The organism is Pseudoduganella sp. OTU4001 (assembly GCF_038440195.1).
Taxonomy (GTDB): Bacteria; Pseudomonadota; Gammaproteobacteria; order Burkholderiales; family Burkholderiaceae_D; genus Rugamonas.
Window position 1 is genome coordinate 110,646 of sequence record NZ_JASATG010000004.1, and the last position, 57,179, is coordinate 167,824.

A 57,179-nucleotide genomic window follows, 5' to 3' on the forward strand; every position below is an offset into this window, starting at 1 on the left:
GGCCAGGGATAAGAGCAGGGGGAGAGTCGGGCGCATGGAGTGTCAGTTAATTAATTAACAACTGCATTCTAGCACCCGACAAGGAGATCAGGCCGGCGAGTGTTCCAGGGCCGGTGCGCTAGCGGCAGCGGCAGCCTTGCGGTCGCGGCGCTTCAGCAGCCAGTAGATGCCGAACGGGATCAGGATCGGCAGCATCAGCGGCGAGATGGCGGCCATCGCGACCAGGGCGGCCAGGGCCAGGAAGAACACCATCAGCACGCCGACGCCGGCCATGACGAAGCCGACCACGACAGCCACCACCGTCATCACCACCGCCAGGATCGCAAACACGCCGCCGGCGATCACGGTACCCAGCAAGGCGGCCAGCGGGCCATCGAAATCTTCATCGCCCACGGAGACGATCAGGTCGTTGGTGTCGATGGTGAGCCAGGCTGCGAGCATGCACGACACAAACAGCAGCAGGGAGATGGCAAGTACCTTTTTCATGATGGGCCTCTTGGCGTTGAACATGGTGTCACTGTAGGCCCGGCGGCCCTGCCGAGCCATCGGATTGCGACGAACGGTGGTTTTCACGTGATGAATGGAAAGGATGAGATGGCGGCTTGAATTCATTGACCCTTTGTCTATACTGAATATCCGATCTCTGAGATGGAGGGGAATATGGCTTGGCTAGTAAGAGACGGGAGCCAATCGTTGCTCCTGGGAATCGATAGCGAACTGCGCCAGCGTAGCGCACTGGATTGCTCAGGCGGCGGCCCGAAAGGCCCCCCTTCGGCACCACCGACGATTCCACCGATTATCATCAATCCCTTCAAATACCAGACGCCGGAACCGGCCATCGACCCGCGGATTACACCGTTAGGGCCGCCCATCATGCCGCCGCGGCGGCCGGCAATGTCTCTGCATTAATACGCGTAATTCCCGAATAGCCCGCTATCCCAGCGGGCTTTGTTTTTTCCACTGGCTTGCATGCGCGCCAACTGCTATATTGCCCAGACGCATGTAAACCTTGGGAAAAAGATGGAAAGCCGTCTGCGCCGCCTGGAGGCCGTCCAGGAAATCCTGCTCGAAATTGGGCAGCTGTCGAATAGCTGCACCGACATCACCGTCTTCCTGCAATCGGTGCACGCGGCCCTGGGCCGCATCATGTACGCCGCCAACTTCTACGTCGCCCTGAGCGACCGCGACGCCCCCGGCAATGCCGTGCGTTTCGTCTACTTCGTCGACGAAGTGGACGACCATCCCTACAAAGACGTGCTGGTGCAGCTGGCCACGCCCGACCAGTCGCCCACCGCCTGGGTGATCCTGAACAAGCAGCGCCTGGTGATGACCGGCGACGAGCAGCGCGCGCGCGACGAGAACGAAGAATTCGGGGTCGGCACCGTGGCCGAGCACTGGGTCGGCTGCCCGCTGCTGGACCAGAGCCACGAAGTCATCGGCGCCATGGTGATCCAGAGTTACGACAAGGAACATACCTACAGCGAAGAAGACCAGGCCCTGTTCGCCCAGATCGCCAACCACGTCTCCAGCGCCTTGCAAGGCTTGCAGAGCATGGACCGCCTGGAGCGCGCCGTGCGCGAGCGCACCCTGGAGCTGGAACGCGAAGTGGCCGAGCGCAGCAAGCAGGAGCGCCTGCAGCGCGCCTTGTATGAAATTGCCAGCCTGTCCGCCTCCGCCTCGGCCGAGTCGGACGCCAAGCAGCTGTATGCCCGCCTGCACGAAATCGTTGGCAGCCTGATTACCGCGCGCAACTTCCTGATCGGGCTGTATCACCCGAAGACCGACGAAATCTCGATCCCGTATTTTGTCGATGAGAAGGATATGGAAGCGCCGGTCAAGCGCTTCGAGTACGGCATCGGCATGAGTTCCTTCGTGCTCAAGCGCCGTCAGCCGATGCTGCTCGACGGCCCGACCTTTGAGAGCCTGATGGCGAGCGGCGAAATCAACGAACCGCTGGGCAACCAGGGCATCGCCAGCTGGATCGGCGTGCCGATGCTCGTGGGTGAGCAGGCGCTGGGCGTGATCATCGTGCAAAGCTACGACGCCTCGGTGGTTTATACCCAGGCCGAGATGGACATCCTGGCCTTTGTTGCCAACCATACCGCCGCCGCGATTGCCCGCACCCGCGCCGACCTCGCGATCCGCCGCGCCAAGGCCGAACTGGAAGAACAGAACACCGCGCTGGCCTCCGCGCTGACGCAGTTGCAGACCGCGCAGACCGAACTGGTGCGCCAGGAGAAGCTGGCTTCGCTGGGCCGTCTGGTGGCCGGTGTCGCGCACGAAATAAACACCCCGCTCGGCATTTGCGTCACCGCCACCAGCCACCTGGTGGAAGAGCTGCGCCTGTGCCGCCTCGACCTGGCCGATGGCGCGCTCGATGAGGACGGCCTGAACCAGTTCTTCGATACGGTCGACCAGTCGCTCAAGATCATGACCACCAACACCCAGCGCGCCGCCGCGCTGGTGCGCAGTTTCAAGCAGGTAGCGGTGGACCAGAGCTCCGACAACATCCGCCACTTCAACCTGCGCAAATACCTGGACGAAGTGCTGCTGTCCTTGCAGCCCAAGCTGAAAGGCAAGCCGATCGAAGTGAGCGTCGACTGCCCGCAGGACATCAATCTGGAAAGCTTCCCCGGCGCCGTGTCGCAGATCGTCACCAATATGGTGGTGAACTCGTTGGTGCACGGCTTTGAGGAGGGGCAGCAAGGCAGCATCCGCATCACCGGCAAGCTCGATGGCGACCACATCCTGTTCGACTACAGCGACGACGGCGTCGGCATGGATTCGACCACGCTGCAGCAGCTGTTCGACCCCTTCTTCACCACCAAGCGCGGCTCCGGCGGCAGCGGCCTCGGCGCGCACATCCTGTACAACCTGGTGACCGGCCCGCTGGGCGGCACGGTGAAAGTGGTCAGCTCGCCCGGCATGGGCCTGCACTACCACCTGCGCTTCCCGCGCGACCAGCGCAAGGCGGGATGAACGAAAAAAAACGGCGCCGAAAGCGCCGTTTTTTTGGGGGGGAATTAATTAGTCGGGGAAGCGTTCGTTGATGGCGAGTGCCTTGTCCATATTGTCGATCAGCAGCTCGACGTATTTCGGGTCGAGGTGCTTGCCGGCGACTTCGCGCATGTGCTCGACCACCTGGGTGACTGGCCAGGCGTCCTTGTAGCAGCGCTTGTGCATCAGGGCGTCGAACACGTCGGCGACGGCGACGATGCGGGCGTATTCGTGGATGTCGTGGCCCTTCAGGCCTTGCGGATAACCGCTGCCATCGAACTTCTCGTGGTGCTGGTGGGCGATCACGGCGGCGGCTTTCAGGATCGGGCGCTGCGAGCCGTCCAGGATCGACAGGCCGACCGCCGGGTGCTGCTTCATGATTTCCCATTCAGCCGGGTCGAGCTTGCCTGGCTTGAGCAGCACCGAATCCGGGGTGGCGATCTTGCCGATGTCGTGCATCGGCGCGGCGTGCTTGAGCACGGCGGTTTCCTCTTCCGGCATGCCGGAAGCGGTCGCCAGCAAATGGCAGAACTCGGCCATGCGGCGCACGTGGTTGCCCGCTTCGTTGGAGCGCGATTCCACCACATCGCCCAGGCGCATGATCAGCTCGGCCTGGGTGTCGGTGATTTCCTGGGTCAGCAGGATATTGTCGAAGGCGATCGCCACGCCGCTGCAGAAGATTTGCAGCAGCTTCTGGTCGATCTCGGAAATCTCGTCCACGCCCTTCAGGATCAGCAGCGACGCCTTGCCGCTGCTGTTCGGGAAGTAGCCGACGAAGGTGTCGCCGGTCATGCGCGAGATGCGGTTGCTTTCGGCATCCTTCAGCTGGTCCAGCAGCTCCGGGGTCAGCAGCGAGCCTTCGTCCTGGCCGATCTGGGCCAGCACTTCGTAGGCGCTGTCGCCGCTGACGGCGGTGGCGCCGCGCAGGCGTACCAGCATGCTTTGTTCCAGGCGCAGCAGGGCGACCACTTGCTGCAGCAGGCCGTTGGCGAAGTCTTTCAGGTTGCGCGCCTGGAAGATGTGGGCCGAGGCGGAAATCACGCGCTCCAGGCCTTCGCGGTAATGCAGCTGCTGCTGGCGTGCTTCTTCCACCTTCATGATGTCGCGGTAGGCGCGCAGGGCGGCGAAGGTGGTGGTGAACAGCTTGGTGCGGTCGAGCTCGGTCTTTTCCTTGTAATCGTTGATGTCGTAATTGACGATCACGCGTTCTTCCGGCGCCTGGCCAGGCTGGCCGGTGCGCAGCACGATGCGGGTGAACTGGTTGTCCAGGTCCTGGCGCATCCAGCGCGCCACTTCCAGGCCGGAGTCTTCCTTTTCCATCACTACGTCGAGGAAGACCAGGGCGATGTCTTTTTCCTTGGACAGGACTTCCTTGGCTTCGGCGCCGCTATAGGCGTGGAGGAAGGTCAGACCGCGACCTTCCAGGCGGAAGCGGCTCAGGGTGAGCTTGGTGATGTCATGAATATCGGGTTCATCATCAACCAGCAGGATTCTCCACGGCGCAAGTTTGGGCGTAGCAGAAGACAAGAAAGACATATTGGCAAATTCCAAATGTGACACAAAGTCCTGGGTGATGCGCAATTTTTAGGCGCATCTGACCGATTGTAGTCTGACCTATTCCTATTAACAACAGGCAATACTGGATTAGCTAAATCTTTACAACACCACTGCGTCGCCGTAACGCTTTTGGCAACGTTCACACCAAAAACTGCGCCGGTTGGTCAGCCCTAAATGCGCCCTATGTAACTTAATCTTGCAGCGCGGGCAGTCACGGCGGTTATGCACCTGCCAATGCTGTTTCAGGACTTCTCATTAAGCTTTTCAAAACTATATTGGCGGGCTTGTTTCACCAACTCGCGTAATTTGCCTTGAGGCAATTTAATTACTATGGAGAGAGGGTGAATGTGCAAACGAAACAATACTTCGTTTTTGATAATATTGCCAACACCAGAGAAAATATTTTGATCCAGCAAAGCATCGCAGACAAAACGCTCGGGATTTTCACGCAGTTTTTTCAGCGCCAGGCGCGGGCTCCATGCATCGGCCATGACATCGCTGCGCCAGTCGTAGGCTTTCTCTAATTCGCCTTCCACCAGCTTGATCGAGCAGCTGTAGAAATTCAGCTCGCCGCCTTCCTCGAATTGCAGCGACAGGCGCGGCGTTGTCCTTGCGCTCGTCGATGCGGTAGCTGCCGAACATCAGGAAGTGGATGCGCAGCGTGTATAGCGGCAGCTCGATCAGGAAGTGCTTGCCCCAGCTGCGCAAGGAAAGGATGGGCTGGCCAGGCAGCTCGTCGAACGGCACCAGTTTGCTGTTGCCGCTGGCGGCGGCGATGGTGCGGCCTTCAAACGCACGCACGGTTTCGGCGAGGATGACGATGGATGGGCCTTCGGGCATGGTGACCTCCTGTGGCCCCAGTCTCCATTGCGCGGCCGGCGCGCGCCGTGCGCACGCGCACAAACCATGAGCCAGCGCAATTGGCCTGCAGGCCGTCCTGCCTACAATCGGCCAATGAGCACCGAGCACGACACCGCTTTCCGCGCCTTGTTTGCATATCCGACGATTGTCCGCAATTTGTTGGAAGGTTTTCTTGCGCCAGCGTGGGCGGATGGACTTCAAATGGATACGCTTGAGCGCGTCAATGGAAGTTATGTGGCTGATGGAGGTGAGCAACGCCATAGCGATATGGTGTGGCGATTGCGTATGCGGGACGAATGGCTTTATCTCTACGTGCTATTGGAATTCCAGTCCCGGCCGGACCATTGGATGGCATTGCGCATGCAGGTCTATCTAGGTTTGCTGTACCAGGATTTGGTGAAGTGGAAGGAAACGCCTACGAGTCTGGCTTTGCCGCCTCCGGTTGGAATCGAAGTCTATCAGGCAGCTCAGCGATATGTATTGGTGGACTTGCGCGCTGTGTCGCAACGATTTGGCTTTCAGCTAAACAATTTATTGGGTGCGCTAGCTGCGCTGGCGTACTCGGCTTCAAGCCAACAGATCCAAGAGTTGGCGCGCGAGTTTGAGCAATGGCTTGCGGAAGAGGGGAGCGTCGAGCTCCGACGCGCAGTCGAATTATGGCTGCGGACCAGGTTGTCAGAATCGGAGGCCAGGCATACATTGGAAGCGACACCACGCATGGTGATCAAGGAGGAGCAAATGGCGGACTTTCGTAATGGCATGCCTTTTTTTTGACACTTTTGCGGAGCAAATTCGGTGGGGCTTTGAGCAGAAGGGAAAACAGCAAATTTTGGAGCACCAGTTGCTCAAGCGATTCGGCGAGATTCCCAGTCAATACGCGCTTGAGCTGGAAACGGCCGGACCGGAAGAATTCGAAGTTTGATCCGAGCGCCTGCTGGACGGGAAACTGCTCGCCGAAATATTTGCCCCGCTGCCTGATACTGACGACGAGGATTACAGCTGGCATGATTGATATACTGGTCGCCCAACGACGAACCAGGACTCCATGCTTATCCGCCGCACCATTGAATCCGACTGGACTGCCCTCAAGGAACTCCGCCTGGCAGCGCTGCTTGATGCGCCCACCGCGTTTGGCGTGACGCACGCCAGCGCTGCCGCTAATCCCGATGACCAATGGCGCGACCGCGCCGCCGCGCGTGGCCCGGCCACATACCTGCTGGCCTTCTGCAGCGAAGGCGCGCCGATCGGCATGGTCGGCGGTGTGTTCAGCGCGGCGCAGGAGTACAACCTGATCGCGATGTGGGTCAAGCCTGGACAGCGCGGCAGCGGCGCCGCAGCCGCGCTGGTGGAGGCGATGCTGGCGCATGCGGTCGAGCAAGGCCACCAGCGCGTGGTGCTCGACGTTTCGCCCGACAACGAACGCGCCGCTGCGTTCTACCTCAAGCGCGGCTTCCGCTTCCTCCCGCATTGGGAAGCGCTGGAGAGCCACCCGCACATCAAACTGCAAAAGATGGAGTGGCGTGCCTGACGCGCGCGCAAAATCTCTAAGTCGTCACAACGTTGTCATTTTCGCTTCCTAGAATGGCGGGCAGTTTCAACTCCCCCATTCTTGGAAAGCGTCATGGAAAACAAAATCGATCACGACGACATCGGCTACAACGATACCCCGAACGAACACTTCAGCGAAATCCTCGACAAGCGCATCAGCCGCCGTAACCTGCTGCGCGGTTCGGTCGCATCGGCGATGTCGGTGATGATGGGCTCGGCTACCCTGAGCGCCTGCGGCGGCGGCAACAACAACGATGCGCCGGTCATCACCAAGCCGGAAACCCCAACCCCAAGCGAGAAGCTGCTGGGCTTCGCGGCCGTGGGCAAGAGCCTGGCCGACAGCGTGGTGGTGCCGGCCGGCTATACCGCGACCGTCATCTACGCGCTGGGCGATCCGCTGACCGCTGCCACCGGCGCCTTCAAGAACGATGGCAGCGATGCCGACTTCGACAACCGCGCCGGCGACCATCACGACGGCATGGAATTCTTCGGCCTGGATAGCAACGGCAAGCCTTCGGCCAACGGCAATGAGCGCGGCCTGCTGGCCATGAACCACGAAGCGACCACCAATGAAAAGCTGGCGTCGTTCTTCATCCACGCCAATGGCGGCACCAACACCTTGCCGCGTCCGGCAGCGGAAGTGGACCGCGAAACCGGCCTGCACGGCATCTCTGTGGTGGAAGTGCGCAAGGCCGCCGGCAAGTGGGAGTACGTCAAGGATTCCGCCTACAACCGCCGCGTGACCTGCCTGACCGAGTGCGACATCTCCGGCCCGGCCAAAGGCAATGCGCTGCTGAAAACCAAGTACTCGAAAGACGGCACCAAGACCCGCGGCACTTTGAACAACTGCGGTACCGGCAAGACCCCATGGGGCTCCTTCGTGTCCGGTGAAGAGAACTGGAGCGGTTACTTCTTCCGCGGCGCGGCTGACGATGCGGCACGCAACGACAAGAGCGTCGCTGCGCTGAAGCGCTATGGCCGCAACCAGGGCGCCGCGTCGCGCCACGGCTGGGAAACCGGCGGCGCCGACGACAAGTACGCACGCTGGAACAACTCCAAGCTGGGCGCTTCGGCCGACGGCAGCGACGACTACCGCAACGAGATGAACGGCATGGGCTTCATCGTGGAAGCCGACCCGTACAACAAGACCCGGGCCCTGCGCAAGCGCACCGCCCTGGGCCGCTACGCCCACGAAAGCGCCGCCTTCGGCAAGACCGTTGCCGGCCAGCCGCTGGCGGTCTACATGGGCGACGACTCGCGCAACGAATACATCTATAAATTCGTCTCCAGCGCGACCTGGAGCGATGCCGACGCCAACCCGGCCGACCTGCTGGCCACCGGCGACAAATACCTGGATGCGGGCAAGCTGTTCGTGGCCAAGTTCGGCGCCGACGGCACCGGTTCCTGGATTGAACTGAGCATCAGCAATGCCGCCATCGCCGGCTACGCCGGCTACAAGTTCGCCGACCAGGCCGACGTGCTGATCAACGCCCGCCTGGCCGCCGACGCCGTCGGCGCGACCAAGATGGACCGCCCGGAGTGGTGCTCGGTCAATCCGGCCAACGGCGAGGTGTACTTCACCCTGACCAATAACAGCGCCCGTACCGCGCCGGACGGCCCGAACCCGCGTACCTACGAGGACATGAAGGGCAGCAGCAAGCAGGGCGGCAACGTGAACGGCCACATCCTGCGCGTGAAGGAAAAGGACGGCAACGCCTCCGCCACCTTCCAGTGGGACGTCTACCTGTTCGGCGCGCAGTCGGACGCCAACCCGGCCCTGGTCAACCTGTCCAGCCTGACTGCTGACCAGGACTTCTCCAGCCCGGACGGACTGGCCTTCGCCAAGTCGACCGGCATCTGCTGGATCCAGACCGACGACGGCGCCTACACCGATGTCACCAACTGCATGATGCTGGCCGGCCTGCCGGGCAGCGTGGGCGACGGCAAGAAAGTGACGCTGGCCCACGCGTCGGGCAATGTCGATACCTTTGTCGGCAAGACCCCGACCGCCGATACCCTGAAGCGCTTCCTGGTCGGCCCGGTCGACTGCGAACTGACCGGCATTGCCGAAACCCCGGACGGCAAGACCCTGTTCGTCAACATCCAGCACCCGGGTGAGGGCACGGCCGGCGCCAACATCGCCGATCCGACCAAGTTCACCAGCCAGTGGCCGTCCAACGCCGGCTATGGTAGCGGCAAGCGTCCACGCTCGGCCACCATCGCCATCACCAAGAATGACGGTGGCCGCATCGGCACCTAACCGGGAGTAACTATCATGAATGGGCCGGAAGTATCCGGCCCGTTTTTTTTGTGAGAAACTGTTTCAACTGCACCAACAGCGCAGGGGAGGAGTATATTGAAAACAAATCTACTGAAAGGATTGATGCCATGAAACGCCACTCACGCTACTGGCCCGCCGCCGCCCTGATGCTGGCCGCAGCCGGTGCCGCCTCGGCTGGCACGGTGAAAGTCACCTACCAGGAGCCGAAAAATTTCCACGACATGCCGTTCGCGGAGTCGGAACGTACCCAAGTGCTGAAAGAGCTGACCGCGCACTTTGACAAGCTGGCCAAACGGCTGCCGCTCAACCAGCAGCTGAACGTGACCGTCACCGATATCGACCTGGCCGGCCGCGTTGAACCAACACGCCGCAACGCCATGAACGACCTGCGCATCCTGCGTGGCCAGGCCGACTGGCCGACCATGTCGCTGAGCTATTCGCTGGAACAGGATGGCAAGGTGATCGCGAGCGGCAGCGAGAACTTGAAAAATATGCTCTACCTGGACCGCATGAACCGCTATCCGGGCGGCGATGCGCTGCGCTATGAAAAGCCGATGCTGGACGACTGGTTCAAGGACACCTTCGGCGCCCCGGCCCAGCTGAGCCAGAAGTAACTCAGTCGATCCAGTTCACGCGGCTGAACTTGGCGCGGAAGTCGTCCGGCATCGGCACCACTTGCGCGCTCTTGTAGTTGTAGAACACGAAGCCCTGCTTGGCCATGGCAACCAGTTTGCTATCGGCCGGGCGGGTGACGCGGAAGGTCACATCGCCGCCGTACTTATTGAAGTCCATCACCCCCACTTCGAACAGCAGCTGGTCGCGCGCATGGGCTTCGGCGCGGTAGGTGGTGGCCAGATCGGTGATGATGATGCCGGTGCCGTCCGGCTCGGTTTCCCGCACGCCGAACTCGAACAGGAAGCGCGCCCGCGCTTCCGAAATCATGGAAATCATCGAATCGTTGCCGAGGTGGTTGGCGGCGTTGATGTCGGTCACGCGTACCGTCAGCTGGGTCGAAAAACAGAATTGGTCTTCCGGGAACTCAAGCTTCAGTCTGGCCATTGCGTTGCGGTCGGGGGCTGTGGAAAGCCCCCATTGTAACCGCTACTTGCGCACGATCTGGTAAACCTTGCCGGCCCCGCTCAACACGTAAATTTCACCGGCCGCGTCCTGGCCGAAGGCTGGCACGAAGCCGATGCTGCCGACATCCCATTCTTTCGCTTCGCTGACCGCACCGTTGGCGTACAGGAAGCTCTTCAGGAAGCCCTTGCAGTAGTCCGAATACAGGTAGCGCCCGGCCAGCTCGGGCAATGCCGTGCCGCGGTAGACGAAGCCGCCGGTGATCGAGCAGCCGTTGGCGTCGTTGGCGCCGTGCTCGTATTCGAAGGCGGGCAAAGTCAGGCCCTGCTGCGCGCAAGTGGCGGCGTTGTAGCAGCGCGTGCCTTCCATGATGTTCCAGCCGTAGTTGGCGGCTTTCTGCGCGGCCGGCACGATATTGACTTCCTCGCGCAGCTCCTGGCCGACATCGGCGATATACAGCTGGCCGCTGGCCGGATCGAACGTGAAGCGCCACGGGTTGCGCAGGCCGAAGGCCCAGATTTCGCCGCGCTTGCCGTCCTGGCCGACGAAGGGGTTGTCGGACGGTACGGTGTACAGCGGCGGCAACGGGTTGTCCACGTTCAGGCGCAGCAGCTTGCCCAGCAGGGAATCGAGGTTTTGCGCATTGCCGTTGGGGTCGCCCGCACTGCCGCCGTCGCCGGTGCCGGCGTACAGGTAGCCGTCCGGGCCGAAGGCCAGCAGGCCGCCGTAGTGGTTGGTGTAGTTCGGGTGCGGGATGGTGATCACGCGCCTGAGCGAGTCGCGGTCGGCCAGGTCGGGGTTGGCGGAGACTTTGACTTCGTCGATGGCGATGTTCTGGAACTTGTCGGTGTAGTAGATGTAAAAGCGCCCGTTCTGCGCGTAGTGCGGGTGGAAGGCCATCGACAGCAGGCCGCCTTCGCCGCTGGTGCTGATCAGGCCGCTCAGGTCGAGGAAGGGCGTGGCGGCGATGGCGCCGTTGGCGGCCAGCAGGCGGATGCGGCCGGCGCGCTCGACGATGAAGCGGCGCGCATCGCCGGCCGGGGCGGTCAGGAAGAGCGGGGCGTCCAGGCCGCTGGCGATTTCGCGCAGGGCCAGCGCGAACGCCGGCGCTGGCGGTTCGGGCGGGGTGACCGGCGGCGTGACGGGCGGCGTCACCGGCGCTTCCGGCGTGGTGACGGTGCTGCCGCCACCGCCACCGCCGCCGCAAGCGGCCAGCAGTACGGCCAGCAGCACGGCCAGGGTGGTCGAGAGCAGGGTGGCCGCCGGCGCTGCGGCCGGGACGACCGCCGGCTCGGCGGCAAAGCCGGGCGTGTCGGCCAGTGCTGCGGATGGGGATTTCAGGTGCTCAGCCATGTCTTCCTCCAGAACAGTCCAGCGCCGAGTGTGGGCCCGCACGGCAGGCCCATCTGTACGCTAGCGCACTTACTGGTTCTCGCTCAGGAACAGCAGGGTGTGGCCATGGGCTTCGGCTGCGCTGCGCTGGTGGTAGCTGCTGCGGTGGCTGCAGTTGAAGCCGTGCTGGGCTTCGGGATAGACATGGATTTCCACCTGGTCGTGCGCTTCGAAGCGTTCGGCCACCTGGCGCACGGCGGCCAGCGGGATGTGGCTGTCCTGGCCGCCGAAATGCAGCAGCAGCGGGCCGCGCACATCGCCGGCGCGCTCCAGGCAGTGCTGGATGCCGCCGCCGTAATACGCCACCGCGTGGTCGGCGTGGCCGTTGGCCAGCGCCAGGTAGGCCATGCGGCCGCCCCAGCAAAAGCCCTGTGCCGCCAGGCGGTCGTCGGCGCCGGGTGTGGCGCGCAGGGCGGCGGCGGCGGCGCCGATATCGGCCTGGGCCTGCGCCACGTCGGCGCGCTGCATGCATTGCGCGGCGCGGCCCCAGTCCGCTTCGTCATAGCCGAATTCCAGGCGCCGGCCCTGGCGCCAGAACAGGTCCGGCGCCAGCACCACGAAACCATCGGCGGCATACTGCTCGGCCACGCTGCGGATATGGGCATTCACGCCGAAGATTTCCTGCAGCAGCAGGAGGGCGGGGCCGTGGCCGCTACGCGGCAGGGCCAGGTAGGCGTCGAAGGCGCCGTCCGGCCCGGCGACGCTGGTCCATTGGCTGCTGAAGTCCATGGCCGCCCCCGTCAGGCGGGGCGGGCCGGCTTGGCCAGTTCGCGCAGGCAGGCCTCCAGCTCGTGCGGCGGGAAGCCGCTCACATTCTTGGCCACTTCGGCGCTCACCAGCTTGCGGGTTTGCTTGTCCAGGCTGTCGCGCAGCAAGCCCAGGAAGCGCGGCGCGGCCACCAGGGCCAGGTGCTGGAAGCGGTGCTGGGCAGCGGCCGTGTCGAGCCGGTGGCCGAGGGCGCGCGCGAACTGGCGCACCTCGTGCTGCACCGGTTCCTCCACGCGCGGCGCGGTGTGGCCATGGCCGTCCGGACCGAAATACTGGCCGTGGCCGTCGGACGCCAGCTGGCGGTTATCGGCCCGGCCCAGCGGATTGGCCAGGTCAAAGATCTCTTCGGGAGCCAGCTGCGGGTCGCGCAGCTGGAAAATGCGGGCGTGGCTGCTGTCGGCCACGACGACCCAGGTCTTGTCCATGATCGCCTCCTCGGGATGTAGGCGGACCAGTATAGCGCCGCCCGCCCGCGCCGCGGCGCGTTGTTGCCCTATAGCAAATATCGTCCGCTCGTGCGAAAATGGTAAGCTGGCAAGGCGAAGGCAGGGGCACGATGGACGATCCGATCAGCGCAGCACCGCAGCACACATTCCGCACCCGCACCGCAGCGCTGGCGCTGCTGTGCGGCTTTGCCATGACCGGCGCCCTGTTTGCCGGCATCAGCCGGCTGGAGGCGCAGCGCGCCCAACTGGCCTTCGAGCAGCGCGTGCAGGCGCGCGCCTTCGTGCTGCGCGAGGGTGTCGGCGGCGCCCTGTCCAGCCTGTATGCCGTCAACCAGCTGTTCACCAGCCACCCCGACACCAGCCGCGAACAGTTCCGCCGCTTCGTGGCGCCGCTGCTGGCGCGCTACCCGTATGTGCTGGGCACCAGCTACCTGCGCTTCATCGACCATGCCGAGCGGCCCGCCTTCGAAGCGTCGCTGCAGGCGCTGCGCCCGGGCGCCACCATCACCGATATGCGCGACGGCGTGCTGCAGCCGGCGCCGCCGCGCGCGCGCTACCGCGTCATCGACTATATCGAGCCGCTGGCCGGCAACGAGCAGGCGCTCGGCTTTGACACCCTGCATGGCGACGGCGCGGTCAGTGCGCGCCAGCGCGCCTATGCCAGCGGAACGCCGGCGGCCGGCCCGCTGGTGCAGCTGGTGCAGCGCAACGGCAGCGGCCCGCGCCTGGGCGTGGTGGTGTCGATGCCGCTGTACGCCCAGGGCGCCGGCGGCCCGGTGGTGGGCGAAACCGCGCTGACCCTGCAGCCGGGCGAAATGATCGAAAAAATCTTTGCCAGCGCCGGTACCGATAGCACGGCGCTGGCGATGCGCGTGTATGCCGCGCCGCGCGCCGAGGCGGCCAGCCTGGTGTACCAGACGCCGCCGCAGCAGCCCAATGGCGGCCTGGCCTTGCCGGCCTGGCTGTACCCGGCGCGCACGGCGCCGGTCAGCTTGCCGCTCGACGTGGCCGGCGCGCGCTGGCTGCTGCAGGCCACGCCCGACCAGCGCGTGCTGGCCAGCGAGCATCTGGCCTCGCTGTTTACGCTGGCGCTGGGCATCCTGACCACCCTGATCGGCTCGGCCTTCGTCGATTCGCTCAAGCGCCGCAAGCTGCTGATCCAGCAGCGCGTGGAAACCCGCACGGCGGAACTGAAGGCGGCCAACCAGGCCTTGCTGCTGCGCCAGCGCGCCATCGAATCGAGCACCAATGCGGTGGTGATCACCTCCTGCGAGCTGCACAACCCGATCGTCTACGTCAATCCGGCCTATGAGCGCATCACCGGCTACCGCAGCAGCGAGGTGCTGGGCACCAGCCCGCGCCTGCTGTTCGGCGCCGACCTCGACCAGCCGGGCATCGACGAGCTGCGCGCCGCCATCCGCGAGCAGCGCGACGGGCATGCCGTGCTGCGCTGCTACCGCAAGGACGGCACGCAGTTCTGGAACGATATCTATATGTCGCCGGTGCGCGACGAGCACGGCGCGGTCACCAACTTCATCTCGATCCAGCACGACATCACCGCCATCAAGGAGTACGAGTCGGAGCTGCACCACCAGTCGACCCACGACGCGCTGACCGGCCTGCCCAACCGCGTGCTGCTGCAGGACCGCCTGGCGCAGACCATCCAGCACTCGGGGCGCAAGGGCCACGAGCTGTGGCTGGTGTCGATCGACCTGGACCGCTTCAAGTTCACCAACAGCCGCCTCGGCCACCAGGGCGGCGACCGCCTGCTGCAGATCGTGGCGGCGCGCCTGCAGGCGGCGGTGCGGCCGGTCGATACCGTGGCGCGCCTGGGCGGCGACGAATTCGCCCTGCTGCTGCTGCCCGAGCATGGCGGCAGCGCGCCGCGCGCCGAGCAGCTGCAGCGCGTGCTGGACAGCCTGGCGGCGCCGCTGGTGCTGGACAACACGGAACTGTTCCTGACCTGCAGCGCCGGCATTGCCGTGTTCCCGACCGATAGCAAGGAGCCGGGCGTGCTGGCCGAGCGCGCCGACATCGCCATGTTCCGCGCCAAGGAAATGGGCGGCAACAACTACCAGTTCTACACCGCCGCCATGAACGAGCAGCTGGGCGAGCGCCTGCGCATCGAAAGCGCGCTGCGCACCGCGCTGGAGCGGCGCGAATTCGAGCTGCATTACCAGCCGCAGGTCGATAGCGCCAGCGGCCGCATCATGGGCATGGAGGCGCTGATCCGCTGGCGCCATCCGGAGATGGGCATGGTGGCGCCGAACCGCTTCATCCCGCTGGCCGAGGAGACCGGGCAGATCCTGGCGGTCGGGCACTGGGTGCTGCGCACCGCCTGCCGCCAGCTGCGCGACTGGCAGCGCGCCGGCCGCAAGGACTTGCGCATGGCGGTCAATGTGTCGGCCCGCCAGCTGGCCGAGCCGGACTTTGTGCAGGACGTGGCGGACGTGCTGGCCGATACCGGCCTGGCGCCGCACTGCCTGGAGCTGGAGCTGACCGAAAGCGCGGTGATGAACGATGTGGCGCACGCCACGCAAGTGATGCACGCGCTGAAAAAGCTGGGCATCAAGCTGGCCATCGACGACTTTGGCACCGGCTATTCCTCGCTGGCGCACCTGAAGCGCTTCGAGATCGACGTGCTGAAGATCGACCAGACCTTCGTGCGCGACCTGACCGTCGATCCGGACGACGCGGCCATCGTCTGCACCATCATCGCGCTGGCCGGCAACCTGGGGCTGGAAGTGATTTCGGAAGGGGTGGAGACGCAGGAGCAGGTCGACTTCCTGCGCCGCCATGGCTGCCGCCATATGCAGGGTTACTACTTCGGCCGCCCGCTGCCGGCGGACGGCTTCATCGCCCTGCTGGAGCAGAACGAGGCTGCGCTCAGCGCTTGATAAAGCTGAACGGGTCGCCCTTGCGCCAGCTCGGCATGGTCTTGCCGTTGGCGATGTCGTAGCCCAGGTGCAGGGTGAACTGGGCCTGCTGCACCATGCCCGACAAATCCCAGCTGGCCTGGTACTGGTCGCTGACGCGGTGGTAGTCGTCCTTGAAGGCGACGATTTTGGCGGCCGAGGCGTCGTGCGCATGTTCGAACTCGAAATGGCCGTCGCCGGAGAACACGGCGGAACCGACGTTAAAGGCCGGCACCCCGGCGCGCGCGAACTGGAAGTGGTCGGCGCGGAAGTAGGCGCCCGACAGGTCCGGGATTGGCGGCGCCAGCTTCAGTCCCATTTGCGTGGCGACGCGCGCGGCGTTGTCGATCAGGGTGCTGCGCCCGGCGCCGGCCACGCCGATATCGCGCGTGCGGCCGGCGAAATTCATCGAATCGAGATTCAGGTCGGCCAGGGTGTCCTTGAGCGGGAAGGCCGGGTTGGCGACGTACGCTTGCGCGCCGTGCATGCCGACTTCCTCGGCGGCCGGCCACAGGAAGACCTGCGAGCGCTTGGCCGGCTTTTGCACCGCGGCGGCGGCCATCGCCAGCAGGGCGGCGGCGCCGGAGCCGTTGTCGATGGCGCCGTTGTAGATACGGTCGGCGCCGTCGGCCGGGCCTTCGGCCTTGCCCAGGTGGTCCCAGTGCGCCGAGTAGACCACGGCCTGGCCGCGCAGCTTGGGATCGCTGCCGGGCACGATGCCGACCACGTTGAACTGCTCCACCTGGCGTACGCTGGAGCGGATTTCGGCGTGGGCGCCGAGGTTCAGCTGCACCGGGCGGAAGTCCTTGCGTTCGGCGGCGGCGCGCAGCGCATCCAGGTCGGCGCCGGCGGCCTGGAACAGGGTGCGCGCGTAGTCTTCGCTCAGCCAGCCTTCCAGCAGGTTGCCGTCGCCGGTGGCGTGGAAGCGCTCCAGCGCGAAGCTGGTGGCGGGCACGTTCCAGCCGTAGGCGGCGGACGGCGTGGTGTGGATCAGCAGGGCGCCGGCGGCGCCGCGGCGCGCGGCTTCCTCGAATTTGTACATCCAGCGGCCGTAATAGGTGTAGCCCTTGCCGGCGAAGCGGTTCGGCTCCTCGGCGGTGGGCTGCGGGTCGTTGACCATCATGACCAGGATCTTGCCCTTGACGTCGGCGTCCTTGTAGTCGTTCCAGTCTTCCTCCGGCGCGACGGCGCCGTAGCCGACGAACACCAGCGGCGCATCGAACACCACCTCGGCGCGGCCGCTGCCGGTGCCGATCAGGACATCCTGGCCCAGGCGCGGGGTGAGGGTGCTGGCGCCGGCGGCGAAGCGGATCGCGCTGCCCGGCTGCAGGCGGGTGCCGCGAAAGCGCACCGGCTGGCGGTACAGGCCATTGGCCAGCGGCTGCAGGCCCAGCGCCGCCACCTGGGTTTCCAGGTAGCGCACGGCCAGGTCGCCGCCGCGCTGGCCGGTGCCGCGGCCCTCCAGCAGGTCGTCGGCCAGGAACGACAGGTGGGCGCGCAGCGGCGCCTCCTTCACGATGGGCGCCTGCTGCGCGGTGGCAGTGGCGGCAGCCAGCGCCAAGCCGGCGCAGAGTAAGTACTTGGTATCCATGGCGGCGATCTTACTCCATAATGGACCGAAACCAAGGAGACCTATGGAAGTCATCATCATCACCGGCGCGTCCGACGGCATCGGCGCAGCAATGGCACGCCAGCTGGCGCGCAAAGGCGTGGCGCTGGTCCTGGCCGCGCGCAACGAGGCCGCGCTGGCGACGGTAGCCGCCGATTGCAGCGCCGCCGGCGCCGACACCCTGGTGGTGCCGACCGACGTCGCCCAGCAGGACCAGTGCCGCCGCCTGATCGCCGCCAGCGTGGAGCGCTTCGGCCGCATCGACACCCTGGTCAACAACGCCGGCCGCTCGGCCCACGCCTTGTTCGAGGAAGTGTCCGATTTGAGCTGGTACGAGGACCTGATGCGGGTCAACCTGTGGGGCGCGATCTGGTGCACCCATGCCGCCTTGCCCTACCTGAAGGCGGCGCAGGGCCGCATCGTGGCCGTTTCCTCGCTGGCCGGCCTGGTCGGCGTGCCGGGGCGCACCGCCTACGGCGCCACCAAGTTCGCCATGGCCGGTTTCTTCGAGGCGCTGCGCGCCGAGATGAAGACGTGCGGCGTCAGCGTCACCACCGCCTATCCGGGCGTGGTCGACACCCAGATCCGCTACCGCGGCTACAACGCCGCCGGCGGAGAGCTCGGCAAGAGCAGCCTGCGCGAGGACGACGCCATGCCGGTGGCCGAATGCGCGCAACTGATCATCGACGGCATGCAGGCCAGAAAACGCGAGGTGGTGATGACCGCCAAAGGCAAGCTGGGACGCTGGCTCAAGCTGCTGGCGCCCGGTCTGATCGAGAAGATGGCGCTCAATGCACTGAAGGACGACGTCAAGCCGCACAGCTGAAAAGGGTACAATGGCGGTTTCGCGTCAAACCAGGCGTACCAACAATAACCATTTATGAGTGCCGCCATGTCAGACACCCTGTTTACCGATTTGAACCTCAGCGCCCCCATCCTGAAAGCGCTGAAAGAGGTGGGCTACGAAGCCCCATCCCCGATCCAGGCTGCCACCATCCCCCACCTGCTGGAAAACCGCGACGTGCTCGGCACCGCGCAAACCGGCACCGGCAAGACCGCAGCCTTCGCCCTGCCGATCCTGTCCCGCATCGACATCAAGCAAACCGCGCCGCAAGCGCTGGTGCTGGCGCCGACGCGCGAGCTGGCGATCCAGGTCGCCGAAGCGTTCCAGCGCTACGCCGCCCACATCCCGAAATTCCATGTGCTGCCGATCTACGGCGGCCAGTCCTACGGCCCGCAGCTGCAGGCGCTGCGCCGCGGCGTGCACGTGGTGGTCGGCACCCCGGGCCGCGTCATCGACCACCTGGAAAAAGGCTCGCTCGACCTGTCCGAGCTGAAAACCCTGGTGCTGGACGAAGCCGACGAAATGCTGCGCATGGGCTTTATCGAAGACGTTGAACGCATCCTGCAGGAGACCCCGGACAGCCGCCAGACCGCGCTGTTCTCGGCCACCATGCCGGCCCAGGTCAAGCGCATCGCCACCACCTACCTGAACGATCCGGCCGAAGTGGCGGTGGCGGCCAAGACCACCACCAACACCAATATCCGCCAGCGCTACTGGCTGGTGAGCGGCATGCACAAGCTGGACGCGCTGACCCGCATCCTGGAAGCCGAGCCGTTCGACGGCATGATCATCTTCTCGCGCACCAAGATCGGCACCGAGGAACTGGCGGAGCGCCTGCAGGCGCGCGGCTTCTCGGCCGGCGCCATCAACGGCGACATGCAGCAGGCGGCGCGCGAGCGCATCATCGGCCAGCTGAAAGACGGCAAGATCGACATCCTGGTCGCCACCGACGTCGCCGCCCGCGGCCTGGACGTGGAACGCATCTCGCACGTGGTCAACTACGACGTGCCGTACGACCCGGAAAGCTACACCCACCGTATCGGCCGCACCGGCCGCGCCGGCCGCAGCGGCGACGCGATCCTGTTCATCACCCCGCGCGAGCGCAACCTGCTGAAACTGATCGAGCGCACCACGCGCCAGCCGGTGACGCCGATGACGCTGCCGACGCTGCAGGCGGTCAACGACGTCCGCATCAGCAAGTTCAAGGACCAGATCACCGACACCCTGGCGCAGGAAGGCCTGTCCTTCTTTGAAAACCTGGTGCGCGAGTACGAGGCTGAACACAATATCCCGGCGGTGGAAGTCGCCGCGGCGCTGGCCATGATGGCCTGCGGCGGCAAGCCTCTGCTGCTGGACAAGTCGCGCGAAAAAGGCTGGCACGAAGACGGCGCCCCGCGCCAGGAAGGCCGCGAGTCGCGTGAACCGCGTGAACCACGCGAGCCGCGCGAACCGCGTCCGAAGAAGGAGCGTATCGCACGCGAGCCGGAGCAGGGCATGGCCACCTACCGCGTGGAAGTCGGCTACGAGCACGGCGTCAAGCCGGGCAATATCGTCGGCGCCATCGCCAACGAAGGCGGCATCGACTCCAAGTTCATCGGCCGTATCGAGATCTACGACGATTACTCGCTGCTGGACATGCCGGCCGACCTGCTGCCAGGCGATATCGACGCCCTGCAGGCGCTGCGCGTCGCCGGCCAGCCCCTGCGCCTGCACCGCGACGGCGAAACCCCGCCGCCGGCGCCGGCCGCCAAGGCGCCGCGCGCCGCCAAGCCGGAGCGCGCCGCGCCGGAGCTGTCCTCGCGTGCGGACGACGACGAGCCAATGTTTGAAGAAGCGCCCAAGCGCAACAAGAAGGACAAGCAAGACGGCGGCCCGAAACCGCTGCCGCTGCGCCCCTACCGCGTGGAAGTCGGCTCGGCCGACGGCGTCAGCGCCGGCAACCTGGTGGGCGCCATCTCCAACGAAAGCGGCCTCGAATCGCGCTATATCGGCCGCATCGAGATTCTGGAAGACCACGCCTTCATCGAAATGCCCGAAGGCATGCCGGACGACATCTTCAAGCACCTGCGCAAGGTCTGGGTCGGCGGCAAGCAGCTGAAAATGTCCCTGGCCGACGCCATGCCGCCCATGACCGGCAAACACACCCCGCCGAAAAAGCCAGTCGGCAAACCCAAGCGCTAAGCCGCAGCGGGGACTCGAGGGGCGGGCAGTGCGCCCAGCCCTCGAGGAAACTCGCTAAAAAATTGAACGATTCTTTACGATTTCTGTCGAAAACATGCGGAAATCGCTGTCCTCATGCCAACTTGCCGGCAGGATCGCGTTTTTCGTACCCCCGGCCACCCTCTGTTTCTTTCTCAATTAGCTGAGCCTGCACCAGCGGCTGAACGAATTGGATACTGCCCAGGAAGACCTGTTGCTGGATTAGCTGCAGCCGCGCTATGCTGCGGGCAATCCCGATCCTCGCGAAGGAAAAGCATGCTCAAACTGATCCGCCACTCCCTGTGCGCCGCCGTTGGGGCGGCAGCGGTAGGCGCCACCGCTGCACCGGCCGACGCGGTCGTCACCAAGCCGATGGACTTGCAGGACTACCTCGCGCTGAAGGGGCCCGCACCCGACAAGCGTATCGCCTATGGCACCGCCCCAAGCCAGTTCGTCGAGTTGTTCAAGCCCGCCGGCCCCGGCCCGCACCCGGTGGTGGTGCTGATCCACGGCGGCTGCTGGACCGTGCACTTCGGCGGGATCGAACAAATGCGCAATATGGCCGGCGCGCTGACCAAGCAAGGCATCGCCGTGTGGAACGTGGAATACCGCCGCTATGACGAGGAAGGCGGCGGCTACCCTGGCATGTACCAGGACGTCGCCACCGCCGTCGACCTGCTGAAGCACGAAGCCAAGACCAGCGCCCTGGACCTGAACCGCATCGTCGCCGTCGGCCACTCCGCCGGCGGTCATCTTGCACAATGGGCCGTCTCGCGCCACAAGCTGCCCGAATGGAGCCCCGCCTGGGCCCCGCAGCCGTTGCCGATCAATACCGTGATCAGCCTGGGCGGCCTGGCCGACCTGCGCAACGAAGCGGCCCTGATCCGCCGCACCTGCGACCGCGAAACCGCCCAACTCGCCGGCCTCCCCAGCGCAAGCCGCCCCGACGTCTTCGCCGACACCTCCCCCGCTGAAATGCTGCCGGCCGGCGTGCGCACCATCCTGATTCACGGCGAGCGCGACGACATTTCCCCCACGGTCACCGGCGAAAACTACGCCCGCCGCGCCAAAGCCGCCGGCGACCCCGCCGAAGTCCTGGTCCTCCCTGGCGGCAGCCACTACGACGAAGTCTCCGCCGACTCGAAAGCCTGGGCCATCGTCAACGCCCAGATCCAAAAGGCATTGCGCCCGGCACCTTAAGTATTTGCCGATAAGCACCGTAAACAGAGTTGAGGAAATCCACTCAATTACTTTACGGTGAAAATAAACACGAACGTCAATGCAGGTGTTGCTCACCAGAACTATTTGCGCTCAGCAAGTTCTGGTGGCGCCAGCATTGCGCGTTTGGCTAGTGGTCAGCGCATTAATTCCGCTCAGGACGATGCGGCGGGGCTGGCGGTCAGCTCCCGCATGACTTCCATGATCAACGGCCTGCGCCAGGCCAACCGCAATGCCAGTGACGCAGTTGCAATGTTGCAGGTGGCAGAGGGCGGTATGGGCCAGATCGCGGAGAATTTCCAGCGCATCCGCGAACTGGCGATCCAGGCTGGCAACAGTACCAACACCGCCGATGACCGCAAGGCGCTGCAAAGCGAAGTGGACCAGCTGATGGCGGCGAACTACCAGATTGTCACCGAGGCAAGCTTTAACGGCCGCCATCTGCTGGACGGCAGCTTCCACGAGAGCTTGCAGACGGGGGCCGAGTCGGGCCACACCTTGCAGCTGGCGATCCAGACCATTCTCCCCACCGGCACCAACAAGCAGGGCTTGGTCGCAGTGCCGGTGAAGCAGGTCCAGTCGACTGGCGGCACAGTGAGCGGGGCACTGCTGGCAGGCGACCTCACCATCAACGGGCAAACCATCAATCCCAGCGTTGCCGGTGCCGGTGCGGGGCAAAGCAGCGACAGCGCCTACGCGATCGCCGCTGCCATCAATGCAAAAAATTCGCCCGAGTTTTCAGCCACGGCCAGCAATACGGTAAGCGGCAATGTTGGCGGCGCGACCAATATTGCCAATGGCGCCCTGACCATCAATGGTGTCGCGATCGGCGCCATCGCCGGCGGCAATGGCGCAGCGTCGGCCGCCGCGGCAGCCGCCGCCATCGGTGCCGCGGCCGGCTCGACCGGGGTGACCGCCTCCGCCAGCGGCAACACGCTCACATTGACGGCGGGAGATGGCCGCAACATCGTCATCGGCGGAATTAGCGGTCCGCTGGGCCTGAACAATGCGACGGTGCGCGGCACCGTTACGCTCAGTAACGTCGCTGATCCCCGTGCCGAGGATCTGGTGGTTGGCGGGAACCAGCCATCCAAGGCCGGTTTCAATGCCGGCGCGATCAACCCGGTCGACACCGGCGCCACGGTAATGGAGCCGGGCAGCGGCGATGCACGCGATCCGCCGATAGAGCTGGACGACGTTGCCAGCGTATCGTCCGCATTGGATTACATCGATACCAAGCTGGAGTTGATCAGCAGCATACGGGCGTCGCTCGGCGCCTCGCAGAACCGGCTGGCGGCGGTACAAAAGAACCTGGATAGCAGCTCGGTGAACCTGTCTAGCGCGCGCTCGCGCATACTCGACACCGACTATGCCAGCGAAACCGCCATACATACCCGCAGCCTGATCCTGCAGCAGGCCGGCAGCGCCATGGTGGCGCAGGCGAACGCGTTGCCGCGCCAGGTGTTTGTCTTGCTGCGCCGCTAGGTTCAGGCCGGGTATTTGATGGCGTTGAGCTGGATCTTGTCCAGCGCCGCCGCGTGCAGGTCGACATCGAGCTTGTCGGCGATCTGCACCAGGTAGAGCAGCACGTCGGCCAGCTCCTGCCGCACCGCCTCGTGCTGGCCTGGCGCCAGTTCGTCCGCGCGGCCGCTTGGCAGCCACTGGAAATGCTCGGCCAGTTCGGCCACTTCCACCGACAGCGCCATCGCCAGGTTCTTGGGCGTGTGGTACTGCTCCCAGTCGCGCGCAGCGGCGAAGGCGCGCGTGCGCGCGCGCAGGTCGGCCAGCGAATCGAGCGGGGCGCTCATGCGGCCGCCTTCTCCATGAACACGCTCAGGGGATCGTCGCGGTAATCGCCATACGGCCCGCGCACGGTGTAGCCCAGGCGCTGGTACAGGCCGATCGCCTCCGGCTGCGACGGCCCGGTCTCCAGCATGAACTGGCGGCAGCCGCGCGCCTGCGCCTCCGCTTCCAGCATGCCCAGCATGCGCTGTGCCACGCCCTGGCCGCGCGCCGACGGGTGCACGAACATGCGCTTAACCTCGCCATACGACGGCGTCACCACCATGGCGCCGCAGCCCACCGCCGCGCCGCCGGCATCGCGCGCCACGGCGAACAGCACATTCGGCTGCAGCAGGGAATCCATATCGAGCGCATACACGCTCTCCGGCGGATACAAAGACAGCTGGTAGGCGTCCAGCAGGTCGATCAAAGCCACGATTTCGGGCTGGTTGGGGGATTCGAGTTTGATGTCCATCCCAGAATGGTATCATCCCTGCGCCACCTGACCGGGGCCGGTCCGGGGCGAGACATGTATAAGGATAATCAATGAAATCGCTAGTACCTCACGCCATTGCACTGGCAGTCAGTGCGCTTGTCGCCACCAGCGGCATAGCAGCCGACCATAGCGCGCCATCCGCCCGCGCCGAGAATCCCTACCTGAGCCAGGCCGATGCCGCCGCCCGTTCCGCGCGCGTGTCCAACGTCGCCTACGTCCTGGATTTCACCCTGACCGGCAAGGAAAACTTCAGCAACACCACCACCGTCACCTTCGACCTGAAGGACAACGCCCAGCCCCTGACCATCGACCTGAACAAGGCTACCGTCAAGCGCCTGGTCGTCAACGGCAAGACCGTGGCCGCGCCGCAGTACAACAACTGGTTCATCACGCTGGCTGCCGCCGACCTGCAGGCCGGCCGCAACACCGTGACGGTGGACTTCGAGCGCCCGCACAGCACCAATGGCGAAGGCCTGCACCGCATGGTCGACCCGGCCGACGGCCGCGTCTACACCTACTCGCACTTCGAACCGGCCGCCGCGCACCAGATGTTCGCGCTGTTCGACCAGCCGGACCTGAAGGCCACCTACCAGGTCAATGTGACTGCGCCCGCCGACTGGACCGTGGTATCGACCGCGCGCGAGACCAAGGTGGAAGACGCCGCCGGCCAGGCCGGCATGAAGCGCTGGACCTTCCCCGCCTCCAAGATCCTGAGCCCGTACAACTTCTCGCTGCACGCCGGCCCGTACAAGGTGTGGGAAGACGCCAAGAGCGCCAAGTACCCGATGCGCCTGTTCTCGCGCCAGTCGGTGGCCGACCAGGTCGATCCGGCCATGTGGTTCGAGTACACCAGGCAAGGCCTGGCCTGGTTTGACGAATACTTCGGCATCCCTTACCAGTACGCCAAGTACGACCAGTTGATCGTGCCGGACTTCCTGTACGGCGCGATGGAAAACGCCGGCGCCGTGACCTTCGCCGAGCACTCCTTCCTGTACAAGAACAAGCCGACCGGCGCCCAGAAGCACGACCTGGCCAGCGTGATCATGCACGAGATGGCGCACCAGTGGTTCGGCGACCTGGTCACCATGCAGTGGTGGAACGGCCTGTGGCTGAACGAGAGCTTCGCCTCCTTCATGGGCACCCTGGCCACCGCCGAAGCGACCGAATTCAAGGACTCGGCCTGGCAGTACTTCTACGCCCAGGGCAAGTCGGCCGCCTATGTGATGGACCAGCGCGTCACCACGCACGCGATCGAGACCCCGGTGCCGTCCACCGCCAACGCCTTCGACAATATCGACGCCATCACCTACTCCAAGGGCGCCTCCACCCTGAAGCAGCTGCGCCACCTGCTGGGCGAGGAAACCTTCCGCCAGGGCGTGCACAACTACCTGGTCAAGTACCAGTGGAAGAACGCCAAGCTGGATGACTTCATCGGCAGCCTGGCCGGCGCCGCCGGCCGCGACCTGGGCCAGTGGACCCAGGACTGGCTGTACCAGCCGGGCGTCAACACCATCGCCGCCAATTACAGCTGCAAGGGCGGCAAGATCGACGCCTTCAGCCTGAAGCAGACCGCCGTGGCGCAGTTCCCGACCCTGCGCGAGCAGCGCGTGCAGCTGGCCCTGATGCAGAAGAAGGGCAAGCAGCTGAACGTGGCCAAGGTGCTGCCGGTGACCTACAAGGGCGCCGTCACCGAAGTGCCGGAGCTGAAAGGCGCGGCCTGCCCGGACCTGGTCTACCCGAACTACCAGGACTGGGGCTTCGTGAAAGCCAAGCTCGATGCGCGCTCCTTCGGCACCGCGCGCAAGGACGTCAGCAAGGTGGAAGACAAGCTGCTGCGCACCATGCTGTGGCACAGCATGTGGGACAACGTGCGCGACGGCGAGCTGGCGCTGAATGAATTCATCGACACGGTGCTGATCAACGCGCCGCTGGAGAAGGACTACGTGCTGCTGGGCGACGTGCTGGGCAAGACCGGCCAGGCGATCCGCTACCTGCGCACCATGGCGCCGGACGGCGCCTACACCAACGGCGTGGCGGCCCGCATCGAGAAGATGGCCTGGGCCCAGGCCAAGGCCGCCAAGGGCGACTTCCAGCGCCGCTGGTTCGGCACCTGGCTGGGCGCCGCCGGCAGCAAGGAATCGCTGGCGCGCATCGCCGCCATGCTGGACGGCCGCGAAAAGCTGGAAGGCCTGACCCTGGGCCAGGACCTGCGCTGGCAGATGATCGCCATCCTGAACAACAAGGCCTACCCGGGCGCCGAAGAGCGCATCGTCGCCGAGCAGGCGCGCGACAAGTCCGACAGCGGCGAACTGGCCGCGGTGGCGGCGCAGGCTGCGCGTCCGGATGCGAAAGTGAAGCAGGAATGGCTGGCCAAAATCAACGACACCCAGACCAAGCTGCCGTTCTCGCGCATCCGCACCGCGATGCACGCGCTGTACCCGTCCTCGCAGGTGGCGTTGAACGAGCAGAGCGCGTCGGCGCGCCTGGCGCAGCTGCCGCTGCTGGACAAGTCGGCCGGCCCGGTCTTCATGCGCGATTATGCCGGCGCCATGATCCCGGCCACCTGCACCCCGGCCAGCGTGCAGCGCCTGGCTGATGCCGCTGCCGCCAACCCTGGCCTGAGCGCCGGCACCCGCCGTTCGCTGCTGGTGGCGCACCAGGAAGACCAGCGCTGCGTGGCGATGCGCCAGGCGCTGACCGTCAAGCTGGACTAAGGCCAAACGCCGGGCGCAGGCCCGGCGCCCGCACAGCCCTGCCATCTCTTGAGGTGATTTTTCGAGAGACTTTATGGCAGGGCTTTCTTATAGAATCAGCCCTTCGTCCAAAAAATAAGGGTATTGCTTATGAAGATGAAACTGATTCTTGCCGCTAGCGCACTGGCGCTGGTGGGTTGCGCGGGTACCCAGCCGCAACTGGGCGGCGCCAGCACGGTGGCCACCGGCAGCGCCGGCGGCGCCACCGCCAGCAACGCCAGCACCCAGCTGGAAAAATGCGACAAGCCGCTGGGCACCCTGGCGGTGGTGGAAGACCGCAGCGCGCCGTGGTACCAGCAACTGGGCCAGTACAAGCTTGGCTCCACCACGCCGGTGCTGCGCATGATGATCCAGCAGTCGAACTGCTTCGTGGTGGTGGAGCGCGGCGCCGCCATGGACAATATGATGGGCGAGCGCGCACTGGAAAAATCCGGTGAGATGCGTGCCAACAGCAATTACGGCAAGGGCCAGATCGCCGCTGCCGATTACACCATGAGCCCGACCATCACCTTCAGCCAGAAGGGCACCCAGGGCGTGGGCGGCAGCCTTGGCGGCTTCGGCGTGCTCGGTAGCGTGGCTGGCCTGGTGGCCGGCAGCATGAAGGCCAACGAGGCATCGACCATGCTGCTGATGATCGACAACCGTTCCGGCGTGCAGCTGGCGGCGGCCGAGGGCAGCGCCAAGAACTTCGACTTCGGCCTGTTTGGCGGCTTGTTCGGCGGCGGCGGCTTCGGCACGGCCGGCGGCTACAGCAACACGCCGGAAGGCAAGATCCTGGTAGCGTCCTTCATGGACTCCTACAACAACGTGGTGCGCGCCGTGCGCAACTACAAGGCGCAGGAAGTCGCCGGCGGCCTGGGTACCGGCGGTGCGCTGGGCGTACAGGGCGGCACCACTCCGGCCTCCCAGCCAGCTGTGGCACCGGCTGCCGCGCCAGCCAAGCCAAAGGCCAAGAAGAAGGCCTGATTGCGGCCTTACGCCTGCACTGCCAGCAAGTCGAGCAGCGCAGGCAACGGGGCCGGGCGGCCCAGCAGGTAGCCTTGCAATGCATGGCAGCCGTGGGCCGCCAGGAAGTCGGCCTGGGCCTGGGTCTCCACGCCCTCGGCCACCACCCGTAATCCCATATGCCCGGCCATCGCCAGGATGGCCTGCACGATCACCACGTCGTTGGCGTCGTCCGGCATGTCCATGATGAAGCTGCGGTCGATCTTCAGTTCATACAGCGGCATGCGCTTCAGGTAGGCCAGGCTGGAATAGCCGGTGCCGAAATCGTCGATCGAAAAGCGCACCCCCATCGCGGCCAGCTCGTTCATGCGCGCCACGGTTTCCTCCAGCTTCTCCACCAGCAGGCCTTCGGTCACTTCCAGGATCAGCAGGGCCGGTTCCACGCCGTGCTCCAGCAGGGTGCTGCGCACCTGCTGCACAAAGTCGGCCTGGCGGAACTGCTGCGGGCTGACGTTGACCGACAGCGGCAGCGAGAGCCCCTGCGCCGCCATGCGCTGCTGCGCCAGGCAGGCCTGCTTCAGCGCCCACATCCCGAGCGGCACGATCAGGCCCACTTCTTCCGCCAGCGGGATGAAGATGGCGGGCGACACCATGCTGCCGTCGTCGCGCTCCCAGCGCATCAGCAGCTCGGCGCCGTGCAGCCGTCCCTGGCAGTCGAACTGCGGCTGGTAGGCCATGTGCAGGCGCTCCTGCTCGATGGCCTGCGCCAGTTCGCGCTCCAGCGTCAGGCGCCGCTCGACCTCGGCCTGCATGGTGGTTTCGAAATAGGCGATGCCGTTGCGGCCGGCCCCTTTGGCGCGGTACATCGCGGTATCGGCTTCGCGCAGCAGGTCGTCGGCGCTCTGGCCGAACTTGGGCAGCAGGGTCACGCCGATGCTGGCCGAGCTGGCGTAGAACTGGCCGCCGATCTGGAATTCCTGCGCCAGCGCGGCGCGGACCTTTTCCGCCACCTGCTGCGCGGCGTTGCCGGCCGCCGCCAAATCCGGCGCCAGGTGCGACAGCAGCACCACGAATTCGTCGCCGCCGATGCGCGCCACGGTATCGCTCTTGCGCACCACGGCGGACAGCCGTTCGGCGGCCAGGCGCAGCAAGGTGTCGCCGGTGGCGTGGCCGCGCGCGTCGTTGATGGTCTTGAAGCGGTCCAGGTCGACGAACATGACGGCGCTGAACACCTGCTGGCGCTCGGAGCTGGCCAGCAGGTTGCCCAGCCGGTCCAGCAACAGGCGCCGGTTCGGCAGGCCGGTCAGCGGATCGTAGAAGGCCAGCTGCTCGCCCTCGGCCAGCGAGCGCGCCAGGTGGCGCAGCAGCACGCCGCTGCTGAAGGTAAGGGTGCCGGCGATGAACAGGTAGTTGACGGCGACAATGGCGGCGCGCGTGGGGGCATCGTCGGACAGGCCGATGGCGTCCGGGTCGGGCGGCGGCGCATAGCCGGTCAGCACGATCGCCAGCGCCCCTGCCAGCAGCAGCCAGATGGCAGGTCTCAGGCCCACCAGCAGCGCGGCCAGGCAGGGCACCACCAGCAGATAGGTATGGGCCACCGGGCCGACCTGCAGCATCAGGCCGACGCCGACGGCAAAGGCAATCAGGAGGAATTGCAGCGCACGCGCCGGGTAGGACAGCACGCGCTCCAGGCGCCATAGCATGGCCAGCCAGCCCAGGGCGAGTACGTCCAGCACCACGATGCCCCACATCCCTTCGCGCGCGTACTTGAACATGCTGGGCACGGCCGTGCACAGCCCCAGGACCAGGATTACCTGCACCAGGCGTGTAAAGATGGTTTCACGCCAGTGCGTAATTTGATCCGGGCTGCTCATTCTTCTCGTTCTCCGTCTGCAGGGAACGATGGTACGCGCAAACCCCAGAGCTGTCACCTTTGGTAAAATTTGCTTGAGTATTAAGCCTTACAGGAGTGAACTGTTGACTGCAATCCGTGTCATGCTGGTAGACGACCATCCCTTGCTGCGCGCCGGCCTGGCCGACGCCATTGCCGCCCAGGACGACATGCAGGTGGTGGCGGAGGCGGGCGACGGCCAGCAGGCGGTGGCCGCCTGGGCCGAAAGCCGTCCCGACCTGGCCATCATGGATATCGCCATGCCTGGCATGTGCGGGGTGGAGGCGTTGCAGCAGATCCGCAGCCGCTTCCCGGCGGCCCGCATCGTCATGCTGACCACCTTCGGCGGCGACGTGCAGGTAAGGCGCGCACTGGAGGCCGGCGCCGCGGGCTTCCTGCTGAAAAGCAGCTTGCGCAAGGAGCTGGTGGGCATGATCCGCGCGGTGCACGCGGGCCAGCGCTATATCTCGCCGGAGATTGCGCAGCAGCTGGCCAGCCACCTGGGGGCGGGCCAACTGAGCGAACGGGAAGTGGAAGTGCTGCGCTGCGCCGCCGACGGCAATGCCAACAAGCGCATTGCCGCCGAACTGGCCATTTCGGAGGAAACCGTGAAAGCGCATATGCGCAGCATCCTGTCCAAGCTGGATGCCAATGACCGCACGCATGCGGTCACCATTGCGCTCAAGCGCGGGATTCTTTCGCTATAGCCATCACCACCAGCATCGCCACGGCCGGCAGCAGGCCGATGCCCATGCCCCAGCGCGACGCCAGCGCACCGGCCACGCAGCCGGCGGCAAAGGCCAGCACGCCACCGCCCAGCACGGCCAGCGTGGGCCGCTCGGCGCCGCCGACGCGGTCCAGCGCATCGATCACCAGTTGCGTGACATTGCCGGTCATGACGGTGCTGGCCGGCAGCTTGGCCAGCAGCAGTTTGCCGTAGCCGTTCTGGGCGCCCATGGCGGCCGCGCACAGCAGGCCGGCCGCCATGTCCCAGCGCGCGCCGGCGGCAGCGGCCAGCATCAGGGCCGCCTGCAGCAGGTGCGAGGAGCGCAGCGCATCGTCGCCCGCGCGCTGGCGGCGCCGCACCAGGGCGCGCACCGCCACCACGCCGGCCACGAAGGCGGGGAAGGCCAGTAGCTTGAGCAAGACGTCGTTGCCCGGCGCGACCACTTCGCGCCCCAGCAGGACGAAGTTGCCCGTCACGTGGGCGGTGAACAGGCCGTGCAGGGCGATGAAGCCAAGCGTATCGACATAGCCGGCCAGGAAACTCAGGCTTGCGCCGCGTGCTGCCATGGATCCTCCTTGTGTTCCAGATCATGCCAGGCCACCAGCAAAAAGCCGCCGGCCAGGCCCAGGTGCTCGTAAAAGGCGTTGGCTGCCATGAAGCGCGGCACGCCCGCCATTTCCCAGTAGCGGTTGGCGATGAAGCTGGCCGCCACCGTGAACAGGGCCAGCCAGGCCGCGCCCAGCCAGCGCAGGCGGCCGCTCAGGACCATGGCCGCCGCTCCCAGTTCGCCGGCGATGACCGCCACCGCCAGCGGCGCGGCGGGCTGCAGCCCGAAGTGCTGCATCTCGCCGACCGCGCTGCCGAAGTCGAGCAGCTTGTTCAAGCCGCCCTGCAGGTAGGCCGCGCACAGCAGGAGCAGGGCCAGCCAGTGCAGGGCGCGCATGGCGCGGGGAAGCTGCGGCGCCATGTCACACCGCCCAGCAGGAGCAGCCCAGCGCGCCCCAGAACGACTTCAGGTCGGCAATCGGCAGGGAGCGCGTCCAGGCCGTCGCGTGCTGGTGGCCGTGCATGCCGCACTGGCTTGCGCAGCCGCAGGCCGCCGCTGCCGCCATGGCGGCGGTGCGTGCATGGCCGGCCCCGCGTGCCGCCTCGCCCGGCTTGACGCCCCAGGCGCCGTAGCCGCCGTAGCGCCGCACCGGCGACCAGTCCGGCATGGCCGGCGGCGCCGGCGGATCAAGCTCGCCGAACGGGCCGGCCGCATACACCACCTTGCCGCCCACCACCGTCAAGAGCGAGGTGGTATCGGCAATCTCGTCCTCCGCGCAGCGCAGGAAATCGCGGTCCGGCACCATCAGGTCCGCCAGCTGGCCGACCGCGATGCGGCCCTTCTTGCCTTCCTCGTTGGAGAACCAGGTCACGTTTTCGGTCCACATGCGCAGCGCCGCCTCGCGGTCCAGCAGGTTGCGCTGCGGGTAGAGCCGCATGCCGCCCACCGTGCGCCCGGTGGTCAGCCAGGACAGCGACACCCACGGGTTGTAGGACGCCACGCGCGTGGCATCGGTGCCGGCCGACACCTTGACGCCCGATTCGAGCAGGTACTTGACCGGCGGCGTCGCTTCGGCCGCCGCCGCGCCGTAGCGCTCGACGAAGTATTCGCCCTGGTAGGCCATGCGGTGCTGCACCGCCACGCCGCCGCCCAAGGCGGCGATGCGGTCGATCGACTGCGGCGAAATCGTTTCGGCGTGGTCGAAGAACCAGTGCAGGCCATCGAGCGGCATGTCGCGGTTCACTTTCTCGAACACGTCCAGCGCGCGCGAAATGGTCTCGTCATAGGTGGCGTGCATGCGCCACGGCCAGCGGTTCTGCACCAGGATGCGCACCACGCCTTCCAGGTCGTCTTCCATATTGGCCGGCATATCCGGGCGCGGCTCGCGGAAGTCTTCGAAGTCCGCCGCCGAGAAGGTCAGCATTTCGCCGGCGCCGTTGTGGCGGAAATAGTCGTCGCCCTGCTGGTACTTGCTGTGCGCCGCCCAGTGCAGGAAGTCTTCCTTCTCCTGTTTCGGCTTTTGCGTGAACAGGTTGTAGGCCAGGCGCACCGTCAGCTCGCCGGCATCGGCCAGCTGCTGGATCACCTGGTAATCCTCGGGATAATTCTGGTTGCCGCCGCCCGCATCCAGCGCGCCGGTCACGCCCAGGCGGTTCAGCTCGCGCATGAAGTGGCGGGTCGAGTTCAGCTGGTATTCCGGCGGCAGTTTCGGTCCCTTGGCCAGCGTGGCGTACAGGATCGAGGCATTCGGCTTGGCCAGCAGCAGGCCGGTCGGATTGCCGGCGCTATCGCGCAGGATCTGGCCGCCCGGCGGCTGCGGCGTATCGCGGTCGTAGCCCACGGCGCGCAGTGCGGCGCCGTTCAGCAGCGCGCGGTCGTACAGGTGCAGGATGAATACCGGCGTGTCCGGCGCGGCGGCATTCAGCTCCTCGATGGTGGGCAGGCGTTTTTCCACGAACTGGTGTTCGGTGAAGCCGCCCACCACGCGCACCCATTGCGGCGCCGGCGTGATCGCCACCTGGGCGCGCAGCATGGCCATGGCGTCGGCCAGCGAGCGCACGCCATCCCAGCGCAATTCCATATTGAAGTTCAGGCCACCGCGGATCAGGTGCAGGTGGTTGTCGATCAGGCCCGGCAGCACGCGCCGGCCCTGCAGGTCGATGATGCGGGTGTGCGGACCCGCCAGCGGCAGGATCTCGCGCGCCTCGCCGACGTGCGAAAAACGGCCGCCGCTGACGGCGACCGCTGCGGCCTCGGGCTGGCGGCGGTCCAGCGTCGTGAAGCGGCCGTTATGAAGAATCAGTTCAGGCGTGGTCATTCTTTCTCCTGAGGTTTGGCAGCGCAAGGCAGTTCACCGAAGCAGTGCGGTTTTACCTGTTCTTGCAGCCATGATACCTGCTCCGGCTTGGGGGCCAGCCACTGGCGCACCAGCGGCGGCACCTGCTCGCCCAGCAGGATGCCGAGCAGCCCGACCAGCGCCACCACGGGCGGCGCCGGCGAGCGCACGTTCAGTACGCCGTACAAAATGCCGGCCAGCAGGCCGGCACCCAGCGAGAGAAGATAGATCTTCACTGGCCTTCCTTGGCGTGGAACATGGTCTGGGCGTAGATGATGCCCAGGCCGTAGGCGCCGCCGAACTTCTTGGCGATGCCGGTGGTCAGCTCATAGGTATCGGTACGGGCCCAGTCGCGCTGCAGCTCCAGCATGTACTGCAGCGAGGTCATTGGACGCGCGCCGGCCTGCACCATGCGCTCCATGGCGCGCACATGCGCTTCTTCCGACACGTCGCCGCAGGCGTCGGCGATCACGTACACCTCGAAGCCCTGGTCCAGCGCCGACAGCGCCGGGCCGACGATGCATACCGAGGTCCACAGGCCGGCCAGCACGATGCGCTGCTTGCCGATGGCGTTCACGCGGCGGATGATGTTCTCGTCTTCCCAGGTGTTCATCGAGGTGCGGTCGGTGATTTCTGCGCCCGGGAAGGCGGCCTTGATCTCATCGAACACCGGGCCGGAGAAGCTTTTCTCGGCCACGCTGGTGACGATGGTCGAGACGTCGAAGCCGGCGGCGGCATGCGCCACCAGGGCGGCGTTGTTACGCAGCTGCACCGCGTCGATGGAGTGGGTGGCGAACGCCATCTGCGACTGGTGGTCGATCATGATCAGGGTGTGGTCGCGCGGGGTCAGCAGCAGTGCGCCCGGGGTGGCTTTGGCGGTAATGGTCATAATAGTCTTCCTTTCAGTGGTTACCAGAGCGGTTTCAGTTTGTCGAGGGCGGCGGCAACGCCGGCGCCGTAGGCCTGGTCGGCATTGTTGCAGTTTTCGATGTGGCGCTGCTGGATGTGCAGCGGCGCCCCTTGCAGCGAACGCGCGGTGTTGTCGAACAGGGCCTGGCGCTGCTGTTCATCCATCAGGCGGAACAGGGCGCGCGGCTGGCTGTAGTAATCGTCGTCGGCGCGGTGGTTCCAGCGCGCGGCGGCGCCGTCCAGTGCCAGCGGCGGTTCGGCGTAGGCCGGCTGCTGCGCCCATTCGCCATGCGAGTTCGGCTCGTAGCCGATGGTGCCGCCGTGGTTGCCGTCCACCCGCATGCCGCCGTCGCGGTGATAGCTGTGGAACGGGCAGCGCGGCGTGTTGACCGGGATCTGGTGGTGGTTCACCCCCAGGCGGTAGCGCTGCGCATCGCCGTAAGCGAACAGGCGCGATTGCAGCATGCGGTCGGGCGAGAAGCCGATGCCCGGCACCACATTGGCCGGCGTGAAGGCGGCCTGCTCGACGTCGGCGTGGTAGTTGTCCGGATTGCGGTTCAGCTCCAATACGCCCACTTCGTGCAGCGGGTAATCCTTGTGCGGCCAGACCTTGGTCAGGTCGAAGGGATTGAAGGCTGCCTGCGCCGCCTGCTGCTCGGTCATCAGCTGCACCTTCAGCGTCCAGCGCGGGTATTCGCCGCGCTCGATCGCTTCGAACAGGTCGCGCTGCGACGATTCGCGGTCTTTCGCGATCAGCTCCGCCGCCTCGGCGTCGGTCAGGTTGACGATGCCTTGCTGGCTCACAAAGTGGAACTTGACCCAGTGCCGCTCGCCCGCCGCGTTGATGAAGCTGAAGGTGTGGCTGCCGAATCCGTGCATGTGGCGGTAGGAGGCCGGGATGCCGCGCTCGCTCATCACGATGGTGACCTGGTGCAGCGCTTCCGGCAGCAGGGTCCAGAAGTCCCAGTTGTTCTCGGCGCTGCGCAGGTTGCTGCGCGGGTCGCGCTTGACGGCGTGGTTCAGGTCCGGGAACTTGAGCGGATCGCGCATGAAGAACACCGGCGTGTTATTGCCCACCACGTCCCAGTTGCCTTGCTCGGTGTAGAACTTGACGGCGAAGCCGCGGATGTCGCGCTCCGCGTCGGCCGCGCCGCGCTCGCCCGCCACGGTGGAGAAGCGCACGAACGCCTCGGTCTTCTTGCCCACCGCGCCGAACAGCGCCGCCTTGCTATAGCGCGAGATATCGTGCGTCACGGTGAAAGTGCCGAAGGCGCCCGAGCCCTTGGCGTGCATGCGCCGCTCCGGGATCACTTCGCGGTGGAAGTGGGCCAGCTTTTCCAGGTGCCACACATCCTGCAGCAGCATGGGGCCGCGCGGGCCGGCCGTTTCCACGTTCTGGTTATCCGCGACCGGCGCGCCGGCCGCGGTAGTCAACAGTCGGTCCATGGCTTATCCCTTGATGAAGGCCAGCAGGTCGGCGTTCAGCTTGTCCTTGTGGGTATCGGTCAGGCCATGCGGCGCGCCCGGGTACACCACCAGCTTGGCGTTCTTCAGCAGCTTGGCCGCCGCGTGCGCGGAAGCGCCGATCGGCACGATCTGGTCGTCGTCGCCGTGCAGCACCAGCATCGGGATCTCGATCTTCTTCAGGTCGGCGGTGAAATCGGTCTCCGAGAAGGCCTTGATGCAGTCGTAGGTGTTCTTGTGGCCGGCCATCATGCCCGCCATCCACCAGGCGTTGATCATGCCCTGCGACGGCTTGGCGCCCGGGCGGTTGAAGTTGAAGAAGGGGCCGGAAGCGATGTCCAGGTAGAGCTGGGAGCGGTCTTTCAGCGAACCGGCGCGGATGCCGTCGAACACCTCGATCGGCAGGCCGCCCGGGTTGGCGGCGGTCTTCAGCATCAGCGGCGGCACTGCGGAAATCAGGCCGGCCTTGGCCACGCGCTTGCTGCCATGGCGCGCCAGGTAGCGCGCCACTTCGCCGCCGCCGGTGGAGAAGCCGAACAGCGCGGCGTTTTTCACATCCAGCTTGTCCAGCAGCTGCGCCAGGTCGTCGGCGTAGTGGTCCATGTCATTGCCGTCCCACGGCTGGCTGGAACGGCCATGGCCGCGGCGGTCATGCGCGATGGTGCGGAAGCCGCGCTCGGACAGGAACAGCATCTGCGATTCCCAGCTGTCGGAGTTCAGCGGCCAGCCATGGCTGAACACCACGACCGGGCCGTTGCGCGGGCCCCAGTCCTTGTAATAGATTTCCACGCCGTCGCGGGTGGTGAAGGTGCCGGAAGTGCGGCCGGCGGCGCCTTTGGCGGGCGCCGCTTCGGCGCTGAAGGAAGCGCCGGCGGCAACGGCGGCGGTGGCGGCGCCCAGCAGGACATTGCGGCGGCGGTTGCTGATTGGGGAGGGCATGTTGGAAACCTTTCCTTGTTGTGGTTGAAGTCACAACAAGGATAGCCACCAGCGGATCTTCTGAAATCGCCCATCCGGGGGCGTGCCGCCTACCTCTTTTGGGGGAGGCGCGGCCGCCAGCGCGCCCAGAGGCGCTGCCACAGGTTGCTGCTGCGCCGCTCGACATAGGCCAGCTGCGCCGGCATCTGCAGGCGTACGATGGTGCCGCCTTCGGCCGGCGTGCTGATGCTGCAGGTGGCGCCGATGGCGGCCGCGCGCTCCTGCATCCCGACCAGGCCGTAGTGGCCGAGGCGTCCCGGCCCGGCGGCAGGCGCGCCTTCCGCCTGCCGCAGGCCGCAGCCGTTGTCGCGCACTTCCAGACGGAACATGCTGCTGCCGTAGTCCAGCAGCAGCCACACGCGGGCGGCGCCGGCGTGGCGCGCCGCGTTGAACAGGGCTTCGCGCGCGATCGACAGCACTTCGCCATGCACATGCGAAGGCATGGCGCGCGTGCAGTGTTCGATGTCGAGCTGGTAGCGCTCGTTCAGCAAGACGGTGCCGTACTGGCGCAAGGCCTGGGCCAGTTCGTCCGGCTCGCCGGAGGCGCGCAAATCCATGATGTAGTTGCGGCCCTCGGCCATCAGCTGGTCGGCCAGTTCCAGGGTTTGCTCCAGCTTGGCCTTTTCCTCGCTGCCGGGCGCCAGGCGCGCGGCCTGGCGGTCGAAGAACATGATCAGGCTTTGCACGCTTTGCAGCAGGGTGTCGTGCAGGCCGCGCGCGATGCGCGAACGCTCCGCCAGCCGCTCGTGCAGCAGGTCCTGCATGCGCGCGGTGAGCTGGCGCACGCGCAGCGCGTAGGCGGCGGCCAGCACCAGCGCACCGCCCAGCACCAGCAGGGCGATGAACCACGGGGTCTGGGTGAAGGTGGGCGGGATTTCCAGTTCCAGCGTGGCGCCTTCGCCATTCCACACGCCGTCCTCGTTGGCGGCCATGACGCGGAAGCGGTATTGGCCCGGCCCCAGGTTGGTGTAGAAGGCTTCGCGCCGGCTCTGCACGTCGCGCCAGCCGTTGTCGACGCCTTCCAGCATATAGCTGAAGCGCACGCGCTCCGGCATCGACAGGCTCAGCGCCGTGAAGGCGATTTCCACATCGCGGCTGCCTTTGGGCAGGCGCACATGGGACAGCGGGAGGTAGGACACGCCGCCCGATTTCAGCGCGCGGATCTGCACCGGCGGCGCCAGCGCATTGCGGGTGATGCGCGCCGGGTCGATGGTGGCCACGTCGCTGGCGGTGGCGAACCACAGGCGGCCGTCGCTGCCCTGCACCAGCGAGGGCAGGGGGCGGAACTGTTCGGCGCCGCCCAGCAGGCCGTCCTGCGCATCGAAGCGCTCGTAGCGCAGTTCCACCTCGTCCTTGCCGGGCGCCGCCAGCAGGCGCGCCACCTCGGCGGCCGCGATGCGCGTCACGCCTTCCGCACCGTGCAGCCACAGCTCGCCTTGCGGCGTGCGCGCGATGCCGGAAATGCCGCGCAGCTGCGAGTGTGCCATATGGAAGCCGCTGCCGTCGAACCAGCCGATGCCATACTCGCCGCCGGCCCAGACGCGCGGCCCGTCCACCAGCAGCGACAGCACATTGCCCAGCTGGATGCCGTCGGCCGCGCCGTAGACGCGCGCCTTGCCCTGTTCGATCACGGCCACGCGGTCGCGCAGATAGCCGACCCAGACCCGGCCCTGGCTATCGGTGACCAGGGTCGGCGCGATGCCGTCCGGCAGGCCCGCCACGCCGCCGTCCTTGATCCAGCGCGCGCCATCCACGCTGAACAGGCCCTTGCGCGAAATCGACAGCCACATGCGGCCATCGCGGTCCAGCGTCATGCCCTGCACGTCATGTTCGGCGTATTCGGCCGGATGCGGGTACCAGGACATGAGGCCGGACGGCGCGCGGCGCCAGCGCTCGTTATTGTTGCCGAACCACAGCGCACCGTCCGGCGCGCGGTAGCCGGAACTCATCAAACGGGTTTCGCGCTGCAGCCGCTGGCCGTTGCTGCCGTAGCTGTACACGCCGCCGTTCATATTGCCCACCACCACGCGGCCATCGCTGTCGGCCACCATGCCGGGATGGTCGAGCGGCTCGGGCGGCGCCAGGCTGCGCAGGCGGTTGCGGCGCAGGCGATCCAGGCCGCTGGAGGTGCCGATCCAGATATTGCCTTCGCGGTCTTCAAAGAAGGTTTGCGGCAGCGGGCCGCTGATGCCGTTCTCGCGCCGCAGCTGCTGGCTGCGGTCGGCGCCGGCCCTTTCCGGCGCGCCGGTCACGCGTTCCAGCGCATGCACGTTCAGCGCCCACATGGTGCCTTCACGGTCGAAGAACAGGCCGTTGGCTTCCAGCGCCGGCTTGGGCGTTGGTTTGCCGGGCGGCGCCTCCGGCAGCAGGCGGTAGGCCTTGCGCACGCCGTCGCTGGCCCACATGGTGCCGTCCGGGCCTTCGGCGATCGACATCAGGTCCAGGTGCGGCCAGGCGCGGCGGAACTGGCCTTCGCCATCGCGCCAGTAGACGCCGCCCTGCACCGAGACCCACTGCCGCCCATTGCGGCTGAAGTACACCTGGCGCGCCCACCCGTTAGGCAGGCCGCTGGCGGTGCCGGTCGGGACGAAGCGCGTGGCGCCCGGCGCCAGGCGCGCCAGGCCCGCCGCCGCTGCGGCCCAGATGCTGCCATCCGGTCCTTCGGTCAGGCTTAGCACGCCGGACGCCGGCAAGCCTTCCGCCGTGCCGTATTCGCGCACCTTGCCGCCCACCAGTGCGGTGATGCCGCCGAAGCGGTGGCCGATCCACAGGCCGCCGTCGCGCGTGGCCAGCAGGCCCAGGGTGCTGGACGATTGCAGGCGGTGGCTGCCCAGGGCTTCCACCCGTTCGAAGCGCACGCCGTCGAAGCGGGTCAGGCCGCCGGGCGAGGAGATCCACAGCCAGCCGTCCGCGGTTTGCGCAAACTTGACGACGTCGCTGGGCGCGCCCTGCAGGCGGGTCCAGGCGGTATGGGTGTAATCGGCCAGCAGCCGGCCAGGGGCGGGCTGTGTCAGCGCGCCGGCCGCAGGCGCGAAGAATGCCAGCATGGCCAGCGTGGCCAGTGATATAAGTCTTTTCATTCTCAGGAAGGGTATGCCTTGTGCGCCGTCAAGCGGCGCTGGTACCCGGCATTTTGGCAGAAAGTGCGGCTTGTGCGCTCAGTAAGTCGAGCAGTGCGGGCAGCGGGGCCGGGCGGCCCAGCAAATAGCCTTGCAGCGCATGGCAGCCGTGGGCCGCCAGGAAGTCGGCCTGGGCCTGGGTTTCCACGCCTTCGGCCACCACCCGCAGGTGCATTTGGGCGGCCATCGCCAGGATGGTCTGCACGATCACCACGTCGTTGGCGTCGTCCGGCATGTCCATGATGAAGCTGCGGTCGATCTTCAGTTCGTACAGCGGCATGCGCTTCAGGTAGGCCAGGCTGGAATAGCCGGTGCCGAAATCGTCGATCGAGAAGCGCACCCCCATCGCGGCCAGTTGGTTCATGCGCGCCACGGTTTCCTCCAGCTTTTCCACCAGCAGGCCTTCCGTCACTTCCAGGATCAGCAGGGCCGGTTCCACGTCGTGCTCCTGCAGGGTGCTGCGCACCTGCTGCACGAAATCGGCCTGGCGGAACTGCTGCGGGCTGACGTTGACCGACAGCGGCAGCGCGAGCCCCTGCGCCGCCATGCGCTGCTGCGCCAGGCAGGCCTGCTTCAGCGCCCACATCCCGAGCGGCACGATCAGGCCCACTTCTTCCGCCAGCGGGATGAAGATGGCCGGCGACACCATGCTGCCGTCGTCGCGCTCCCAGCGCATCAGCAGCTCGGCGCCGTGCAACCGTCCCTGGCAGTCGAACTGCGGCTGGTAGGCCATGTGCAGGCGCTCCTGCTCGATGGCCTGCGCCAGTTCGCGCTCCAGCGTCAGGCGCCGCTCGACTTCGGCCTGCATGGTGGTTTCGAAATAGGCGATGCCGTTGCGGCCGGCCCCTTTGGCGCGGTACATCGCGGTATCGGCTTCGCGCAGCAGGTCGTCGGCGCTCTGGCCGAACTTTGGCAACAGGGTCACGCCGATGCTGGCGGAGCAGGCGTAGAACTGGCCGTCGATCTCGAAGTCCTGCGCCAGCGCGGCACGGATCTTTTCCGCCACCTGCTGCGCGGCGATGCCGGCCGCCGCCAGGTCCGGCGCCAAATGCGCCAGCAGCACCACGAATTCGTCACCGCCGATGCGCGCCACGGTATCGCTCTTGCGCACCAGCTGCGCCAGCCGCTCGCCCGCCAATTGCAGCAGGGTGTCGCCGGTGGCGTGGCCGCGCGCGTCGTTGATGGTCTTGAAGCGGTCCAGGTCGACGAACATGACGGCGCTGAACACCTGCTGGCGTTCCGAGCTGGCCAGCAGCTTGCCCAGCCGGTCCAGCAACAGGCGGCGGTTAGGGAGACTGGTCAGGGGATCGTAGAAGGCCAGTTGCTCGCCCTCGCTCAGCGAGCGCGCCAGGTGGCGCAGCAGCACGCCGCAGCTGAAAGTCAAGATGCCGGCCACCAGCCAGTAATTGAGGGCGAACACGGTGGCGCCCAGCGCCGCGTTGCTGGTCAGCGTGGCCGCCACCGGCGGCGTCATCGGCAGGAAGCCGGTGACCAGGATGGTCAGTCCGCCTGCCAGCAGCAGCCAGATCGCGGGTTTCAGTCCAAGCAGCAGGGCCGCCAGGCAGGGCACGGCCATCAGGTAGGTGTAGGCCACCGGACCCACCTGCAGGATCAGCGCGACGCCGATGCCGAACAGGAGCAGCAGGAACTGCAGGGCGCGCGCGCCATAGGACACCAGGTCCTCGAAGCGCCACAGCATGAATAGCCAGACCGGCGCGATCACGTCCAGCACCATGATGCCCCACAGCCCTTCGCGTGCCGACGCGATGACGCTGGGCACGGCGGTGCAGACGCCCAGCACCAGCACGATTTGCACCAGGCGGGCAAAGACGGTTTCGCGCCAATGTGTGATCTGGTCCGGGCTGCTCATTGTCATCGTTCCCCTTTGCAAGAACGATGGTACGCGCAATGGCAGCGCCTGTCACTTTTGGTTAAAGCCGGTTCATTTCGGGCCCGCCCTTCGGTCCCAGCCAGGTGGCGCCAAAGCGCTTGCGCGTGGCCGCCGCCGCAGCCTTGTCGCCGCGCTTGTCGTACACCTCGACCAGGCCGCGCAGCGCCCAGCCATTGCTGGGGGTCTTGGCGAACGAGGCGCGGAAGGCCGCTTCCGCCTCATCCAGCCTGCCGGCCTTCAGCAGCGCCGCCCCCAGCGACTGGCGCACCGGGTAGTACCAGTAGGGCGGCTCGGTATAGGGCAGGGTGTCCTGCACCGCCACCGCTTCGGTAAAGGCCTTGATCGCGGCCGGCAATTCGCCTCGGGCTTCGGCCAGCTTGCCGCTGGCCACCAAGCGCGCCGTCTGGGCGATCACCGGCGCCGGCACGCCCCAGTCGAGCAGCGGCTTGAAGTCGGCCTTCTGTTCAATGGCGGCGATGGCGTCGATCTGCTGTTGGCTCTCGGCCCACATGCCTTTGCGCGCCAAGCCCACCGCGCGCGCGTAATGCCACATGGCGCGCAGCAGGGTGAATTCGGCGCCCGGGTCGGGCAGGGCCAGCAAGGTCTCCGGGCTGCTGAACTGCACGTGGGCGAAGTAGGGCGCCGCGCGCACCGGCTGCATCGGCGGGATCGCGCGCAGCAGCTCGGGGCTGATGGATTTTTCCAGCCGCTGCGTGGCCTGTAGCGTGGCCTTGCCGTCGCCGCCCATCAGCGCCGACACCATGGCGAAGTGGATGTTGTGCGGGTAGTAGGCGCCCTTGTAGACCGCATCGCTGGCGGCGCCGGTAAAGTACTTCTCGTCGATGGCGATGGCGTCCAGGTTCGACTGCAGCGCCTCCTTGTACAGGCCGACGCGGTAGTAGATGTGCGAAGGCATGTGCACGATGTGGCCGGCGCCGGGAATCTGCTGCGCCAGCTGGCGCGCATAGGGCAGTGCCTTGTCCGGATGGGTCGAAGCCTCCACCGCGTGGATGTAGTAGTGGATGGCGCCCGGGTGGCTGGGGTTGCGCTCCAGGACCCGTTCCAGCGCATCGACCAGTTCCGCCGTGCGTCCTTTCGGGCTGGCGCCGCCGGCTTCCCAGTAATCCCAGGGCGACAAGTCCATCAGCGATTCCGCGAACAGCACCTGCACCGTGTCGTCGTTGGGGAAGCTGCGCGCAGCCTCGGTCATGGCGGCGGCATAGGCCTGGTCCAGCGGGGCGCGGTCGGCCGGCGGCTGCGCCGCATAGCGCTTGGCCACGGCGCGCACCAGGGCCTGTTCGACCGGGCTGGCGCTGCCGGCTGCCGCTGCCGCGCGTTCGGCGGCGGCGGCGGCGGGCGCCACCGCTTCCGGGAACATGGGTGCATTGATATTCGGTCCCAGCACTAGCGCCTCGCCCCAATGGCACATGGCGCACTGCGGGTCGGCCTGCTGCGCGGCGCGGAAGGCGCGCGCGGCCTCGGCGTGGTTGAAGGCGAACAGCAGGCGCAGGCCCTGGTCGAAATACTCCTGGGCGCGCGGGCTGCGCGTGGTGACGGACATGTGCAGCTTGCCCAGGTCCTTGTACAGCGGCGGCGGTCCGGCCTCGTCCATCTTGCGCGGCTGCTGCGCCGCTTTGAACGGTGCGGTTTCGGTCTGCGCCAGCATGGCCAGCAGCACCGGCCTGCCGGCCGCCGGGCTTTCGCACAGCGCGCCGTCCAGCAGCGGATCGAAGGCGGGCTCGCGCAGGGCCTGCGATGGGCCCGTCGCGCACAGCGCAGCCAGTGCGGCGGCTCCCGCGCTGGCCGCGCCGCGGGCCTTTATCTGGCGGCGGGCGTTCATGGCTTGATCCTCAGGACCTGGCCGCCGGTGGGGAAAGCGGGCGGCGTGGCGCCGGGCACGATGCCGAAATTGGTGACGTAGATGGTGCCGTCATTGGCAATCGCCAGCCCACCCGGATAGAACAGGTTGTCGGCCAGCGTGGTGCGGCTGCCATCGGCATTGATGCGTATCAGCTTGCCAGGCGTGGCCAGCGGCGGACCGGCCTGGCCCGACAAGCCGTTGCCGATCTGCAGCACATGCAGGCGGTGCGAGGCATCGAAAGCCAGCCCGCCGATATTGGTAAAGCCTGCCGCGTAGACTTCCGGCGTCCCGCCCGCCAGAGGCACGCGCAGTACGCGCGCCGCGCCCGGCACGAAGGGGAAGCCGGTCAGCTCGCCGGCGTACAGGTAGCCGTCATGTCCGTCCACCACGCTGGTCGGCACCGACTGCATGGGGATCATGCTACCGGCCGGCAGGTTGAGGAAGGGCGGCGCGTCAACCATGCGCGCCTCGAACGCGGCCAGTACCGATAGCTTGCCGTTGGCCTTCACACCGAACAGCGCGTTGGCGCCGGCATCGGCCACTGCGCTGCGGCCGGCCATTGCTATTGCGCCATAAGGGTTGCTGTCGATACCTCCCGGCACGGGGCTGTTGGCTTCCTCAAAGGCGGCCAGGTCGGCGCCTTGCTTCCAGCCGCCATCCACCGCGACTTGCAGCAAGGTGCCCAGCATGGCGGCCTTGGGGCCCAGGCCAACGCGCTGCGAGCCCTTGGCGCCCAGGCCCAGGGCCAACTGGCCGTTGCCGGCGCCGTGGAAGGAAATGCTGTGCGGTCCGATGCCGCCGAAACCGCCGGGCGCTGCCAGCGACGGCAGGCCGCTGATTACGCGCACCGGAGCGGCGACGCCGGCCGGATCGATGCGCAGCAGGGCACCGCTTTCGCCGTAGCAGACACTGCGATTGTCCGCAGCGGTGATGCAGGCGCCGTTGCCGCCGCTGCCCGCCTCGGCTACGAATAGCTGGCCGTTGGGCGCGAAGGCAATGCCGCGCGGGTTGTTCAAGCCACTGGCGATGATATCCACCTGCGGCGCGGCATGGGTGGCGCCGGCCGCCAGGCACAGCGCGGAAAGCACGAGACGGGCGGTCGGCATAATGTTTCTCCTTGATTAGTGGTGCAGCGGCTTGCCGGCAGCCTGGCCGGTGGTGGCCGGATGCAGGGCGTGTTCCAGTTTGCTGGTGTCGTAATAGGCGCGCTGCGACAGCACCTTGTCGTCCCGGATCTTGAAGACGTGCACGAACGGATTGTCATAGGCAATGCCGGTGCTGCGTGCAATCCAGCGCGAGTCGCCGGTGACCACCACCGTGTCGCCTTCCGCCACCATGGTTTTCGGTTCCAGGCTGACGCACTGGATCGTCTCATTCAGCTTCATGAAGTAGTCGGCAATCTCTTTCTTGCCGTGGTAGCTGCTTGCCATTGGCAAGTAGTCGGATTCCGGGTTGATTAATTCCGCGTCGTCCTGATAGCGTTCGAGCAGGCCGTTCAGGTTCCCGGTTGCGAATAGCTTGTAGCCTTCACTGATTAGTTTCTTGGTGTCCATGTCTTCCCCCGAAACAACGACACCCGCAGCGGCATGCCGCAGGCTGCCGATCAGATAAGCGTAGTACGGCAGGGAGAGAAGTCAAGCTCAGCGCGGGAGCGCGAACACCTGGGTCCAGTAGGCGGACGGACGTTTGCTGGTGCGTACGCTGTAGGCCGCGCCCATTTCGCTGAAGCGCGGGCTCATCAGGGCGCGGCAATGGCCCGGGCTGTCGATCCAGCTGGCCACCGCTTCGCGCGCGCTGTTCTGGCCGCGCGCTATGTTTTCCGCGATGGAGCGCCAGGCGTAGCCTTGCTCGTCGGCGCGGTGCGACACGTCCTTGCCCTGCTGGTCGGCATGGGCGAAATAGCCCTTTTGCGCCATGTCCTTGCTATGCACCAGGGCGGCTGCCGCCAATTGCGCATTCCAGCTGACCGGCGGCGCCGCCGCCATCCACACGCCGCCGCAATCGCGGGCCTCGGCGCGGGCCTCGTTGGTGGCGGCCAGCACTTCCTGTTCGGCTTGCGCCAGCGAGGGCAGGACCACCATGGGGTTGGGCGTGGGCCGTGCCAGCACCACGGTCCATTCATTGCCGGCCTGGTGGGCGCCGATGTCGGCGTAGCGCGTGCTGGAAAGCGTGGTGCAATAGGTCTCGCGCAAGACCTCAAAAGCCGCGCGCGCATCGGCGGGGCCGCCGACTTGCACCGCATCGGCCACTTCGGCATCGTAGCCCGCCGCGTCCAGCGCGGCCAGCAGGATGGTGCCCTGGCGCAAAGCGATGCGCGACAGCACGGGCTTGGCCGCCAGCGCCGGTACGGCGGGGCGCATCCGTCCCTGGCAACTGGCCGGCGCGGCGCGCCAGCTGTTGACCAGGGCGACCAGCTCGGCAGCCGGGGCACGCTGCGCGAGCGCTGCCGCAGGTAAGGCGGCAAGGACACTTAATGTGATGGCGGGCAACAGTAGCTTGGGCATGCCGCCACTATAAACCGCCGGCTCACATCTTGGTAGCCAGCTCGACCAGGCCACGTGCGCGCGGGTCGCCGTTCAGCGCGGAGCCCATACGGCGCGTGATGTAGGCGATGCCGCGCCCGCTGGCCGGATCGGCGCAGCCGAAACTGCCGCCCCAGCCGCTGTGGCCGAAAGCATCGGCACGCGGGCCATACAGCCCGCCCAGGCTGAGCGCCACGCCGGCCGCCCATTGCCGTGCGCCCAGCATCTGGTCCTCGGCCGCACCGCGCGGCGCCACCAGGCGCGCCAGCCCGGCGGGCGAGAGCAGGGTAGCGCCGTCCAGCCGGCCGCCATTGGCCAGCGCGGCATAGAGGCGGGCCAGGCCATCGGCGCTGGCATGCACGTTCACCGCCGGCAACTGGGCGCTGCGCCAGCCGGGCTGGTTGGCGGCCGCCGCATCCGGCACCGGGTTCCGCACGCAGTGGATAGCGAAACTGTTCAGCTCAACCGCCTTGCCGTCCGCTTGCGGCGGCACGATGGTGGCGACGTCGGCGGCGCGCGCGGCCGGCACGCCGAGGGCGAGGTCGGCCTGCAGCGGAGCGGCGATGTGGGCGGCGATATAGTCGCGCGGCGTCAGGCCGGTAGCGCGCCGCAGCACCTCGCCGGCCAGCCAGCCGTAGGTCATGCCGTGGTAGGCCACCAGGGAGCCCGGCTGCCACAGCGGCGCCTGGCGCGCCAGGCGGGCGGTGACCAGCTCCCAGTCATACAGGTCTTGCGCTGTGGTCGGCTCGCTAAAGCCGTTCAGCCCGGCGCGGTGCGACATCACCTGCCCCAGTGTGATGGAACCCTTGCCCGCCTGCGCGAACTCGGGCCACCAGCGGGCAACCGGCGCGTCATAATCGAGCACGCCAGTATCCACCTGCTGGGCGATGGCGAGCGCCAGCACGCCCTTGCTGGCCGACCAGATATTGGTCAGCGTGCGCTCGCCCCAGGGCTGGCTGGCGGCGTCGTCCTGCCAGCCGCCGTACAGCTCGACCACTTTTTCACCGTGTCGGTAGACCACCAGCGCCGCGCCCAGCTCGCGGAATTCGTCATCGCGCGCGAAATGGGCTGCAAAGCGGTCGCGCAGCGCCTCAAAACCGGGACGTAACACGTTTTCGACGATCATTGCGCGGCGGTCGCCTGGTTACTGAACAGCTCCTGATGGCGCTCCAGCTCGAAACGCGTGCGGCGGATATGTTCGTGCAGCAAGTGGCCGGCACCATCGGCGTCGCGGCGGCGCAGCGCGTCGATGATCAGCTTGTGCTCGGCATGGATGATCCAGCTGCCTTCGCTGCCCAGCAGGGACGTGAAGGCACGGCGGTAATGCTGGGTGGTGTTCCAGAAGCGCTCCACCATTCCGGCCAGCATGTTCATGCGCGCGGCGCGGTAGCTGGCCAGGTGGAATTCACGGTCCAGGCGCAGGAATTCTTCCGGCTCGCTGGCGCGCTCCATGGCCAAGACCAATGCTTCCAGCGCATCGATCTCGGCATCGGTGATATTGGCCACCGCCTCGCTCAGGGCCAGCGGCTCGACCCGTTCGCGGATCTTGTAGATTTCCAGGCACTCCTGCAGGTCCAGCTTGGCGACCCAGGCGCCGCAATTGGGCTTGAGCACCACCAGGCCATCGCTCTCGAGCCGGTTCAGCGCTTCGCGCACCGGGATGCGGCTGGCGCCGAAACGGCTGGCCAGGGCTTCCTGCGAAATCTTGCTGCCGGGTGCGAACTCTCCGCTCAAGATCAATTCGCGGATCGAGTCCGTCATGCGCTGGCTGATCAGTTCTGTCGTCATCGTTATTCCTTATCCTTATTCCGCCGGGGTGCACGGATTCCACAGCAAGCGCTTGGCATCGCGTTCATAACCTTTGCCGTTCGGGAAGCTCACCAGCTCCATATGCATGCCCCACGGCGCCAGGAAATAAATCCAGGTCTGGCCGGCGCTGGGGCCGCTCTGCCGCACGGTGGGCTCGCCCAGCAAAGTCACGCCATGCGCCAGCAGGTGTGCCATGGCCTGCTCGATATTGTCGACATAGAAAGCCAGGTGATGGCCGCCGACGTCGCAATTGCGCGGTGCCGCGCTTGCCTGATCTGCAACATCATACTCGAAGATTTCGAAATTGGATCCAAAACCACAACGCAGCAGCCGCAGCTCGCGGATCACGGCCGTGCGTGGCACGTTCAGATGCTTTTGCATCCAATCGCCGTGCGGGTCGGCGATGGGGCCGATCGCATAAATCAGCTCGCAGCCCAGTACATCAAGGAAAAAGCGGGTCGCCGCCTCGATATCGGGCACGGTAAAGCCAACGTGGTCGAGGCCGCGCAGGCCGGGAAGTCCTTTGTTCTTGTTCATCTGCCTTTCCCTCAATTTATACAATCTAGTTTAATAAACCGCTGTTTTGCCGCTTTTGAGCGTTGTTTTTACGTCGATTGTATACAATTTCTTGACCGTCGCAACTTTCCATGGAATAGTCGCCACATATTGACAACAAAGCAGGGGAGACGGAGGAGCATGGAAAAGACTCAACAACAATCCTGGAAACGCAGCGCCATCGCCTTGGCGGCAGCCATGCTGGCCGCGCCGCTGGCGGTGCAAGCCCAGGAAAAACTGGCGGAAGATATCCAATCCGTGGTGGTGACTGGTTCGCATATCCGCGGCGCGGCGCGCGAAACCGCGCTGCCGGTGGACGTGATCAGTGCCGAAGACATGCGCAAACGCGGTGCTCCGACCGTGCTGGACGTGATCAAGTCGCTGCCGAATACCGGCGCGGTGCTGGGTGAATCGAACCAGACCAATACCAACCTGGGCGCGCAGAACCGCAGCGGTGGCGGCACCATCAACCTGCGCGGCATCGGCCCGCAGCGCACGCTGGTGCTGTTGAACGGCAAACGTATGCAATACGGCCAGGTCGATACCAACCTGCTGCCGCAAGCCGCCATCGGCCGCGTCGAAATCCTGAAGGATGGCGCGGCTGCGACGTATGGTTCGGACGCCATCGGCGGTGTATCCAATTTCATTACCCGCACCGACCTGCGCGGTTTCGATATGTCGGTCGACCATCGCCTGGTGAAGGGTTCGGATGGCGACAGCAACGCGTCGGCCGCCTACGGCTGGGGCGGCAGCAGCGGTAATGTGCTGCTGTCGGCCGGCTACCAGCGCCGTTCCGCCCTGTCGGCCATGGAGCGCGACTGGGCCTATGTGCCGCGCACCGAGAACCCGACCAGCTACTCCACTTACTCCAACCCAGGCACCTACTTCCCGCTTGGCGGCAGCGCAGTAGTGCGCGATACCGGCTGCGCCGCGCTGGGCGGTGAGAATGGCTTCTCCGGCGCCACCCCGGTCTGCCAATTCGCGTTCGCGCCTTACCTCAACCTGATCGAGAAGGAAGAGCGCTACCAGATTTACGGCGAAGCCAATGCCGACCTGTCCGACAGCGTGCGCCTGCATACCGAGATGCTGTACGCCGCCAACGACACGCCGGACCTGCGCACGTCGCCGGGCTTCCCGCCATTCAACGGCGTCGGCGGCCCGTTCGCTGCGTTTTCCACCCCGGTCAGCAACCCGGGCGCGCAGACCGCGCTGCAGCAGGCCGGCTACACGGCGGCGCAGATCGCGGCCATGAGCCGCATCAACCTGACCGGCTGGCGTCCGTTCGCCATGGGCGGCAGCCCGCTGGCGGGCGGCAAGGGCGGCGCACCGACCGAGCGCAAATATTCGCTGTTCCGCATGGCGGCCGGGCTGGAAGGCGATTTGAGCCCAAGCCTGCATTGGAATGTGGGCGCGACCTATGTGCGCGACACCGCCTTCGCCAAGACGCCGGACATCCTCGGCTACCGCCTGCAGCAGGCGCTGAATGGCCTGGGCGGTCCTAACTGCAGCGGCACCACGCCGGGCGCCAACGGCTGCCAGTACTTCAATCCGTTCTCCAACGCGATTGCCGGCAATCCGGCGCTGGGCCTGAGCAATCCTGGCTATGTCAGCGGCAATGCCAACAGCGATGCGCTGAACCGCTGGCTGTTCGATAGCATCCTGCAGAACGCGGTGTCCAGCTACTGGGTGGGCGATGCCGCCATCAGCGGCCAGACCGGCTGGAACCTGGCGGGCGGCAGCGTGGACTTCGCGGTGGGCGCGCAATACCGCCACCTGTCCTACGCCTACGATCCAGGCAATGCCAATTCCAACTACGCAATCACGCCTTGCCCGGTGCCGGGCCAGATGGATTGCGCGTCGAAGACCGGCGCCTTCATTTTCCAGGGCACCAGCGTCTCGGCACGCCTGCGTGAAACCGTGCATGCGGCCTTCGGTGAGCTGAACCTGCCAGTCAGCAAAGACCTGAATGTGCAGGCGGCGGTGCGCTACGAAGACTACGGTGGCGCCACCGGTTCCACCACCAATCCGAAACTGGCGGCCAAGTGGCAGGCCACCAGCGGCATCGCGCTGCGCGGCTCGGTGGGCTCCACCTTCCGTGGCCCGGCGCCGGGCAACCTGGCGCGCGGCGGCAATACCGTCGTCGCCTTCCTGGCGCCGACCGGCGGCTTCCGCGCAGTGGACAACTTCGGCAATCCGGACGTGGGCCCTGAGAAGGCCAAGACCTTCAACCTGGGTGTGGTGGCCAGCAGCGGCAAGCTGCGCACCATCGTCGACTACTGGAGCTACAAGCTGGATGACCAGATTGTCTCGGTGCCTGCGGCCACCATCGCCGGCGCAGTGGCCGGCACCGGAGCCTTTGTCGATTGCAGCAGCCCGCTGCGCGGCCTGGTCACCTTCGACAACAACAACAGCTGCGTGCAGGGCGTGACGCGCGGCGCCAATATGGCCCGCATCCAGTCCGACACCACCAACGGCCCGCAGGTGAAGACGTCCGGTATCGACGCCAGCATCGATTATTCGATGAACGGCGTGATGGGCGGCAAGCTGGCGCTGAATGCGGCAGGCACCTATATCCTCAAGTACGACCAGGGCGACTTCGTCTACAAGGGTGTGACGGTGTCGAAGGCCTACGATGCGCGCGGCTTCCTGAACTACGAACGCCTGCCGGGCGCGATCTCCAGGCTGCGCGGTTCCATGTCGGCTGAATACAGCGTGGGCAACCACAACCTGCGCGCCACCATGCAGCATATCGGCGGTGTGACCGACGACCGTGGCCGTATTGCGGTGCAGACCGGCGCCGGCGTGGCATGTACTTTGGCCAACGCTGCGACCACGGCGGGCTGCGCCCTGACTTCGGCGCCGGTGGATATCTCGTCCTTCACCACGCTGGACCTGAGCTACCTGCTGCGCATGCCGTGGGATACCACGCTGACGCTGGCGGCCTTCAATGTGTTCGACAAGGCGCCGCCAACCATGCGCACCTCGCTGAACTACGACCCGTCCATCGGCAACCCGTATGGCCGTACCTTCAAAGTGGGCCTGCGCAAGCAGTTCTAAGCGATGAACAAGCCTGATACCTCGCGCCGCAGCACCATGCTGGTGCTGCTCCTGCTGATCTACACCTGCAACTTCGTCGACCGCACCATCCTGGCGACGCTGGGGCAGGCGATCAAGCTCGACCTGAAAATCAGCGATACCCAGCTTGGCCTGTTGCAGGGCCTGGCCTTCGCCCTGTTCTACACCACGCTGGGCATTCCGCTGGCGCGCCTGTCGGAACGCTACAACCGGGTGTCGCTGATCGCGGTCTGCCTGGCCTTGTGGTCGGCCATGACCGCGATGTGCGGCGCGGCGCAGAATTATGTGCAGTTGTTCCTGTGCCGCGTGGGCGTGGGGATCGGGGAGGCGGGCTGTTCGCCGCCGGCCCATTCGCTGATCACCGACCTGTATCCGAAGGAGAAGCGCGCCACTGCGCTGGCGATCTACTCGTTCGGCATCCCGCTTGGCACCATGGTGGGCGCGATGAGCGGCGGCTGGCTGGTGGAGCACTTCAACTGGCGCGTGGCGATGGTGGTGGTGGGCTTGCCGGGGGTGCTGCTGGCGCTGGTGTTCCGCCTGCTGTCGCGGGAGCCGCAGCGCGGCGGCGCGGAGGCGCCGGCAGCCGATGCGGCCGCACCGGTTGCGGCCGAGGCCACGCCCTCGATCCGCGCCACGGCGGCGCACCTGTTCGGCAACCGCGCTTTCCTGCACATCACCATCGGCGCCACGCTGGTGGGCTTTGTCGGCTACGGCACGGGCACCTTCACCCAGGCTTACTTCATCCGCATGTTCCAGCTGAAGTACAGCGAAGTGGGCATGGCCTTTGGCCTGATCGGCGGCCTGTCGGCTGGTCTCGGTACGCTGCTGGGCGGCTGGATGAGCGACTGGGCGGCCAGGCGCCACCAGAGCTGGTATGCGTTGCTGCCGGCCATCGGCCTGCTGATCGCCGCACCGGCCTATATCTACGCCTTCACCCGTGGCGAGTGGGGTACCGCCCTGTGGTGCATGCTGGTGCCGGGCCTGTTCCACTACGCCTACATCGGCCCGACCCTGGGCGTGATGCACAACCTGGCGACGCCGCGCATGCGGGCTACCGCTACGGCGCTGTTCTTCGTGGTGGTCAACTTGATCGGCCTTGGCATCGGCCCCTACGCGACCGGCGCGGCGATCGACTACTTTGCCGGCCAGCGTTTCGCAGCGCATGGGCTGGGCGATTTCGCCGCCAGCTGCCCGGGCGGCGTGGCGGCAGCGGGTGCGGAAGAAGCGCTGCGCACCGCGTGCGCCTCGGCCACCGCCTACGGCACCCGTGACGGCATTGTGCTGATGCTGTTTATCTTCCTGTGGGCCTCGATCCATTACTTCATTGCCGCCCGCCATATGGGCTGGCTTCGCAAACCTGCAAATCTGAAAACATGGCGACTAAAGAACCATTGAAGCCAGCTGCACCCTGGGTGGAGTTGAGCACGACCAAGAAAGACTGGGAACAGGCCAGCCCTGCACTGCTGTCCAATATGCTGAACAGCATGGTGCTGGTGCGCGCCTTTGAAGAAAAGGTGCTGGAACTGGCCAGTAAAGGCCTGGTGCACGGCCCGGCGCATTCGGCCATCGGCCAGGAAGGCGGCGCTGTCGGCTCCGCGCTGGCCATGCGCGCCACCGACCAGGTGAACGGCTCGCACCGCGCGCACCACCAGTTCATCGCCAAGGCGCTGCACTACCTGCATCCGGACGGCGTGGCGCTGCCGTTTTCGGCGCCGGTGGCGGAGTTGGCGCGCAAAGCGCTGGCCGAGATCCTCGGCCTGGCGCAAGGCTATTGCAAGGGCCGTGGCGGTTCCATGCACCTGCGCTGGGCGGAATCGGGCAACCTGGGCACCAATGCGATTGTGGGCGGCGGCGTGCCTTTTGCGGCCGGCGCGGCCTGGGCGCACCGCCGTGCCGGCACCGGCGACGCGGCCTTCACTTACTTCGGCGACGGCGCCGTGAACATCGGCTCCGTGCTGGAGAGCATGAACCTGGCCGCCGCCTGGAAGCTGCCGCTGTGCTTCTTCATCGAGAACAACCGCTATGCCGTATCGACCACGGTGGAGGAATCCACGGCGGAAACCCGCCTGTCGGCGCGCGGTACGGCTTTTGCGATCCGCTCCTGGAAGGTGGACGGCATGGACCCGCTGGCAGTCTACCTGGCGACCCAGGAGGCGGTGGCCCATATGCGCGCCGGCGAAGGCCCCACCATCATCGAGGCCGATGTGTACCGCTTCTTCCACCAGAACGGCGCCCTGCCTGGCAGCGCGTTTGGCTACCGCAGCAAGGAGGAGGAGGCGGCATGGCGCGCCCGCGATCCGATCCAGAGGGTGGCGGACGAAATGACGGCGCGCGGCCTGCTGCCGGATGGCGGCCTGGCGGCGGTGAAGGATGCCGCGCGTGCCCTGATGGACGATGCCGGTTCCGCGCTGCTGGAAACCGTGGATGGCAAGCTGCGCATCATCCCGTCGCTGTGGCCGTCGCCCGACTTCCGCGATTTCGGCATCCGTGGCGACCTGCAGGAGCTGGAAGGCGTGCGCTGCGAAGAGCAGGCGACCTATAGCGGAAAGCTGGGCGAAGCGCGCTTCGTCGATGTGGTGGCGGATGTCATGGCGCGCCGCATGGCCAGCGATGAACGCATCGTCGTCATGGGCGAGGACGTGCACCGCCTGAAGGGCGGCACCAACGGCGCCACGCGCGGCTTGTCGGCCACGCACCCCGAACGCGTGCTGGGCACGCCGATTGCGGAAAACGCCTTCGTCGGCCTGGCCGGCGGCATGGCGATGGATGGCCGCTACCGTCCGGTGGTTGAGTTCATGTACCCGGACTTCATGTGGGTGGCGGCCGACCAGGTCTTCAACCAGATCGCCAAGGCGCGCCACATGTTCGGCGGCGACAGCGCGATGCCGCTGGTGCTGCGCACCAAGGTGGCGATGGGGACCGGCTACGGTTCGCAGCACAGCATGGATCCGGCGGGCATCTTCGCTTCCTCGGTGGGCTGGCGCATCGTGGCGCCGTCCACGCCGTTCGACTACGTGGGGCTGATGAACAGCGCGCTGCAATGCGAAGACCCGGTACTGGTGCTGGAGCATGTGGACCTGTACACCAGCACCGGCCCGGCGCCGGAAGGCGACCTGGATTACTTCATCCCGCTGGGCAAGGCCAAGGTGGTGCGCAGCGGCTCCGCGATGACGATTGTGACTTACCTGGCGATGGTCAAACCGGTGCTGGAGGCGGTCGAACGCCTGGGCATCGATGCGGAAGTGATCGACCTGCGCAGCCTGGACCGCGCCGGACTGGACTGGGAAACGCTGGAAGCGTCGATCGACAAGACCGGCCATGTGCTGGTGGTGGAGCAGGGCTCGATCGGTACTTCCTACGGCGGCATCCTGGCGGCGGAAATCCAGAACCGCTGTTTCGACATGCTGAACGGGCCGGTGCAGCGCGTGCACGGCGGCGAGGCCAGCCCGAGCGTGTCGAAAGTACTGGAAGCGGCGGCCTGCGCCAGCCTGGCCGATATTGAAGACGCGCTGCGGCGCGTCATGGCTGACCAGGGGCTGGCACTGGCATAAACAAAAAAGATGGGGAGCAGGTCATGAAGAATGTTGTTCTCGGATTCGTGTTGTTGATTGCATCGGTTGCCGCTTCTGCGGCGCAGCTTTCGGAAGTGACGAGCTTCGGCTCCAATCCCGGCAACCTGCGGCTGTTCCAGTATGTGCCGTCCAACCGGGCGGCCAATGCGCCGCTGGTGGTGGTGGCGCATGGCTGCTCGCAGACGGCGCAGGAGTTCGCAACACAATCGGGCTGGCTGACGCTGGCCGAACAGCATGGCTTTGCGGTGGCATTTCCCCAGACTTCGACCGCCAACGAGCCGCTGGCCGGCTGCTTCCGCACCTGGTACCCGGCGCACCAGGAGCGCGGCGCCGGCGAGCCGCAGTCGGTGAAAAGCATGATCGATTACATGCGTACCACCTACGGCCTGGGCGCGGTGTACATGAGCGGGCTGTCGGGTGGCGGGCACCTGACCAACATCATGCTGGCGACCTATCCGGATGTGTTGTCGGCGGGTGCGCCGATGTCGAGCTATCCGTACAAGTGCGCGACTTCATCGGACCACCTGGCCGACTGCGCGGGGGCGCAGCGCAACTTCACGGCGCAGCAGTGGGGCGACCTGGCGCGCAGCGGCTACCCCGGCTACAACGGGGTGCGGCCGCGCGTGATGATCTGGCATGGCAGCTATGACGACCTGATCTTCCTGCCGAACCAGTACCTGCAGGTGGTGCAGTGGACCAATGCGATGGGGATCGATGCGGCCTATGACTGGACCGATTACCTGCTGGGACATGTGCGCAACAGCTACAACAACTACTTCGGCGTGACGCGGGTGCAGACGGTCACCGTGCAGTACATGGGGCATGCCATCGCGGTTGATCCGGGCTTTGGCGCCTGGCAGTGCGGTGCGACCGGCACCTATGCGTCGGACTTCAATATTTGCGCGGCTTATTGGGCCGCCAGCTTCTTTGGGATACTTTAAGGGAATTCGCAGCATGCCAACTTTGATACATATGCCGCAGGTGTCAGCCAACCTGACTTCTGCGGTGCTGAAGGAATGGTTCAAGCAGGAGGGCGATGCGGTCGCCGCCAATGATCCGCTGGGCGGGGTCGAGACGGATAAGGTGCTGATCGATTTCGAGGCCGAACATGCGGGGACGCTCGCCAAGATCCTGGTCGCTCCGGGCACCGATGTCGCTGTCGGTGCGCCGATTGCCGTCATCAGCAAGGACGGCGAAAGCGCCGCCGACGTCGCCGCCTTCCTCGCGAGCGTCGCCACACCCACCGTGTCCGCCGCCGCGGCCGCGACCGCGACCGCTCCCGCGCCCGGCCGCTCGCCGGGCGAAGCCGGGCCGCAGTCCGGGCAGCGCATCATTGCCAGCCCCCTCGCACGCCGCCTGGCCCGCGACGCCGGGATCGACCTGTCCGGCGTGAAAGGCAGCGGCCCGCGCGGCCGCATCGTCAAACGCGACCTCGAAGGCCTGCAAGCTGCAAGCCCGGCTCCCGCAGCGGACGCGCACTACACCGACACACCCCACAGCGCCATGCGCCGCACCATCGCCCGCCGCCTGGCGGAAAGCAAATCCACCGTCCCGCACTTCTATGTCAAGCTGGAGTGCCAGGTACAAAAACTGATTGCCCTGCGCGCGGAAATCAACCAAGCCGCGCCGCGCAAGGTCTCGCTGAACGACTTCATCATCAAAGCCGTAGCGACGGCCCTGAAAGAAGTCCCCGACATGAACGTCAGCTGGGACGACAACCACCTGCGCCGCTACCACCGCGCCGACATCTCGGTCGCCGTATCGACCGATGGCGGCCTGATCACCCCTATCGTGCGCGCTGCCGAAGAAAAATCCATCTCCCGCATCAGCGCCGACATCGCCGACCTCGCAGCGCGCGCCCGCAGCGGCGGCCTGTCCCCGCATGAATACCAGGGCGGCAGCTTCACAGTCAGCAACCTCGGCATGTACGACGTCGCCGAATTCTCGGCCATCATCAACCCACCGCAAGCAGCCATCCTTGCCGTCGGCGCCGCGCAGGAGCGCCCGGTGGTGGTCGACGGCGCGCTGACAGCCGCCCCGGTGATGAACATGGTGCTGTCGGTAGACCACCGTGCCGTGGACGGCGCCCTGGCCGCGACCTTCGCCGCCACCTTGAAACGCCTGATCGAAAACCCGCTCACACTTTTAATCTGATCCAATGAATAAACAGGAATTTGACCTGGTCGTCGTAGGCGGCGGCCCGGGTGGCTATGTCGCGGCCATTCGCGCCGCGCAA

The 57,179-nt window shown here is 66.2% G+C and carries 48 protein-coding genes (2 of these 48 cut by a window edge); 19 read left to right on the top strand and 29 right to left on the bottom strand.

Features of this window, described 5'->3' with window-relative positions:
- On the bottom strand, positions 1–36 hold the 5' portion of the coding sequence (locus AAHE99_RS05475) for a serine hydrolase domain-containing protein (RefSeq protein WP_342115227.1). Its footprint begins 1,332 nt before the window's first position; the window shows 36 of its 1,368 coding nt (coding positions 1–36); the start codon lies at positions 34–36; its stop codon lies off the left edge, out of view.
- 51 nt (positions 37–87) lie between these two features.
- On the bottom strand, positions 88–486 hold the full coding sequence (locus AAHE99_RS05480) for a hypothetical protein (protein ID WP_342115229.1): 399 nt from the start codon (positions 484–486) through the stop codon (positions 88–90).
- 534 nt (positions 487–1,020) lie between these two features.
- On the opposite strand from AAHE99_RS05480, the gene AAHE99_RS05485 reads away from it, so the two are divergent.
- On the top strand, positions 1,021–2,979 hold the full coding sequence (locus AAHE99_RS05485; protein ID WP_342115232.1) for a GAF domain-containing sensor histidine kinase: 1,959 nt from the start codon (positions 1,021–1,023) through the stop codon (positions 2,977–2,979).
- Positions 2,980–3,027: 48 nt separating this feature from the next.
- On the opposite strand, the gene AAHE99_RS05490 is transcribed toward AAHE99_RS05485, so the two are convergent.
- From AAHE99_RS05490 to AAHE99_RS05500, 3 genes are all read right to left on the bottom strand, one after another.
- Entirely contained in the window at positions 3,028–4,533 is a 1,506-nt protein-coding gene (locus AAHE99_RS05490) for an HD domain-containing phosphohydrolase (protein ID WP_342115234.1), read from the bottom strand.
- 263 nt (positions 4,534–4,796) lie between these two features.
- Positions 4,797–5,045, bottom strand: a complete 249-nt coding sequence (locus AAHE99_RS05495; protein WP_342115236.1) for a hypothetical protein — start codon at positions 5,043–5,045, stop codon at positions 4,797–4,799.
- Positions 4,999–5,394: a DNA-formamidopyrimidine glycosylase family protein gene (locus AAHE99_RS05500; RefSeq protein ID WP_342115237.1), complete on the bottom strand. Its 396-nt coding sequence runs from the start codon at positions 5,392–5,394 to the stop codon at positions 4,999–5,001. The genes AAHE99_RS05495 and AAHE99_RS05500 overlap by 47 nt, the downstream gene beginning before the upstream one ends.
- A gap of 114 nt (positions 5,395–5,508) precedes the next feature.
- On the opposite strand from AAHE99_RS05500, the gene AAHE99_RS05505 reads away from it, so the two are divergent.
- The 4 genes from AAHE99_RS05505 (at position 5,509) to AAHE99_RS05520 (ending at position 9,858) form a co-directional block, all read left to right on the top strand.
- Entirely contained in the window at positions 5,509–6,189 is a 681-nt protein-coding gene (locus tag AAHE99_RS05505; protein WP_342115239.1) for an Rpn family recombination-promoting nuclease/putative transposase, read from the top strand.
- Positions 6,190–6,460: 271 nt separating this feature from the next.
- The gene (locus AAHE99_RS05510; protein WP_342115241.1) at positions 6,461–6,943 is read left to right on the top strand and encodes a GNAT family N-acetyltransferase; all 483 of its coding nucleotides are present in this window, start codon (positions 6,461–6,463) and stop codon (positions 6,941–6,943) included.
- A 93-nt stretch (positions 6,944–7,036) separates the two neighbouring features.
- Entirely contained in the window at positions 7,037–9,223 is a 2,187-nt protein-coding gene (locus AAHE99_RS05515) for a PhoX family protein (protein WP_342115243.1), read from the top strand.
- Between the two features lie 128 nt (positions 9,224–9,351).
- Entirely contained in the window at positions 9,352–9,858 is a 507-nt protein-coding gene (locus AAHE99_RS05520; protein ID WP_342115245.1) for a DUF3016 domain-containing protein, read from the top strand.
- Between the two features lies 1 nt (position 9,859).
- Here AAHE99_RS05520 and AAHE99_RS05525 read toward each other — a convergent pair whose 3' ends face one another.
- The 4 genes from AAHE99_RS05525 to AAHE99_RS05540 form a co-directional block, all read right to left on the bottom strand.
- Positions 9,860–10,303: a thioesterase family protein gene (locus AAHE99_RS05525; protein WP_342115247.1), complete on the bottom strand. Its 444-nt coding sequence runs from the start codon at positions 10,301–10,303 to the stop codon at positions 9,860–9,862.
- Between the two features lie 42 nt (positions 10,304–10,345).
- Positions 10,346–11,674 carry a PQQ-dependent sugar dehydrogenase gene (locus tag AAHE99_RS05530; protein WP_342115248.1) on the bottom strand — a complete coding sequence of 443 codons (1,329 nt, stop codon included), beginning with the start codon at positions 11,672–11,674 and terminating at the stop codon, positions 10,346–10,348.
- Positions 11,675–11,743: 69 nt separating this feature from the next.
- Entirely contained in the window at positions 11,744–12,442 is a 699-nt protein-coding gene (locus AAHE99_RS05535; RefSeq protein WP_342115250.1) for a dienelactone hydrolase family protein, read from the bottom strand.
- 11 nt (positions 12,443–12,453) lie between these two features.
- Positions 12,454–12,906, bottom strand: coding sequence for a host attachment protein (locus AAHE99_RS05540; RefSeq protein WP_342115252.1), 453 nt, complete (start codon positions 12,904–12,906; stop codon positions 12,454–12,456).
- A gap of 131 nt (positions 12,907–13,037) precedes the next feature.
- Here AAHE99_RS05540 and AAHE99_RS05545 point away from each other — a divergent pair, with 131 nt between their 5' ends.
- Positions 13,038–15,824, top strand: coding sequence for a bifunctional diguanylate cyclase/phosphodiesterase (locus tag AAHE99_RS05545; RefSeq protein WP_342115254.1), 2,787 nt, complete (start codon positions 13,038–13,040; stop codon positions 15,822–15,824).
- On the opposite strand, the gene AAHE99_RS05550 is transcribed toward AAHE99_RS05545, so the two are convergent.
- Positions 15,814–17,433: a M28 family peptidase gene (locus AAHE99_RS05550; RefSeq protein WP_342115255.1), complete on the bottom strand. Its 1,620-nt coding sequence runs from the start codon at positions 17,431–17,433 to the stop codon at positions 15,814–15,816. The genes AAHE99_RS05545 and AAHE99_RS05550 overlap by 11 nt on opposite strands.
- Positions 17,434–17,476: 43 nt before the next feature.
- Here AAHE99_RS05550 and AAHE99_RS05555 point away from each other — a divergent pair, with 43 nt between their 5' ends.
- The 4 genes from AAHE99_RS05555 to AAHE99_RS05570 all read left to right on the top strand — a co-directional run bounded on the left by AAHE99_RS05555 (position 17,477) and on the right by AAHE99_RS05570 (position 23,197).
- Positions 17,477–18,277, top strand: a complete 801-nt coding sequence (locus AAHE99_RS05555; RefSeq protein WP_342115257.1) for an SDR family oxidoreductase — start codon at positions 17,477–17,479, stop codon at positions 18,275–18,277.
- A 66-nt stretch (positions 18,278–18,343) separates the two neighbouring features.
- Positions 18,344–20,476 carry a DEAD/DEAH box helicase gene (locus tag AAHE99_RS05560; RefSeq protein ID WP_342115259.1) on the top strand — a complete coding sequence of 711 codons (2,133 nt, stop codon included), beginning with the start codon at positions 18,344–18,346 and terminating at the stop codon, positions 20,474–20,476.
- 294 nt (positions 20,477–20,770) lie between these two features.
- Positions 20,771–21,694 carry an alpha/beta hydrolase gene (locus AAHE99_RS05565; protein WP_342115261.1) on the top strand — a complete coding sequence of 308 codons (924 nt, stop codon included), beginning with the start codon at positions 20,771–20,773 and terminating at the stop codon, positions 21,692–21,694.
- Positions 21,695–21,751: 57 nt separating this feature from the next.
- Positions 21,752–23,197, top strand: coding sequence for a flagellin N-terminal helical domain-containing protein (locus AAHE99_RS05570; RefSeq protein WP_342115263.1), 1,446 nt, complete (start codon positions 21,752–21,754; stop codon positions 23,195–23,197).
- Positions 23,198–23,199: 2 nt separating this feature from the next.
- Here AAHE99_RS05570 and AAHE99_RS05575 read toward each other — a convergent pair whose 3' ends face one another.
- Both AAHE99_RS05575 and AAHE99_RS05580 read right to left on the bottom strand, forming a co-directional pair.
- Entirely contained in the window at positions 23,200–23,520 is a 321-nt protein-coding gene (locus AAHE99_RS05575; RefSeq protein ID WP_342115265.1) for a nucleotide pyrophosphohydrolase, read from the bottom strand.
- Positions 23,517–23,969, bottom strand: coding sequence for a GNAT family N-acetyltransferase (locus AAHE99_RS05580; protein WP_342115267.1), 453 nt, complete (start codon positions 23,967–23,969; stop codon positions 23,517–23,519). The genes AAHE99_RS05575 and AAHE99_RS05580 overlap by 4 nt, the downstream gene beginning before the upstream one ends.
- Positions 23,970–24,040: 71 nt before the next feature.
- Between AAHE99_RS05580 and pepN the strand changes: the two genes are divergently transcribed.
- Positions 24,041–26,704 (top strand): aminopeptidase N, encoded by a 2,664-nt coding sequence (gene pepN, locus AAHE99_RS05585; RefSeq protein WP_342115269.1) that lies wholly within the window; start codon positions 24,041–24,043, stop codon positions 26,702–26,704.
- Between the two features lie 129 nt (positions 26,705–26,833).
- Complete coding sequence (locus AAHE99_RS05590; RefSeq protein ID WP_342115271.1) at positions 26,834–27,709, top strand: CsgG/HfaB family protein; 876 nt, start codon at positions 26,834–26,836, stop codon at positions 27,707–27,709.
- Between the two features lie 8 nt (positions 27,710–27,717).
- On the opposite strand, the gene AAHE99_RS05595 is transcribed toward AAHE99_RS05590, so the two are convergent.
- Complete coding sequence (locus tag AAHE99_RS05595) at positions 27,718–29,562, bottom strand: putative bifunctional diguanylate cyclase/phosphodiesterase (protein ID WP_342115273.1); 1,845 nt, start codon at positions 29,560–29,562, stop codon at positions 27,718–27,720.
- 103 nt (positions 29,563–29,665) lie between these two features.
- Here AAHE99_RS05595 and AAHE99_RS05600 point away from each other — a divergent pair, with 103 nt between their 5' ends.
- Positions 29,666–30,286: a response regulator transcription factor gene (locus AAHE99_RS05600; protein ID WP_342115275.1), complete on the top strand. Its 621-nt coding sequence runs from the start codon at positions 29,666–29,668 to the stop codon at positions 30,284–30,286.
- Here the strand turns inward: AAHE99_RS05600 and AAHE99_RS05605 are convergent.
- The 16 genes from AAHE99_RS05605 to AAHE99_RS05680 all read right to left on the bottom strand — a co-directional run bounded on the left by AAHE99_RS05605 (position 30,261) and on the right by AAHE99_RS05680 (position 48,278).
- On the bottom strand, positions 30,261–30,872 hold the full coding sequence (locus AAHE99_RS05605; protein WP_342115277.1) for a YoaK family protein: 612 nt from the start codon (positions 30,870–30,872) through the stop codon (positions 30,261–30,263). The genes AAHE99_RS05600 and AAHE99_RS05605 overlap by 26 nt on opposite strands.
- Positions 30,848–31,273 (bottom strand): DoxX family protein, encoded by a 426-nt coding sequence (locus tag AAHE99_RS05610; protein WP_342115280.1) that lies wholly within the window; start codon positions 31,271–31,273, stop codon positions 30,848–30,850. The genes AAHE99_RS05605 and AAHE99_RS05610 overlap by 25 nt, the downstream gene beginning before the upstream one ends.
- Before the next feature lies 1 nt (position 31,274).
- Positions 31,275–33,170 carry an amidohydrolase gene (locus tag AAHE99_RS05615; protein ID WP_342115281.1) on the bottom strand — a complete coding sequence of 632 codons (1,896 nt, stop codon included), beginning with the start codon at positions 33,168–33,170 and terminating at the stop codon, positions 31,275–31,277.
- Entirely contained in the window at positions 33,167–33,424 is a 258-nt protein-coding gene (locus tag AAHE99_RS05620; RefSeq protein ID WP_342115283.1) for a DUF1427 family protein, read from the bottom strand. The genes AAHE99_RS05615 and AAHE99_RS05620 overlap by 4 nt, the downstream gene beginning before the upstream one ends.
- Complete coding sequence (locus AAHE99_RS05625) at positions 33,421–34,077, bottom strand: hydrolase (protein ID WP_342115285.1); 657 nt, start codon at positions 34,075–34,077, stop codon at positions 33,421–33,423. Before AAHE99_RS05625 ends, AAHE99_RS05620 begins: the two co-directional genes overlap by 4 nt.
- Before the next feature lie 20 nt (positions 34,078–34,097).
- The gene (locus AAHE99_RS05630) at positions 34,098–35,543 is read right to left on the bottom strand and encodes a catalase (RefSeq protein WP_342115287.1); all 1,446 of its coding nucleotides are present in this window, start codon (positions 35,541–35,543) and stop codon (positions 34,098–34,100) included.
- 3 nt (positions 35,544–35,546) lie between these two features.
- Complete coding sequence (locus tag AAHE99_RS05635; protein ID WP_342115289.1) at positions 35,547–36,500, bottom strand: alpha/beta fold hydrolase; 954 nt, start codon at positions 36,498–36,500, stop codon at positions 35,547–35,549.
- 89 nt (positions 36,501–36,589) lie between these two features.
- On the bottom strand, positions 36,590–39,619 hold the full coding sequence (locus tag AAHE99_RS05640) for a sensor histidine kinase (protein WP_342115291.1): 3,030 nt from the start codon (positions 39,617–39,619) through the stop codon (positions 36,590–36,592).
- A 28-nt stretch (positions 39,620–39,647) separates the two neighbouring features.
- The gene (locus tag AAHE99_RS05645; protein ID WP_342115293.1) at positions 39,648–41,528 is read right to left on the bottom strand and encodes a putative bifunctional diguanylate cyclase/phosphodiesterase; all 1,881 of its coding nucleotides are present in this window, start codon (positions 41,526–41,528) and stop codon (positions 39,648–39,650) included.
- Between the two features lie 61 nt (positions 41,529–41,589).
- Complete coding sequence (locus tag AAHE99_RS05650) at positions 41,590–43,389, bottom strand: tetratricopeptide repeat protein (protein WP_342115295.1); 1,800 nt, start codon at positions 43,387–43,389, stop codon at positions 41,590–41,592.
- Complete coding sequence (locus AAHE99_RS05655; RefSeq protein WP_342115297.1) at positions 43,386–44,516, bottom strand: ScyD/ScyE family protein; 1,131 nt, start codon at positions 44,514–44,516, stop codon at positions 43,386–43,388. Before AAHE99_RS05655 ends, AAHE99_RS05650 begins: the two co-directional genes overlap by 4 nt.
- Positions 44,517–44,531: 15 nt before the next feature.
- A complete protein-coding gene (locus tag AAHE99_RS05660) occupies positions 44,532–44,963 on the bottom strand; it encodes a nuclear transport factor 2 family protein (protein ID WP_342115299.1) in 432 nt (143 codons plus the stop codon).
- An 87-nt stretch (positions 44,964–45,050) separates the two neighbouring features.
- Entirely contained in the window at positions 45,051–45,914 is an 864-nt protein-coding gene (locus AAHE99_RS05665) for a CAP domain-containing protein (protein ID WP_342115301.1), read from the bottom strand.
- 22 nt (positions 45,915–45,936) lie between these two features.
- Positions 45,937–47,058 (bottom strand): serine hydrolase domain-containing protein, encoded by a 1,122-nt coding sequence (locus AAHE99_RS05670; protein WP_342115302.1) that lies wholly within the window; start codon positions 47,056–47,058, stop codon positions 45,937–45,939.
- Entirely contained in the window at positions 47,055–47,720 is a 666-nt protein-coding gene (locus AAHE99_RS05675; protein ID WP_342115303.1) for a GntR family transcriptional regulator, read from the bottom strand. Before AAHE99_RS05675 ends, AAHE99_RS05670 begins: the two co-directional genes overlap by 4 nt.
- A 15-nt stretch (positions 47,721–47,735) precedes the next feature.
- On the bottom strand, positions 47,736–48,278 hold the full coding sequence (locus AAHE99_RS05680) for a VOC family protein (RefSeq protein ID WP_342115305.1): 543 nt from the start codon (positions 48,276–48,278) through the stop codon (positions 47,736–47,738).
- Between the two features lie 159 nt (positions 48,279–48,437).
- Between AAHE99_RS05680 and AAHE99_RS05685 the strand changes: the two genes are divergently transcribed.
- The 6 genes in view from AAHE99_RS05685 to lpdA are tightly spaced (at most 23 nt apart) and all read left to right on the top strand, a layout consistent with a single transcriptional unit that may run on beyond the window.
- A complete protein-coding gene (locus tag AAHE99_RS05685; protein ID WP_342115308.1) occupies positions 48,438–51,353 on the top strand; it encodes a TonB-dependent receptor domain-containing protein in 2,916 nt (971 codons plus the stop codon).
- Positions 51,354–51,356: 3 nt separating this feature from the next.
- The gene (locus AAHE99_RS05690) at positions 51,357–52,766 is read left to right on the top strand and encodes a spinster family MFS transporter (protein ID WP_342115310.1); all 1,410 of its coding nucleotides are present in this window, start codon (positions 51,357–51,359) and stop codon (positions 52,764–52,766) included.
- A complete protein-coding gene (locus AAHE99_RS05695; protein WP_342115312.1) occupies positions 52,745–54,922 on the top strand; it encodes an alpha-ketoacid dehydrogenase subunit alpha/beta in 2,178 nt (725 codons plus the stop codon). The genes AAHE99_RS05690 and AAHE99_RS05695 overlap by 22 nt, the downstream gene beginning before the upstream one ends.
- A 23-nt stretch (positions 54,923–54,945) precedes the next feature.
- Positions 54,946–55,884: an extracellular catalytic domain type 1 short-chain-length polyhydroxyalkanoate depolymerase gene (locus tag AAHE99_RS05700; protein ID WP_342115314.1), complete on the top strand. Its 939-nt coding sequence runs from the start codon at positions 54,946–54,948 to the stop codon at positions 55,882–55,884.
- A gap of 13 nt (positions 55,885–55,897) precedes the next feature.
- Entirely contained in the window at positions 55,898–57,097 is a 1,200-nt protein-coding gene (locus AAHE99_RS05705) for a dihydrolipoamide acetyltransferase family protein (protein ID WP_342115316.1), read from the top strand.
- A gap of 4 nt (positions 57,098–57,101) precedes the next feature.
- On the top strand, positions 57,102–57,179 hold the 5' portion of the coding sequence (gene lpdA, locus AAHE99_RS05710; RefSeq protein ID WP_342115320.1) for a dihydrolipoyl dehydrogenase. 1,305 nt of this gene lie beyond the right edge of the window; 78 of the gene's 1,383 nt are visible here — the first part of the coding sequence; the start codon lies at positions 57,102–57,104; the stop codon falls past the right edge of the window.

Coding starts and splice junctions, on each gene's coding strand:
- AAHE99_RS05480 (WP_342115229.1), bottom strand. CDS start 486: ATGAAAAAGGTACTTGCCATCTCCCTGCTGCTGTTTGTGTCGTGCATG.
- AAHE99_RS05485 (WP_342115232.1), top strand. CDS start 1,021: ATGGAAAGCCGTCTGCGCCGCCTGGAGGCCGTCCAGGAAATCCTGCTC.
- AAHE99_RS05490 (WP_342115234.1), bottom strand. CDS start 4,533: ATGTCTTTCTTGTCTTCTGCTACGCCCAAACTTGCGCCGTGGAGAATC.
- AAHE99_RS05495 (WP_342115236.1), bottom strand. CDS start 5,045: ATGGCCGATGCATGGAGCCCGCGCCTGGCGCTGAAAAAACTGCGTGAA.
- AAHE99_RS05500 (WP_342115237.1), bottom strand. CDS start 5,394: ATGCCCGAAGGCCCATCCATCGTCATCCTCGCCGAAACCGTGCGTGCG.
- AAHE99_RS05505 (WP_342115239.1), top strand. CDS start 5,509: ATGAGCACCGAGCACGACACCGCTTTCCGCGCCTTGTTTGCATATCCG.
- AAHE99_RS05510 (WP_342115241.1), top strand. CDS start 6,461: ATGCTTATCCGCCGCACCATTGAATCCGACTGGACTGCCCTCAAGGAA.
- AAHE99_RS05515 (WP_342115243.1), top strand. CDS start 7,037: ATGGAAAACAAAATCGATCACGACGACATCGGCTACAACGATACCCCG.
- AAHE99_RS05520 (WP_342115245.1), top strand. CDS start 9,352: ATGAAACGCCACTCACGCTACTGGCCCGCCGCCGCCCTGATGCTGGCC.
- AAHE99_RS05525 (WP_342115247.1), bottom strand. CDS start 10,303: ATGGCCAGACTGAAGCTTGAGTTCCCGGAAGACCAATTCTGTTTTTCG.
- AAHE99_RS05530 (WP_342115248.1), bottom strand. CDS start 11,674: ATGGCTGAGCACCTGAAATCCCCATCCGCAGCACTGGCCGACACGCCC.
- AAHE99_RS05535 (WP_342115250.1), bottom strand. CDS start 12,442: ATGGACTTCAGCAGCCAATGGACCAGCGTCGCCGGGCCGGACGGCGCC.
- AAHE99_RS05540 (WP_342115252.1), bottom strand. CDS start 12,906: ATGGACAAGACCTGGGTCGTCGTGGCCGACAGCAGCCACGCCCGCATT.
- AAHE99_RS05545 (WP_342115254.1), top strand. CDS start 13,038: ATGGACGATCCGATCAGCGCAGCACCGCAGCACACATTCCGCACCCGC.
- AAHE99_RS05550 (WP_342115255.1), bottom strand. CDS start 17,433: ATGGATACCAAGTACTTACTCTGCGCCGGCTTGGCGCTGGCTGCCGCC.
- AAHE99_RS05555 (WP_342115257.1), top strand. CDS start 17,477: ATGGAAGTCATCATCATCACCGGCGCGTCCGACGGCATCGGCGCAGCA.
- AAHE99_RS05560 (WP_342115259.1), top strand. CDS start 18,344: ATGTCAGACACCCTGTTTACCGATTTGAACCTCAGCGCCCCCATCCTG.
- AAHE99_RS05565 (WP_342115261.1), top strand. CDS start 20,771: ATGCTCAAACTGATCCGCCACTCCCTGTGCGCCGCCGTTGGGGCGGCA.
- AAHE99_RS05575 (WP_342115265.1), bottom strand. CDS start 23,520: ATGAGCGCCCCGCTCGATTCGCTGGCCGACCTGCGCGCGCGCACGCGC.
- AAHE99_RS05580 (WP_342115267.1), bottom strand. CDS start 23,969: ATGGACATCAAACTCGAATCCCCCAACCAGCCCGAAATCGTGGCTTTG.
- pepN (WP_342115269.1), top strand. CDS start 24,041: ATGAAATCGCTAGTACCTCACGCCATTGCACTGGCAGTCAGTGCGCTT.
- AAHE99_RS05590 (WP_342115271.1), top strand. CDS start 26,834: ATGAAGATGAAACTGATTCTTGCCGCTAGCGCACTGGCGCTGGTGGGT.
- AAHE99_RS05595 (WP_342115273.1), bottom strand. CDS start 29,562: ATGAGCAGCCCGGATCAAATTACGCACTGGCGTGAAACCATCTTTACA.
- AAHE99_RS05605 (WP_342115277.1), bottom strand. CDS start 30,872: ATGGCAGCACGCGGCGCAAGCCTGAGTTTCCTGGCCGGCTATGTCGAT.
- AAHE99_RS05610 (WP_342115280.1), bottom strand. CDS start 31,273: ATGGCGCCGCAGCTTCCCCGCGCCATGCGCGCCCTGCACTGGCTGGCC.
- AAHE99_RS05615 (WP_342115281.1), bottom strand. CDS start 33,170: ATGACCACGCCTGAACTGATTCTTCATAACGGCCGCTTCACGACGCTG.
- AAHE99_RS05625 (WP_342115285.1), bottom strand. CDS start 34,077: ATGACCATTACCGCCAAAGCCACCCCGGGCGCACTGCTGCTGACCCCG.
- AAHE99_RS05630 (WP_342115287.1), bottom strand. CDS start 35,543: ATGGACCGACTGTTGACTACCGCGGCCGGCGCGCCGGTCGCGGATAAC.
- AAHE99_RS05635 (WP_342115289.1), bottom strand. CDS start 36,500: ATGCCCTCCCCAATCAGCAACCGCCGCCGCAATGTCCTGCTGGGCGCC.
- AAHE99_RS05640 (WP_342115291.1), bottom strand. CDS start 39,619: ATGAAAAGACTTATATCACTGGCCACGCTGGCCATGCTGGCATTCTTC.
- AAHE99_RS05645 (WP_342115293.1), bottom strand. CDS start 41,528: ATGAGCAGCCCGGACCAGATCACACATTGGCGCGAAACCGTCTTTGCC.
- AAHE99_RS05650 (WP_342115295.1), bottom strand. CDS start 43,389: ATGAACGCCCGCCGCCAGATAAAGGCCCGCGGCGCGGCCAGCGCGGGA.
- AAHE99_RS05655 (WP_342115297.1), bottom strand. CDS start 44,516: ATGCCGACCGCCCGTCTCGTGCTTTCCGCGCTGTGCCTGGCGGCCGGC.
- AAHE99_RS05660 (WP_342115299.1), bottom strand. CDS start 44,963: ATGGACACCAAGAAACTAATCAGTGAAGGCTACAAGCTATTCGCAACC.
- AAHE99_RS05665 (WP_342115301.1), bottom strand. CDS start 45,914: ATGCCCAAGCTACTGTTGCCCGCCATCACATTAAGTGTCCTTGCCGCC.
- AAHE99_RS05670 (WP_342115302.1), bottom strand. CDS start 47,058: ATGATCGTCGAAAACGTGTTACGTCCCGGTTTTGAGGCGCTGCGCGAC.
- AAHE99_RS05675 (WP_342115303.1), bottom strand. CDS start 47,720: ATGACGACAGAACTGATCAGCCAGCGCATGACGGACTCGATCCGCGAA.
- AAHE99_RS05680 (WP_342115305.1), bottom strand. CDS start 48,278: ATGAACAAGAACAAAGGACTTCCCGGCCTGCGCGGCCTCGACCACGTT.
- AAHE99_RS05685 (WP_342115308.1), top strand. CDS start 48,438: ATGGAAAAGACTCAACAACAATCCTGGAAACGCAGCGCCATCGCCTTG.
- AAHE99_RS05690 (WP_342115310.1), top strand. CDS start 51,357: ATGAACAAGCCTGATACCTCGCGCCGCAGCACCATGCTGGTGCTGCTC.
- AAHE99_RS05695 (WP_342115312.1), top strand. CDS start 52,745: ATGGCGACTAAAGAACCATTGAAGCCAGCTGCACCCTGGGTGGAGTTG.
- AAHE99_RS05700 (WP_342115314.1), top strand. CDS start 54,946: ATGAAGAATGTTGTTCTCGGATTCGTGTTGTTGATTGCATCGGTTGCC.
- AAHE99_RS05705 (WP_342115316.1), top strand. CDS start 55,898: ATGCCAACTTTGATACATATGCCGCAGGTGTCAGCCAACCTGACTTCT.